Genomic DNA, 40,562 nt, shown 5'->3' on the forward strand with positions numbered 1-40,562 from the left:
TAAATAATCTTCACAAACCGGCTTCACCAAGAGGAGGAAGTGTTAGTGAGGACTTTTTGAGCGACGGACTGACGATTACTTCTTTAAAAATTAATGGAGATATATATAAAGAAGATGCCAGAAAATGGGGTACAGTAGGAAAGGTAAAAATGAATAAACCGATGCTGCCTCATTCTAAAATAACAATCAATATAGACTGGAATTATCCGTTATCTGTTGAGAGCGGGCGTGAAGGACAAATAGATCCTACTACTTTTTATGTGGCTTACAGTTATCCGAGAGTTTCGGTTTTCGATGATTATAACCAATGGGACCGATTGCCGCATACAGATCGTCAGGAGTTTTATAATGACTTTAATGATTATGTATATGCCGTAAAAGCGCCCAAAAACTATGTGGTTTACGGTACTGGGGATTTATTAAATCCGGATGAGGTGCTGCAGCCGGAGTTTGCGGCCCGTTTAAAAAAGTCTTATACAACTAATGAAATTCTGCATATAGCTAACGAACAGGAAATGAAAAGCGGAAAGGTTACGAAACAAAATGACTGGAACATCTGGAAATTTGAAGCTAAAAACATTACCGATGTCTGTTTTGGTCTAAGTGATCATTATTTATGGGATGCGAGCAGTGTGATAGTAGATAATAAAACCAAACGACGTGCAAGTGTACAGGCAGCTTATGATATTTCAGGAACCGACTTTTTAAATTCGGTAAAAAACAATCAGTATGCCTTAGATTGGTTTTCGAATAATTGGCCGGGAATCCCTTATCCGTATTCAAAAATGACTGCTTTTCAGGGATTTGCAGATATGGAATATCCTATGATGTGCAACGATTCGCAAACCGGAGATCCTATTTTCGCACAGTTAGTTCAGGATCATGAGGTAGCACATACCTATTTTCCTTTTTATATGGGAATTAATGAAACCCGTTATGCTTTTATGGATGAAGGCTGGGCTACGACTTTTGAATATTTAATAGGTATTGCAGAACACGGAAAAGAGGCAGAAGACAAATTTTATAAAGAATTTAGGGTGAATGGCTATATAAACGATCCTTCAACCGAAGAAGATCAGCCTATTATCTCGATGTCATCTCAGCTTTCGGGTGCAGGTTATGGTAATAACTCTTACGGAAAAGCTTCGCTGTCTTATTTAGCTTTAAAAGATATGCTTGGCGATGATTTGTTCAAAAAAGCATTACATACTTATATGGATAACTGGAACGGAAAACATCCTATTCCGTGGGATTACTTCAATTCGATGAACAGCGGTTCAGGAAAAAATCTGAACTGGTTTTTTAACAACTGGTTTTTTACTAATAACTATATTGATTTAGCGGTTAAAAATGCTAAAGATGGAACTATTGCAGTTGAAAACATTGGCGGTTTTGCCATTCCGTTTGATGTGAACATTGTATATACAGACGGCACTAAAGAAACCCTTCATCAGACACCGTCTATTTGGGAAACCAATCAAAAAACAGCTGCTATCTCATTAAAAAATAAAAAACAAATCAAAGAAGTAACGGTTGATGGCGGCATTTTTATGGATGCTACGCCGGCAAACAATACCTGGTTAAGTAAATAAACTTAATTTGAAGAAAGTTTTAAGCATCTTTTTCTACAGGAAAAGATGCTTTTTTTTAAATTAGATTTTTAAACCTATTATCCAATCACAACAAAATAAACATGAAAAGAAATAATAGATTACAAAAAAGTAGGAGTATAAAAAAGAATTATTTTTTTGAAATAGTAATTCTTTTTCTTCTTTTGGTTTCAGGTGTTTCAATAGCTCAAAAAAACACTAAAATAGAAATAGGGAGTATTGACAGTCTTTATTCTAAAACATTAGGAGAGCAGCGAAAAGTTTGGATTCATCTTCCCCGCAGCGTCGCTTTTGGCGGTTTAAATAAACAGAAATATCCAGTAGTTTATTTATTAGATGGTGATGCTCATTTTAGTTCTGTAGTGGGAATGATTGAGCAATTAAGTGAAATAAACGGAAATACGCTTTGCCCTGAAATGATTGTTGTGGGGATTCCTAATACCATTAGAACCAGAGATCTTACCCCAACACATTCAGATGTTGATTTTCCTTTTGTAAATGAGGATATGAGCAAACAATCAGGAGGCGGTGAAAAATTTGCCGAATTTCTGGAGAAAGAATTGATTCCGTATATAAATAATAAATACCCAACGACTTCTTATAAAACGCTGATAGGTCACTCTTTTGGAGGATTAACGGTAATGAATATTTTGACCAATCATACTCATTTGTTTAATTCGTATGTATCGATTGATCCAAGTATGTGGTGGGATCATGAAAAATACCTGAAGGAAACACTAACGAAATTAAAACTTCAAAAGTTCAGTAATACTTCGTTGTTTCTGGGTATTGCAAATACAATGGACGAAAAGATGGATATTTTCAAAGTAAGAAAAGATACGACTGTAATGACAAAACACATTCGCTCTATTTTGGATTTGAATGATTTTTTGAATCAGAATAATAAAAATGGTTTACGATATAAGTCTCAATATTATAAAGAAGATAGTCATGGTTCAGTGCCTTTGATTGCAACGTATGATGCTTTGCGATTTATTTTCGATTTTAATCAGCTCAAACTTTCTATTTTAGAGCAAATGAATTTTGACAGAGCAGTTTTTACCAAGATTGAAAGACACTATGAAACCGTTTCTAAAAACTTAGGCTACAAGGTTAATGTGCCTGAGCAGGTAATCAACACTTATGGATATCAGGCCTTGAGTCAGAAAAATAATGATTTGGCAGGATATTTATTTAAACTAAATGTTGCCAATTATCCTGAAAGTCCTAATACATATGATTCTTTAGGGGATTATTACGAAGCAAATGGTGATAAAAAAAATGCCATAGCAAGTTTTCAGAAAGCATTAAGTTTTGGAACTGATTTTCCGGAAACAAAACAAAAGCTGGAAAAACTTTTAAACGAGAAATAAAGCAATAATTTGTGAATTATTTTTTCTTTGGATAGAATTTCCAATTTCATTTGTAACATTTAATAGTATTCGGTTTTATGATTATTATACAAATTAGTGCTTCGGACACCTGGCAAATTAGGCATGAAGTAATGTGGCCGGATCATCCTTTAGAATTTGTGCAGCTGGATGAAGATAATGAGGGGATACATTTTGGAGTTTATCTGGAAGAAAAATTAGTTTCAATCGTATCTTGTTTTATTACCAATGATGAAATGCAATTTCGGAAATTAGCAACTCTGGAAAACTATCAGGGGAAGGGAATAGCCTCGGCGCTTATAAAACATATTCTTCAGCTTGCAAAAGAAAAAGAATTAAAAAAAGTCTGGTGTAACGCCCGTACCAATAAAAAATCTTTTTATGAAAATTTTGGCATGAAAGATACTTTACAACTCTTTAGCAAAGCCGGGCAGGATTATACCATAATGGAAATTTATTTTTGATAAAAAAAACATCAACACATAACAACGCAATCATGATTTAGTATGATTGCGTTTTTTTTTATGATATAAAATTTAAAAAAAATTGGATTACATTGTCTCTAATGAAATAGCTAAAAAACACTCCTTAACGTAAAAGTCTGGTATTAAAATTACGAATCTGATAAATAACACCTTTCTAAATCACCTAAATGCTCAAAAAACGAATATTTTTAAGTTCGGCAACTGTTTTCTCAAACGAAATAGTTGAATTTTTTTCCTTAAAACAGATAATTTGATAAAATATTTTTACTAAAAAAGTGATTTATTTAAAATTATAATAAAAAATAACTATTTATCATAATTTTATTTTTTTTACTAAAACGTTTTAGTATGTTTGTCTCCGTTAACCAAATAGTAACCAAAATAGTAACCAAAATAGTAACCAAAAACATTAATACCACAAACATTATATGAAAACGAAAGATTTCTTAGAGATTGTTTTGAAAATGAGAGGCAATGTTCTTTTTAAGGTCAGCAGTAAATTCAAGCTGAATAAGATTGCTTTGATGAGTCTTATTATTTCTTCCTTTATGATCAATACAGTTACGGCTGCAGATGTATCCTTCCAGCAGGATTTAATTACCATTACGGGTAAAGTTGTGGATTCGGATAATATTTCATTGCCGGGAGTATCAATTTTAGAAAAAGGAACTACAAATGGTACTCAGACAGATATCGATGGAAATTATTCCATTAAAGTAAGTTCGAAAAATGCAACACTTGTTTTTACTTTCCAGGGACTTAAAACAGTGGAGAAAATAGTAGGTGATGATCAAATTTTAGATATTCAATTATTAGAAGATTTAAATGCGTTAGATGAAGTTGTAGTTGTAGGATACGGAAAACAGAAAAAAGTGAGTGTTGTAGGAGCACAGTCATCAGTAGATGTTGAAGAGCTAAAACAACCTGTTGCCAATGTTAGTACGATGCTGGCAGGTAGAATTTCCGGTTTAACTGGTGTTCAGCGTTCTGGACTTCCGGGGAGTAATAGTGCTGATTTATGGATTCGTGGTATTTCTACTTTTGGTAGTTCAAGCCCGCTTATTTTGGTGGATGGTGTTGAGCGTACCTTGGATGATTTGAATCCTATTGATATTGCTTCTTTCTCTATTTTAAAAGATGCTTCTGCAACTGCTGTTTACGGTATTCGTGGTGCAAACGGAGTTATTTTGGTTGAGACAAGAAAAGGTAAAGTTGGTAAACCTCAAATTATGGTTGACTATAATGAAGGGATTACAGCTTTTACAAAAGTGCCAGATGTAGTAGATGGTGTTACCTATATGCGATTGGCAAATGAGGCTTTGACAACCAGAGGGCAAGCGCCTAAATATTCTGAGCAAACTATACAGCGTACCGCTTCAAAGTACGATCCTTTGTTGTATCCGGATGTTGACTGGCTGGATGCCGTTTATAATAAATTTGGAAGAAATCGCCAGGCTACAGTAAACGTAAGTGGAGGAGCTGAGGCTGCTAAATATTATGTTTCGTTAGGTTATTATGATGAAAAAGGTCTTTTTAAAACCAGTGATACAGAAAGTTATGATGCTGATACCCGTTTTAAAAGATATAATTTTACAACCAACTTAAATGTAGATATTACCAAAACAACTAGTATGACACTAGGAGTTCGCGGATACCTTTCTGAGGGTAATTTCCCGGAATTGGGAGCTGATGGTATTTACGGTACCGCATTAGAAACTTCTCCGGTAGAATTTCCAATTTTATATCCAGGAGGCTTTGTGCCGGGAAAAGGACCTAACTCAGGATTTAATCCTTATGCACAAGCAGCTTTGAGAGGTTATAAAGTAAATAATAAGAATCAAATTAATTCGAATTTAAGACTTACTCAAAATTTAGAGTCATTAACAAAAGGATTAACCTGGACAGGAATGTTTTCTTTTGATGCTTATAATGAGCAAAATGTAAATCGTGGTAAACGCCCAAGTACTTATGCTATTGATCAAAACAATCCATATACACAAGATGGTGAATTGGTGTTGATAGAAACTTTTGCCGGGACAGATTATTTAGGATACAGTAGGTCAAATGGAGGAAACAGAAGAATTTATCTGGAGACTTCCTTTAATTACGACAGAACTTTTGGTAAACATACTTTTGGAGGTTTATTATTGTTTAACAGAACTGACTATGTTGATGCTTTTGCCAATGATTTTACAGCTTCTATCCCATATAGAAATCAAGGTCTTGCAGGTCGTGTAACTTATGGTTATGATGATAAATATTTCTTAGAAATAAACGGAGGATATAACGGTTCTGAAAATTTTGCACCCAATAACAGATACGGTTTCTTCCCTTCTTTTGCAGCAGGATGGATTGTATCAAACGAGGAATTCTTTAGCCCGCTAAAAGAAACTATCAATTACTTTAAAATTAGATATTCCGATGGAAAAGTTGGAGCGGCTTCAGGAGCAGGACGTTTTGCATATTTAAGCCGTGTAGAAGATGGACAGCCAGGTTATGATTTTGGAGAAGAACCTCAATATACCTCTGGTATCAGAGAAACTTATTATGGAGCTGATGTCACCTGGTCAACTTCACGTAAGCAGGATTTAGGATTTGAAGTAAATGCTTTTAATAGTAGTTTAAAAATAATCTTTGACTTGTTTAAAGAGCGTTCTACCGGAGCATTTTTGCAAAGAGGTGATGTGCCAATTTATATTGGACTTGCCGCTTCGCCATACGGAAATATTGGAGTTGTAGATAACAAAGGTTTTGATGGAAGTATAAATTATACTAAAAATATCAACGATTTAAAACTTTCTTTCAGAGGAACTTTTTCTTATAACAGAAATGAAGTTATCGAAAATGGTCAGCCAGAGCAATTATATCCTTGGCAGGATAGAAGAGGAACTTCTCTATTGGCTCGTTTCGGTTATGTTGCAGAACGATTATATACTTTGTCTGATGACGTAAATAAAGATGGATTTATTTCACCGGCTGATGGAAGTCAGTATCCAACTCAATTTGGTCAAATCATGCCAGGTGATATAAAATATACAGATTTGAATGGCGACGGAAAAATTGATTCTTATGATCAAAAACAAATTGGTCAGGGAGACGTTCCTGCTTTTACCTATGGTTTTGGACTTACAGGTGAGTACAAAGGTTTTGATTTAAGTTTGTTTTTCCAAGGACAAACAGAAGCGGATATTATGCTTGGAGGACAATCAATTCAGCCATTCGTAGGTGGTGGAGGTGTAGGAAACCTTTACACAACAGCAATTGATCGCTGGACGCCAGACAGTGATGATCCTTATGCAATGTATCCAAGATTATCTTATGGAGATTCAGGAATTGGTCAAAATAATAATACTCAGGTTAGTTCATGGTGGTTAAGAGATGTTAGTTTCTTACGATTAAAAACGGCTGAGATTGGGTATAATTTGCCTAAAGATTTTTCTAGCAAATTAAAATTACAAAACACACGATTTTATATAAGAGGGGTGAATTTATTGACATTTTCAAACTTTGATATCTGGGATCCGGAGTTAACTACAACTGGTAATGGTAGAGCTTATCCAAATATAACAACTGTTGCAGTTGGTGTTAACGTACAATTTTAATAAAAAAAATAAAATATAATTTTTTAAAATATTCAAGTCATGAAAAAATTAATATTACTATTTACTGGACTTATCTTTTTTTCCTGTAATGACGACTATTTAGATCAGGTTCCGGATGATCGTTTAACATTCGACGAGACTTTTTCTCAAAGAAATACAGTAGAAAAATATCTGGCGAACATCTACTCCCGTATTCCGAGTGAGTTGGATCAAAGAGACACTAATAACCATTCAGGACCTTGGATGGGAGCTTCTGATGAGGCTGAATACTGGGTCTCTTTCCACTTCGGAAACTTTATGAATATAGGAGACTGGAACGCTACCAGTGGTGAAACGGGTGATCAATGGGCAAACTATTATGGAGGAATTAGAGATTGTTCTACTTTAATTCAAAACATTAACAAATGCCAGAACTGTACTGATGAACGTACAAGTCAATACATTGCCGAAGCAAGAGTTTTAAGAGCATATTACTATTATAATTTAGTTAGATTATATGGGCCTATTTTATTAATGGGAGAGCAGCCAATTCCTGCTGATGCTGATTTAGATGTGCTTAACTTACATAGAAATACTGTCGAGGAATGTGTGGCATATATTGTAAGCGAACTTGATGCAGGTGCAGACGCATTAAAAACAGTTTCATTTCAGGATGATAACGCAGGCAGAATGAGCAGACCTTTTGCTTTGGCTATTAAAGAAAAAGTATTGTTGATAAATGCAAGCCCACTTTTTAATGGAAATACTGATTACTCGGCTTTTGTGGATGAAACAGGTAAACATTACATTTCACAATCTGTAGATGTAAACAAATGGAAGGCAGCTGCAGATGCTTCAAAAGCATTTATTGATGAGTTTGTACCAGGGACTTATGAATTATACAAAGCATATAATGTAGATGGTACTTACAATCCGTATTTGTCAACTCGTGATGTAATGCTGAAAGACTGGAATGTTGAAATGATTTATGCCAGACCTCGTGGAGGAATTGCTTATCATTATGAAGTTACGCCCTATCATGCAGGGTATCCTGATGAGGTACATGGTGCTGGCGGGTTGGGCGTTACACAAGAAATGGTTGATGCTTATTTTACTGCAAATGGTCGTTCTATCGATGATCCGGCTTCAGGATATCAGGAAACAGGTTTTTCAAATTTTCAGGCACCTTTCGATTTTAAACAAAGAAGTGCTTATAACCAATGGGTAAACAGAGAGCCGAGGTTTTATGTTGGTGTTACGTATAATGAAAGCCTTTGGTTAAACCGTGATTACGGAAATATTATTACTGAATTATGGTATAATGGAAACTCTGGTCGTGCAGTTGGAGCAAATGATTATTCTCCTACAGGTTATGTGGTTAGAAAAAATATGATTACGGGTAATAAAAACAATACAAACAGAAGCATTCCAATGTTACGATTGGCTGAAATCTATTTAGATTATGTTGAGGCTTTAAACGAATATGATCCTACCAATCCGGATATTTTAATTTATTTAAATAAAATTAGAGAACGTGCAGGAATTCCCGAATATGGTTCAGCAGAATTGCCTGCTCCGGTAGGACAATCAGATATGCGTATCGCAATTCATAAAGAAAGAAGAGTAGAGCTTGCTTTTGAAAACGTACGTTATTTTGATATTCGCAGATGGAAAGAAGCAGAGGAAAAATTCTCAGGTGATTTTCATGGTCTGGATATTAATGCAACAGATGAAAATAATTTTTACAAACAAGTAGTTTTCGAAAAAAGGATTTTTAACCAAAGACATTACTTATGGCCAATACCTCAAGTTGAGATGAACACCAACAGAAGTTTGATTCAAAATCCCGGCTGGTAATACCTTTTTAACTGTTTTACAGCGCTATTTAAATATAAAAGCAGCGCTTAACTAACCTTTAATAAATAAACCTATGTATAAAAATAGTATAAAAATAGTTTCATTAATTTTTGTTGCAAGCTTAGCAGGTTCTTGTTCTCAAGATGACAATTATATTTTTGAAGATTATCCCTCTTCTGTGGTAAATACGGATCCGGCAGGTTCCCCAGCTAGAAGTATTATAGAAAACTGGAGTAATCATTCAGATAAAATATGGCGCCAGTATTTTGATAATAACACTGCAATTTATTACGATGAAGCAGTAAAAAGGCCTTTGGAATGGCCTTATGATTTCTTCAGTAAAACATGGAAAGAAGTTAACAAGACCTACGGGACATTCGGTGACGAAAACAGGTTGTATGCTGTTTTTCATAACGAAAGCAAAGGACCAACGTATGTAGGTACCATTTTTGACAGCGAAAGCGGCAACAGAAGTTTGTTTGACATGGCTTTTGAAGGAACTGAAATGAAAGGTAATAATATAGATAATCCTCTCTTGGCAGTAAGTCAGATTGTTGAAACCTCTTCAAACGGATTAAAAGGTTCTGCGGCAAAAGCAATTTGGGGTGATACGTATTCTCAAATCTTCTTGTACGATATCTATACGAATTTGCAAATGCAAACTGAAGCCGATCGTATTTTTGCTTTAAATAATACTAAAACTTCAAGTTTTCCAAAAGCAAATACGTTCTGGTTTAGAGATTGGTATTATCCAATTTATAAAGATCACGGTGGCAGAATGTCTTTAGGGAACTTCTTTAAACTAGTGGCGCAATTTTATCCAACAAACGGGAATACTTACGATCATGATATGAACATGGGTGAGTTTGTTCACTTTTTTAGCGGTGCAACCGGAGATGATTTACAGCCTCTTGCAGAAGAAGCTTTTGGATGGAGTGACGAATGGCAGGAAGAATTATTAGATGCCCGTGCTGATTTTCCAACTTTAAATTATCCATTTACACCGGTAGTAAATATCACAGATTTAACAACTGGAGCAATAATTACGGTAAGCAAAGACAACGGAAATGGTGCTGAAGGAGCAGAAGGATCATTAAAACTAATAGACAACGACTTAAATTCTAAGTTCCTTGTTGGTGGTCTTAACAGATTTGATACGGATTTCTGGATGCAGCAGGAACTTACTGAAGCTGCTGTTGTAAACAAATACAACTTTACATCTGGTAATGATGCTCCAGACAGAGACCCTATCAATTGGGAAGTGTTTGGTTCTAATGATGGTTCTACATGGACATCGATTGATACAAGAACCGATCAGGTTTTTACAGGTAGAAATCAAACCAGAGAATTTACCGTTGTAAACGAAACGGCTTATAAATATTACAGAATCAGTATTACCAAAAATGGTGGTAGCGATGCTATTCAGATAAGTGAATGGAGACAATACTTCGTTAGAAAATAAGTGATTTAATTAAGTTTAGTAGTGGTGGTGGATAGGCAAGGCATTCCGAACTGGTTCTTCGGAATGCCCTATCTTTTTTAAACTTAAAAAATCAATTTCATAAATAAGAATTTTGCTTTTAAAAAGTAATATTTTAATAATACATAATGATGATAAAAAAATATATTTCGATTATGGCCATCGCTTTGGCTGTAGTTAATACCAGTAAAGCACAAGAATTAAGAGCGCCTTCATACCCTTTAATTACACATACACCTTATCAGAGTGTCTGGTCTGCAGGAAATCAATTAAATGAGGTAGCCACACAACACTGGACGGGAGCAGAGCATTCTTTAACCGGTTTAATCAAAGTCGATGGCGAAGTATATCGCTTCCTTGGAGTAGAATCAACGGCTTATAAAACGGTTTTGGCTACTGCCGATGAAGAAAATTACAGCGTAAAATATACAGAACAGTCACCTTCGCTTAATTGGTTCAATGCTGATTTTAATGATGCTTCCTGGAAATCAGGTATTGCTCCTTTCAGTGATGACGATTCAAAAGCTAAAACAAGCTGGAAATCGAAGCACCTTTGGACCAGAAGAACTTTTGATTTAAAAGATAAAAATTTCGACAAATTATTTCTGAAACTACGCCATGACGATAATGTTCAGGTATATTTAAACGGAGAAAAAATTTACGATGTAAGCGGATGGAAACATCAGTACAAATACATTGCAATTGACAAAGCGGTCATTGCAAAATTAAAAGCAAAAAACAACGTATTGGCAGTTCATATCGAAAACACAGCAGGTGGTTCGTGGTTGGATTCTGGTTTGGCAACCGAGGATGTTTCGATGCGAAATGTTGTGGTGCATCAGGCAACTCAAACAGATGTAACGTTGGAAGCAACCAATACTAAATATGTTTTTGATTGCGGAAAAGCACAATTGAAAGTAACTTTTACATCTCCGCTTTTATTGGATGATTTAAAATTACTGAGCCGCCCTGTAACCTATATTTCTTTGGCAGTAAATTCAAAAGACGGTAAAGAACACAATGTTCAGGTATATTTAGGAGCTTCAAGTTCACTTGCAGTTGATTCTCCTGCGCAGGAAGTGGAAGCCTGGAAATATACTCAAAATAAGCTGGCGATTTTAAAAGCAGGAACTACAGAGCAGCCAATTCTTCAAAAGAAAGGCGATGATGTACGTATCGACTGGGGTTATGCGTATGTAGCAACTCCGGCTGGTAAAAATGTACAGCAATATATTTCTTCGGCTAATGGTGGTTTCGAACCTTTTTTAACGGGTAAAGAAGCATCTTCATCTCTGAACCAAAAAGGAAATAATTTAAATCTGAATACCATTGTAAACTTAGGAACTGTTGGTAAAAAAGAAGTGCAACAGGTATTTATGATGGGTTACGACGAATTATTTGCAGTGAATTATTTCGACACGAATTTGAAACCTTGGTGGAAAAAAGACGGAAGCACTATCGAAAAAGCACTTTCTGAGGCGAATAGTGAGTACAAAAAAGTGATGCAAAAAACAGCAGCTTTTGATGCGCAATTAAAATCAGATGCTACAAAAGCAGGTGGTAAAAAATATGCCGATTTATGTGTTCTGGCTTACAGACAGGCCATTGCGGCTCATTCGGTTACGGAGGCTCCAAACGGAGATATTCTTTTCCTTTCTAAAGAAAATCACAGTAACGGTTCTATCAATACGGTCGATCTTACGTATCCTTCAGCACCATTATTTTTACTTTACAATCCAAAATTAATGGAAGGAATGTTAAACGGAATATTCTATTACAGCGAAAGCGGAAAATGGAAAAAACCTTTCCCGGCACATGATTTAGGAACTTACCCAATTGCAACAGGTCAAACCTATGGTGAAGACATGCCGGTTGAAGAAGCCGGAAACGCAATTGTAGTGGTTGCTGCTATTGCACAACAGGAAGGAAATGCCAATTATGCTAAAAAGCATTGGGCAACCCTTACAGAATGGGCTAATTATCTTAAGAAAAGCGGATTTGATCCTGAAAACCAATTATCTACGGATGACTTTGCCGGGCACTTGGCTCGTAATGCAAATCTTTCAGCTAAAGCTATTGAAGCACTTGCGGCTTACGGAAAACTGGCTGGTATGTTAGGTGACAAAAAAACAGAACAGGAGTTTATAAGTGCTGCAAAAGAAATGGCTGTCAAATGGATGGAACTGGCTAAAGATGGAGATCATTATACTTTAGCTTTTGGAAAACCAGGAACATGGAGCCAAAAATACAATTTGGCCTGGGATACTATTTTAGATCTGAATGTTTTTCCTGAAAGTGTTAGAAAAACTGAAGTAGCTTATTATTTAACAAAACAAAATAAATACGGTTTACCATTAGACAGCCGCGAAAATTATACTAAATCTGACTGGGTGATATGGACTGCATCTTTAACAGATAATCAAAAAGATTTTGATGCAATAGTGGACCCAATGTGGAAATATGCTAACGAAACTCCGGACAGAGTGCCTTTGAGTGACTGGCATGAAACTATGGAAGGACACATGATGAACTTCAAGGCAAGATCAGTTGTTGGAGGATATTATATGCAGCTTTTAAAATGGAAATCAACTAAAAAATAAAACAAAAACATGAAAAATATAAAAGTAATTTATTTGGTTTTAATGAGTACTGTTTTAATGAGCTGCAACAATGAGGAGCCAACCGGCCCACCGTTGTGGGAACCGGATATCAGTAATGTTACCCCTTATACTTCAGCTGATGCGACAGTTGCTTATGAGGCTTTTAATAAGCAATTTTATAACACAGATGCCAAATTATATTACAGCACAACTGAGAAAAAAGGATTGGGATCAATCTGGACTCAGGCTATTTTTTGGGATATTGCTATGGATACTTACAAGCGTACTAATGATCCTAAATACCTGACATTAGTCAATGATATTTATCAGGGGGCTTATAATCAATATGATGGATTTAATTATAACAACACCGTAAAATGGTTCATTTATGATGATATCATGTGGTGGGTAATTTCGTTAAGCAGAGGATATGAATTGACTAAAAATGAAGAATATCTTCAAAATTCTATCGCTGGTTTTGAGCGCGTATGGAATGGTTCTTACGATCCTGTAGATGGCGGAATGTTCTGGGATTTTCAGCATTCAGGTAAAAATGCCTGTATCAATTACCCAACGGTTATTGCTGCAATGGAATTGTATAAAATTACAGGTGATGAAGCGTATTTAGAAAAAGCAAAAAACATCTACGAATGGTCCAAAAATAATCTATTCCAAAAATCAACCGGACGTGTGGCGGATAATAAAGTAGGGAATAATCAGGGCTTTTCTGATTATACGTATAATCAGGGAACTTGTATTGGTGCAGCTGTTGCACTTTACAAAGAAACAGGTGATGCGGAATATTTAAACGATGCAAAATTAGCTGCTGATTATACTAAAAATGTAATGTCAAGCGAAGAAGGAATTCTTCCTGCTGAAGGCGACTGGAATGAGCAAGGAGTCCTAAAAGCTATTTTTGCCCGCTATTTAATGGATTTGGTTAATGAGGGTCAAGATCAGTATTTGCCTTGGATTCAAAAGAATGCAAGTGTAGCTTGGCGTAACCGTGATAAAAACAGAAACATCATGTTCCGTGATTATGACATTCCTTGTCCGGTTTTGACGGTTCAGTCTTTCGAAGCATGTAGTGCAGTAGGTATTATGCAAATCGCACCGCCAGCTGCGAAATAAAATTTGATATGAAAAGTTATTTAAAAATAGTTGCCCTTTCCGGATTATTTACTTTGCCTTCGCTTGCAGTTGCGCAAAATAAAGAACCCAAAACAGTATTTCAGGTTGCAGATGCCTGGAGTCCCGCTTACGATGTAAGAGCAGATGGCGCCATTGTTTACGGAATAAATGATGCAGGCGGAAATTTTAAGGAAAGGGTCAAAAGTTGGAAAGACCACGGCTATACCATTCAGTTCATGACTGGTATTGCCTGGGGTCAGTACAAAGATTATTTTAAAGGAAAATACGACGGCAAAGAATATTTTGACGAAGGTCAGAAAATGAAAAACGGCGAGATTATCTGGCATGGTCAGGATGTTCCGTACACAGTTCCAACTGCCGGATATGTTAAGTACATAAAAGGTTTGGTAAAGCAGGCAATCGATGCCGGCGTTACCGCAGTCTATCTTGAAGAACCCGAATTTTGGGCAAGAGCAGGATATAGTGATGCCTTTAAACAAGAATGGCAAAAATTTTATAAGGCTCCATGGCAGGCGCAGGACGAATCACCTGAGGCGACTTATTTATCATCTAAACTAAAGTATGATCTATATTTCAACGCCTTAAAAGAGGTTTTTGAATACGTGCATACGTACGGTAAAAGTATTAATAAAAAGGTCAAATGTTATGTACCAACGCATTCTTTAATTAATTATGCTTCCTGGGAAATCGTAAGTCCTGAAGCCAGTTTGGCACAGCTTCCTCACATGGATGGCTACATCGCTCAGGTTTGGACAGGAACTTCCAGAGAAAGGGTTTATTTTAATGGAGAATTGAAGGAAAGAACTTTTGAAAATGCCTTTTTAGAATATGGTTCAATGGTTTCGATGACGGCTCCTACGGGTAGGGAAATGTTTTTTCTGACCGATCCAATTGAAGACAGAAGCCAGACCTGGGCCGATTATAAAAAGAATTATCAAGCCACTTTTACGGCTCAGCTGATGTATCCTACCGTGGCAAATTATGAAGTGATGCCATGGCCTCCAAGAATTTATTTAGGTAAATTTAAAATGGAGGAAGGACAAGAAAAACAACCGCTTTCTAAAGCTTACGGCACACAAATGCAGGTGATGATTAATTCACTGAATAACATGCCGCTTTCAAAAAATGAAATTAACGGTACTAAAGGTATCAATGTTTTATTGGCCAATTCGATAATGTTTCAGCGTTTTCCTATTCATAAAGACTATCAGGATCCTTCGCTTTCTAATTTTTACGGGTTGGTTATGCCTTTGCTTAAAAGAGGAATTCCGGTTGGAACGGTACATATGGAAAACCTTGATTTGGTTTCAGGTTTAAAAGACACTAAGATTCTGATCATGTCTTATGCCAATATGAAACCATTATCGGCTAAAAATCATGAAGTATTGGCAAAATGGGTGAAGGATGGCGGAATGTTGGTTTATTACGGAAGAGATGATGACCCGTTTCAAAAAGTAAGCGAATGGTGGAACAAAGACGGAAATACTTACGCAGCACCATCGGAACATCTTTTTGAATTAATGAACATAAAACCAGAATCCTCAAAAACAACATATACCTACGGAAAAGGAAATGTTTTTGTGGTTCGAGAAAATCCAAAAGAGTTGGTTCTGAAGAAAGACAACGATAGCTTTTTCCTTGATATAGTAGCTACAGCTTACCATAATATTGCTCCGGACGAAGAACTGGAACTTAAAAATTATTACTATCTGGAACGAGGCCCTTATGATATTGTGGCTGTTATGGAGGAAAGCACCAATGGCGAACCTTTGCATATAAAAAGAAATGTTATTGATCTCTTTGACCCGGAATTACCTGTTTTACAGGAAAAAATAGTGCAACCGGGAGAGCAGGCTTATTTATACGATTTAGATCGAATTCCGAATAAAACGAAACCTCAGGTTTTGTGTGCGGCTTCAAGAGTTTATAAAGAGAAATCTTCTGGAAAAACATATTCTTTTGTTACAAAAAGCCCTTCAAACACTATGAATGCTATGCGGATTCTTTTGCCATCTAAACCAAAGGAAGTTATTTTGAGAAAAAGTAACAGCAATCAAAATATAAAAGAATTTACCACAAGCTGGGATGAAAACAGTAAAACCTGTCTGCTGAAATTTGAAAACAGCAGTAAAGGCATTCAGGTAAGTTTGAAATGGTAAATTAATTACGAATAAAATCAGAATCATGAAATATACTAAGTATTTATTATTTTTTTTAATAACACAATTTTCAGCTCAAGCTCAGGCACCAAATACGAGCCTGGATTTGGTTCAGTATGTCAATACGCTACAAGGAACAAATTCGAAACACGAACTGACAAAAGGAAATACATACCCAACAACCGCTTTGCCTTTTGGTATGAATACCTGGTCACCTCAGACAGGAAACAATGGCGATGGCTGGAAATACCAATATTTTAAGGAAACAATCAGAGGTTTTCAGCAGGCGCATCAATGTAGTTCCTGGTCGAATGACTACGCTGTTTTTTCTTTGATGCCAGTTACGGGAACTTTAGAACTGAACGAAGATAAAAGAGCTGCTAAATTTAGCCACGCTAATGAAATTGCAAAGCCGCATTATTACAAAGTTCAATTCGAAAACAATATTACTACCGAAATGTCGCCAACAGAAAGAGGCGTTCACATGCGTTTTTCTTTCCCTAAAAATCAGGCTTCTTATATTGTACTGGATGGTTATACCGGAATGAGTGGTGTTAGCATTGATGTAAAAAACAGAAAAATTACTGGTTTTGTACAAAACGGAAAAGGTTTTGATCAGGTAAAAGAACTAAAGAATTATTTTGTAATTGAATTTGATAAGCCTTTTAAAACTCAGGGAACCTGGGAGAACAGAAAAGGCGAAAAAGCAGCAGGCAATCTTACTGCTGAAGGAAAAGGAGCAGGGGCTTATCTTCAGTTTAAAGAGGGTGAAACTGTTCAGGTAAAAATCGCTTCGTCATACATTAGTTATGAGCAGGCACAACTAAATTTAAAAAGAGAATTAGGCAGTTTTAAAAAACTGGAAGATACCAAAGAGGCAGCCAGAAAAGTCTGGAACAAACAATTAAGTAAAGTAGTTGTTGAAGGCGGAACCGAAGAACAAATGAGAACGTTCTATTCCTGCTTGTTCAGAGCGAGTCTTTTTTCAAGAAAATTCTACGAAGAAAAAGCAGACGGAAGTCCGGTATATTTCAGTCCTTATGATGTGAAGGTACACGATGGCTATATGTACACAGATACTGGTTTTTGGGACACCTTCAGAGCTCAGTTTCCTTTAAATGCCTTGTTGTCTCCACAAATGCACGGACGTTATGTGGGCGCTTTGGTAGATGCTTACGATCAGTTTGGGTGGTTGCCTTCATGGTCATTTCCGGCTGAGGCTGGAAGTATGATCGGTAACCACGGAATTTCACTTTTAACGGATGCCTGGGCGAAAGGCTTCAGGACTTTTGATCCTCAAAAAGCATTAAAAGCTTACTATCACGAAACAACAAATAAAGGCCCGCAAGGTCCTTCAAACGGAAGACACGGCTGGAAAGAATATTTTACATTAGGCTATGTTCCGTATCCTGAATATGGCGAGGCTACGGCTAAAACATTAGAATATGCGTACGATGATTTTTGCGGATATGAACTGGCAAGAATGACCAACAATCAGTTTTATCAGGATGTATTTTCGAGACAAATGTACAATTACAAAAATGTGTACAATGCCAAAGATGGTTTCATGGAAGGCAAAAATATAAACGGCAAATGGAAACAAAATTTTGATCCATACGAATGGGGAGGCCCTTTTACCGAAGGTAATGCATGGCACTATTTATGGTCGGTTTTTCAGGATCCGCAAGGTCTGATTAATTTAACAGGAGGCGATGATAATTTTACTAAGAAATTAGACGCTGTTTTTACCAGTCCAAATACAGTGAATGTAGGAACCTACGGTGGTAAAATTCACGAAATGACCGAAATGGAAGTTGACAACATGGGCCAATATGCACACGGAAACCAGCCTATTCAGCACATGATTTATATGTATAATTATGCAGGGCAACCCTGGAAAGCACAATTTCATGTACGTGACGTTATGGAAAAATTATACAATTCGACAGAAAATGGTTATCCTGGTGATGAAGATCAGGGACAAACTTCTTCCTGGTATGTGTTAAGCGCACTTGGATTTTACAGTGTTTGCCCAGGAACTGATCAGTATGTTTTAGGGAGCCCTGTTTTTGCAAAAACAACGATCAATTTAGAGAATGGTAAAAAGTTTGTCATCGAAGCTAAAAACAATAATAAAGACAATGTGTATATCCACTCGGCAACCTTAAACGGTAAGGAGTACACACAAAACTTTTTAACCTACGGCGATTTGACAAAAGGAGGAACATTCAAACTGGAGATGAAAAACACGCCTAACAAAACCAGAGGAACTAAAGACACGGATCGTCCTTTTTCTTTAACAAAAAAATAAAAAAAGACTAATTATAAAGATTTCCGAAACGCCTTTATCATAATGTTTAAGAAAAGTAGCAGTTTTACAGTAAAACATCTTTTTTGGTGTTTGTTTTTATCGGGATTTGTCCATGCACAAAGTCCCGGTAAGTTCGTAAATGTATTTTTAGGAACTTCCGGCGACCATGGACAATTATCTCCTGCTGCTTCTTACCCTTTTCGGATGATGAGTATTGGTCCTCAAACCTATCCGGGAACTCATACAGGTTATGAATATTATGCCAAAGAATTTATTGGTTTTACACATAACAGGATGGAGGGTGCAGGTTGTCAGGGTGATGGTGGAAATCTTTTAATTACTCCTTTTCAGGGAAATTGGGATTCCAGTCAAAAGCTGATTAAAAAAAGCCAAAAAGGAAGCCCTGGATATTACGCAGTTTCTTTTGAAAACGGAATCAATGCCGAATTTACAGTGAATAAAAATCTCGGCATGCATCATTACACTTTCAAAGGCGATAATAACGGAATCTATGTCGATTTAAGTTATGCTTTTGTTGGGCGGTTTGTAGATGAAAAACATGAAATTATTGCCAATAATCTCGAAGGTTTCATTCAGTCCGGAACCACTTGTAGCCGCGGGACGTATAAGATTTTTTATGCACTGGAAGCCAATGTGCCTTTGGTCTGGGAAAAAATAGGAACACATCAATATCTGGCTAAATTTCCAAAAGGAGTTAAAGATATTGAGTTGCGGGTTGCATTTTCATCCATTGATACAGCACATGCAAAACAATCTATTTTGGGAGCTTCTTTTTTAGATTTAAAGAAAAACACAGCTGAGGTTTGGGATGAAAAATTATCTCAAATTAAAATTGAAGGAGATACCGAAAGAAAGAAACTTTTTTACTCGTTATTGTACCGTACGCTGCAGTCACCATTTGTAATTTCTGAAGAAGATAAAACCTATAGGTCAATTGACGGAACACTTAACAAATCCGAAAATGTTTTTTACAACGGATGGGCAGTTTGGGATAATTATAAAACGCAGCTTCCTTTGTTGTCATTGGCGTATCCAAAGGAATATAAAGACATCGCCTGGTCATTAGCCGATTTGTATCGCCATGGCAAACAGGATTTTTCGACTCAGAACGAGCCTTCGCAAACGGTTAGAACAGAGCATGCTGTAGTCGTTTTGCTGGATGCTTTCAGAAAAGGATATGATGTTCCGTTAAAAGGTATTCTGGATTCTTTAGTCGCAGAAAACGCAAAATTAGATTTTTCTACGCCAGATAAAGCACTTGAATCCTCTTATGACAATTGGGCATTAAGCCAAATTTACAAAGAAACAGGAAATACTGAAAAAGCTGATTTTTACACCAATAAAGCTTTAGATTATAAAAAATACTGGAAGAAGGATTTTGAAGACCTCACCCAAAAAGATGTAGATCAGATGTCGGCCAGAAAAATGTATCAGGGAACAATCTGGCAGTACAGATGGCTGGTTCCTTATGATGTAAAAGGATTAAAAGAACTTTGTGGCAGTGAAGAAAAATTTATAAATCAGTTAGATGAGTTTTTCAATAAGGATTATTACAATCATGCAAACGAAACTGATATTCAGGCCCCAGGATTGTATTTTGCTACAAAAGAAGCTTTCAAAAGTGAAGCTTTAATGCGCAAAATTGCCATTGATACCGTAACGCAGTTTTATTTTAATGATAACAGCCGTGGCATTGATCCGTACGTAGGCCGAATCTATCAGAACAATCCAAAAGCATTTTTGCGAACAATGGATGATGATGCTGGGGCTATGTCGTCCTGGTTTGTTATGGCGGCATCAGGAATTACACCAGCGTGCGTGGGGTGGCCGGTTTATTACCTTCATGTGCCGTTGTTTCAAAACGTGATAATCAACGAAAAGAGCAATCATCCTCTAAAAATAACCGTTGAAAATTTCACTGAAAAAGCAATTTATCTGAACGGAATTTCCTTAAACGGAAAAAAATTAAACAGAAACTGGATTACTCAGGACGAAATTAGGAAAGGTGGTGAACTGAAAATTAAAGCTTCGGAAAAACCACTGATAAATGCAAATTATGAAGGATGGGAAACTTCAATTAAAGAACAATAACGCAACCAATATTAAATATAAATAATTTAGAAAATGTCGATAATAATAGGAATAGATATAGGAGGCAGTCATATTAGTAGTGCAGCCGTGAACAAGGAAACCCTTGAAATAATTGACGGAACTTGGTTTAGAGGCGCAGTGGACAGCAAAGCTTCTAAAGAAATAATCCTGAAAAAATGGGCTGAAATTATCAATCAGACTCTTAATGAAGTTACGATGGATGACACCATTGGAATTGCTTTTTCAATGCCAGGGCCGTTTGAATACGAAACAGGAACTGCAATGTTCGAAGGAAATGATAAATACGAATCGTTATATAATGTAAATATTCCGGAAGATTTAATAAGATATTTAGATAACAAGAACGTAACTTTTAGGTTTTTAAATGATGCGACTTCATTTGGAATAGGAAGTGCTTTAGGACAGAAAGACGGCGGAGCAAATAAAAAAGTAATTGCCATAACCTTAGGAACCGGTTTTGGAGCCTCATTTTTAAATGATGTTATTCCGGTCGTAAATGGTGCAGGTGTGCCTGAAAACGGCTGTCTTTGGGATAAAACTTTTCAGGACAGCATAGCCGATGCTTATTTTTCGACGAGATGGTTTTTACAGAAATACGAACAATACAGCGGACAAAAAAGTAAGGATGGCGTTAAGGAAATTGCCAGTTTAAAAAATGAATATTCTGCTCAGATTTTTGATGAATTTGCACAGAACCTAAGTGATTTTTTATTGCCATATATACACAGTTTCAAAGCAGATTCGTTAGTACTGGGAGGAAATATTGCAAAATGTCACGATTTGTTTTTACCGCAAGTACTTCAAAAATGGGAAGCAGCCGGAACGACCATTTCGGTTACGATTTTAGACAATACCGAAGAGTCCAGTATTGTAGGCTCAAGTTATATGTTTAACGAAGTTTTTTGGGAAAGAATAAAAGAAGAACTTCCTAATTTTTAATGAAATTAAGGAAAATATACAATCATAAAAATCATAAAAATGAATATTAATAACATTGATAATTTAGAAAAACCAGCTGTATTCGAAGAAATTGCCAAATTTCTTGCAGCTGAAAATTTTACAGTAGCGTCACAAGATCAATCCAGACCATGGGGAGGTTTTTTTGTGTTGGATGAAAGTCAGGCAGCTGCATTTGCCGCTAAATTTTTTCCACATCTCAATATGTCGGATATCCAGATTACAAACAAATTAAGTCCAAAAATATTAATTGTTGCACCTAATAAACGATTATCATGGCAATATCATTTTCGAAGAGCCGAAATCTGGAAAGTTCTGGTAGGACCAGTGGGCGTAAAAATCAGCGACACAGATCAGGAAGGTGAACTCAAAGAATTGGTTGCAGACAGCTTTATACAAATGGATAAAGGGGAGCGTCATCGCCTAATTGGTTTGGATTCATGGGGTATCGTAGCCGAAATTTGGCAGCATACTGATCCTGAAAACCCTTCAGACGAAGATGATATTGTGCGCCTGCAAGACGATTTTGGCAGATAATACACGCTTTAGCAGTTGTAAAAATACTATTGGTCGTTGCGTTTTTATTATTAAACTCCTACCATTACTTTTATTATATTTGATGCAGTTATATGCTCAATGTTTTTTTAGTCAAAATAAAAAGCATTGAGCAAAACAATCTAATATATTTTATAAGCTTTACGAATGAAGAAAAAAACAGTATCTATAAAAACCATTGCAGCAAATCTTAACATTTCAGTTACCACTGTTTCTTTTGTTTTAAACGGAAAAGCGAAAGAAAAACATATTTCTAAAGAGTTAACGCAAAAGGTGCTGGATTATGCCAAAGCCGTAAACTACAAACCCAACCAGATTGCACAAAGTCTTAGAACTGGAAAATCAAAAATTTTGGTTTTTATGGTCGAAGACATATCAAATAGTTTCTTCTCTAAACTAGCCCGTATCATCGAGGATATCGCTTATGATAAAGGCTATAAAGTGATTTTTTGCAGCAACGAAAACGACGACGAAAAATCCATAGACTTGATCAGTTTGTTTAAGAATCGTCAGGTCGATGGTTTTATTATTGTTCCGTCTCCGGGAATAAAAAGCACTATCGAAGAACTAATCGAGGAGAATATTCCGGTCGTACTTTTAGATAGATATTTTGCCGGATTAGATTGCAATAGTGTTGTAATCGATAATGAGGAGGCTACTTTTAATGCAACGACACATCTGATACAAAATCAATTTAAAAACATCGGTTTCATCACCACCGATTCTGATCAGACTCAAATGAAGGATCGTTTATTAGGGTATGAAAAAGCCATAATAAACAATGGTTTGAAACCTCAAATACTTAAGATTCCTTATAACGAAACCAGCGATGGAAAAGCAAAAACATTCATCAAAAATTTTATGGTGGAAGCCAAAGATTTAGATGCGGTATTTTTTGCTACCAACTATCTTACCCAAACAGGACTGGAATTTTTTAAAGAAACCGATCCTCAATTAATTCAGGATTTAGGTATTATCACTTTCGATGATAACGAACTTTTTAAAATCTATAGCCCCACCATTACTGCGGTATCTCAGCCATTAGTCGAAATTAGTAATGAACTGATGAAACTCTTATTACCACTCTTAAAACGCAAAGACATCAAGGAAGAACCTACTAAAAACATCTTGCTTCAGGCCGAATTAAAAATCAGAGAATCATCGGGTTCAAAAGTTTAGTAGGATTTAAAATAACAATTTTTTTAAATTCCAAATTCCAATTTTCAACTAGTATAGTATAAATTTAGTTGTAAATCTGCCGGATCTGCATGCTAAAAAATATCAAAACATAGAAAAGGTTCAGGAGCTGTTTCCTGCTATCCGTTACAATCTTTTGTGCCGAACCCCGGCACAAAAGGATTTCCACTTCTATCAGGGCTAGGGCAGTCATTTTCATAAGAAAGTAATCGAAGCCAAACTTTCAGATTTCTAAAAATGCTCCTGCATCCAGTCTAATTTTAATTTTATAATTTACAAGAATCTTTGTCAATTCATCATTACAACAATCTTTATATTATAATAATCCCTTTTTATTAACCCTAAAATTATGTATATCTAAAAATAAATGTTGGTTTTCCTAAAACGGTTTAGTAAGTTTGTTTATTAATTGAAATCCAAAACAAACCACGATGAAAAAAATCCTATTGTATTTTTTTATACTTTTTTGTTCCAAAACAATTGCACAAAGCACTACAACTGCTGAAGCAAAAAGCAATAATCCTGTTTTTAAAGGCTGGTATGCTGATCCTGAAGGAATAATTTTCGATAAAACCTACTGGATATATCCCACCTTTTCTGCTCCTTATGAAGATCAGGTTTTTCTGGATGCTTTTTCTTCTCCAGACCTGACACACTGGACAAAACATTCCCGAATTTTAGATACTACAGCCGTAAAATGGGCCAAAAAGGCTATATGGGCACCTTCTATCATTAAAAATAAAAACAAATACTTCCTGTTTTTTGGTGCCAACGACATTCAGAGCGATAATGAAATTGGCGGAATTGGTATTGCCGTAGCTTCAAAACCTGAAGGACCTTACAAAGACTATCTGGGAAAACCGCTTGTTGATAAATTTTATAACGGAGCCCAGCCAATAGACCAGTTTGTTTTTAGAGACAAAGACGGTCAGTGTTACTTAATTTACGGAGGCTGGAGACATTGCAACATAGCGAAGCTAAAAGCTGATTTTACCGGTTTTGTTCCATTTAAGGACAAAACAGTTTTCAAAGAAATTACTCCTGAAAATTATGTCGAAGGTCCATTTATGTTTATCCGAAACAATAAATATTACTTCATGTGGTCAGAAGGCGGCTGGACAGGACCGGACTATTGTGTAGCCTACGCTATAGCCGATTCTCCAATGGGGCCTTTTAAAAGAATTGGTAAAATATTAGAACAGGATTCTCAGGTTGCCAGAGGAGCTGGACATCATTCGGTTATTAAAGCTCCGGATTCGGATAAATATTATATTGTTTACCATCGCAGACCACTTACAGAAACGGACGGAAATTCAAGAGAAACCTGTATCGAAGAAATGTTTTTTGATGAAAATGGCTTTATTAAGCCAGTCAAAATCACACACGAGGGAGTGAATTCAAATCCTCTCAAATAATTATTAATCTGTACAAACATTGAGATGAATAATAATTTAATTTTATAATCCTTGATGTTTTTCCGAGCTTTACTTTATTAAAGAAAATGATCAAAACTTATAGTATTCAGAATTTTAATGTTATTTTTTTATTGAAACTAAAAAAAAATTAAATATTATTTTTGGTATTACTAAAACGTTTTAGTATGTTTGCTTTTCTATTTATAATTAAATTGAAGTTACTTTACTAATTCAAAAAACAAACTAATTTATTGTTAATTTTAAAAGTCTTTTAAATGAGTTATAAGAGATTTTAAATATTAAGAAAACAGTCTAATTTATTATGAAAAAAATCATTATTAATTCTATTGCATTCTTTTTTGCCATTCACTGTGTATCGGCGCAGGAAGGTGTAATAAACAATGTTGAAAATCCTGTTGACTGGGTTAATCCTTTGATCGGTACAGATTCTAATCATAATCTTTCTAACGGTAATACATATCCGGCAATTGCAATGCCTTGGGCAATGAATTTCTGGACGCCGCAAACAGGTAAAATGGGCGACGGATGGGCATATACCTATGACGCAACCAAAATAAAAGGATTCAAACAAACGCATCAGCCATCGCCCTGGATGAATGATTACGGTCAGTTTTCGATTATGCCGGTTACGGGTAAACTACGTTTTAAAGAAGAAGAAAGAGAAAGCTGGTTTTCGCACAAAGCCGAAACGGTTACGCCTTATTACTACAGCGTATATCTTGCAGATCATGATGTAACTACAGAAATTGCACCTACTGAAAGAGCGGCAAGGTTTAGATTTACTTTTCCGGAAACCAATGAGGCTTATATCGTAATCGATGCTTTTGATAAAGGTTCGTATGTAAAGATAATTCCAAATGAGAATAAAATTATAGGATATACAACCAAAAATAGCGGTGGAGTTCCTTTGAATTTCAAGAATTATTTTGTGATTATTTTTGATAAAAAATTTACAGTAAACAAAACTTTTGATGGTGATGCTGTAACCAATGCGCTAACCGATGCTTTAGAAAAACAAGCTAATCATGCTGGTGCTGTTATTGGTTTTAAAACTGCAAAAGGAGAAAAAGTAAATGCAAAAGTAGCTTCATCATTTATTAGTTATGAACAGGCTGAAAGAAACCTGGAGGAAATTGGCAAAAACGATTTTGATGAACTAAAAGAAAAAGGAAAAACTGTATGGAATACAGAGTTAAGCCGAATCAAAGTAGGAGGAGGAACAGCTGAACAATTCACTACTTTTTATTCAAGTCTGTACCGTTCACTTCTTTTTCCAAGAAAGTTTTATGAGTATGATGCTAAAGGAAATGTAGTACACTACAGTCCGTATAACGGAAAAGTATTGTCTGGTTATATGTTTACAGATACTGGTTTCTGGGATACTTTTAGAGCCTTATATCCTTTCCTGAACTTAATGTATCCTGAACTCAATCAGCAAATGCAGGAAGGTTTATCCAATGCTTATAACGAAAGCGGCTGGCTGCCAGAGTGGGCAAGCCCAGGTTTACGTGATATTATGGTAGGAAACAACTCGGCATCTATTGTAGCTGAAGCGTATCTAAAAAGCGAAACCAAAAACAATCCGGATATCGAAAACCTTTACAAAGCCGTAATTCACGGAGCCAATAATGCAGGACCGTTAAGAGCTGTAGGGCGCTTGGGTGTCGATTATTACAATACTTTAGGATATGTTCCGTATGATGCTGGTATCAACGAAAATGCGGCAAGAACATTAGAGTACGCTTATGACGATTTTGCTATTTATAAGTTGGGTGTTGCTTTAAACAAGCCTAAAGCTGAAACAGATATCTATAAAAAACGTAGTTTAAACTATAAAAACCTATTCGATCCTCAGAATAATCTAATGAGAGGGAAAAATTTAGATGGTAAATTCCAGGCACCTTTTAGCCCTTTCAAATGGGGAGATGCGTTTACAGAAGGAAACAGCTGGCATTATTCCTGGTCTGTTTTTCATGACATGCAAGGGTTAATCGATCTTATGGGTGGTAAAAAAGATTTTGTTGATCAATTAGATAAAGTGTTTTCATTAGCTCCTGTTTTTGACGAAAGTTATTACGGTGGTGTAATTCACGAGATCAGAGAGATGCAAATTGCTAATATGGGGCAATATGCACACGGAAACCAGCCTATTCAGCACATGACGTATCTGTATAATTATGCCGGAGAACCTTGGAAAACTCAATATTGGGTAAGAGAAACCATGAACAGAATGTACAATTCTTCGCCTGATGGTTATTGTGGAGATGAGGATAACGGACAAACATCGGCCTGGTATGTGTTCTCGGCAATGGGCTTTTATCCCGTAACTCCTGCAAGCGATCAGTATGTTATTGGGGCTCCATTATTCAAAAACATTACACTGAAACTGCAAAACGGAAAGGAAGTATTCATCAATGCTCCTGAGAACAGCGCGCAGAATAGGTATATCCAAAGTATGAAATACAACGGAGAGACCGACACTAAAAACTGGTTAAGCCATTCAGAATTACTTAAAGGCGCTACTATAGATTTTGAAATGGGTGCAGATCCTAATAAAAGAAGAGGTACATCCAAAAAAGATTTTCCTTATTCACTTTCTAACGAATAATACATAATTACCTAATTATAAAAGTTAGTTCATTATTATCATAAAGAAGCCGTCCCGAATAGTATATCAGGACGGCTTCTTTTTATATAAGGTTTTGTGAGCTGTAACTTAAAACTTGTACGTTACACCAAGTCTTACGTTTATGGGCTGTTCTGTTTGCCAGTAATAGGCACCCTTTTCTCCAATCCATTGATAGAAGGAACCACTGTAAAGATATTCATTAAGAATATTAAATACATTAGCAGTGAACTTCAGTTTATTAGTTTCGTATGATAATCCACCATCTAGTTTAAAATAGTTAGGTAGTTTTTCAAGTCCCGGACTCCAGGTATCGGTTTGGCGTCCTGCAAGATAAGTACCTCCAATAGAAGCGCCTAACCCTTTTAGCTTTCCGTTTACAAGGGTGTAATTCAGCCATGCGTTGGCTGTATGTTTGGCATATCCCGGAACTATATCTCCTACATTAATACCTAAACCGGGTGCAACACTGGTTACAACAGATTCTGTAAAAGCATAATTGGCAATAAGATTAAGACCGTCAAATATTTTTCCTCTTAGGTCAAATTCTACTCCTTCAGCTCTTTTTTCTCCCAAAACTATTTTATATTGATCTGTTGGTCCATTAGTAGGATCAGCTGTAAGTTCGTTTTCTTTTACAATACGATACGCTGCTACACTGGTACTCCATGATCCGTCAAACCAGTCTTTTTTAATACCTACTTCAAAATTATTACCAGTAAGCGGTTTAATCTCACCATCTCCTCTCATGATTCCTGACTGTGGCGAGAAAGCCTGATCGTATAAACCATAAACTGCTGTATTATCTGTTATCGAAACACTTACCCCCACACGTGGCGTAATATGGCTGTCTTCCTGAGTTTCACCCCAGCTTGTCTGACTTATCCAGGTATATCTTGCCGCAAGAGTCAGTCTTATTTTATTATCTAAAAAACCAAGCTCATCCTGAACATAACCAGCCGCAAATTTAGATGTCATCACTCCCGCTACTGATCTTTCTTTAAGAGGAGTATCACGATCAAAATTGGGCAGACCATTAGCAGGCGGTCCATAGTCTGGATTATTGATATTAAAAGGATCCTCTACAGTATCAAGATCATGCGATTGCATCCAGTCGGCCATGTATTCTTTGTTTGCCATATCTACACCACCCAGTACTTTATGGGTTATCGGACCCGTTTCAAATTTTCCGTTTACAAATACCTGACCTAAAAACATATCACTTTCAGCATCCCAGATACCTACATTTCTTATAATTTCTCCCAATTGCAAATCAGCAGTAGGGGCTATATTACTTGGCCATGAGCTGTATCCTTCCTGCAAATATTTAAAATAAGAGGTTTGTGCGGTAAGTTTCCATTTATCATCAAAGTTATGCTCAAACATCAGGTACCCACTATGGTCGTTCATTTTAGTATCTGGCAATCCTGGCTGTGTCATCGTAAAATCTACAGGAGTTGTAGCATAACCACCACCATCAGCACCAAATATATAATACGATCCTACCTCGGTCATATTAGCATGCTGATAATTATATTCCAAAGTTACTTTGGTTTTATCATCTATCTGATACGAAAGAACAGGAGCAAAGACATAACGGTCATTGTGTTCAAAAGAACGGTGCGAACCTTTCTTTTGTATAGCACCATTTACGCGGTATAAAAACTTACCTTCCTTATCAAACTTTCCATCAAGGTCAATACTGGCTCTGTAAAAGTCATAACTTCCGCCCATTACCGTAGCTTCACCTTTGGTAATTCCTGTTGGTTTTTTGGTCACCACATTATAAAGTCCGCTTGGGTCACCGCTGGATAACATAAAACCTGCCGGACCTTTTACAAACTCAATATGATCTACAAAACTCATATCTTCTGTAAGCGGGCCCCAGAAAGAAGATACCACATTAAATCCATTACGGAAAGCCTGTATCTGCGAACCACGCATGGTAATATTCGTGTACATATCGCCCCAGTGCTCTAAACGAACTGCACCACTTACATTACGAATCACCCCATCACTCATGCTAATGATCTGTTGGTCTTTCAGCGTTTGCGCGCTTACGATCTGAATGTTCTGCGGAATCTCAAGTACGGGAGTGTTCAAACGTAAAGATAGCGATGGCTTATCCTGCTTGTATTTGTTTTTGGTAATCACTACCTCGTCAAGTTCTTCCTGACTCTCAGATAGCTGGAAGTTTTTGGTTACTGTTTGGTTGGCCACAACTGTAATACTTTCAGATACCGGCGTAATACCTACACCGTTTATGCGTAGTGTATAAACACCCGCTTTTACATTCTTGATTTCGTATTGTCCGTTTGCATTGGTAACGGCTGTATATTTTGTACCCTTAAGCGCTACTGCAATATTTTCAGCAGGGGTATCGCCACTCAAGGCGACTGTACCAGCTACTTTCCCTAGTTCCTGACTCATCATAAATGCAGAGCTCAGGAGCATTAGGCAAAATAAAACTTTCTTAATAATAGTCAAATTCATTTTGGTTTGGTTTTAAAATTCGAAGCAAAAGTATAACCTAATACCTTACGAAGCAAATTATTCTTAATTATTCTAAATAAGAATAATGAACGGTAGTTTTGATTCCAAGAGAGGGAGTTGCTGCTATTGTTTTGGAGATCAAAATCCTTTTTGAAAGATATTCCATTGAAAATGAAAGGCCTATTTTAGAAATGAATAGGGAAAAAGTAGCTAAGTAAAAGGTTAAAACGTTTCCTGTTTTAGCTATTCGAAATGATTTTCAGCTACATCAGGTAGTTTTTGTTTTGAAGGGAATACTTTTTTTGTTGCCAATGTAAAGCATTCCTTTAAGGAAATAAAAAAAGGAAGTATCAGAATCTCAAACGTAAGTACAGCAAGGATTTGTAGAACTAGTTCTACTTTTCGATTGTATGAAAATAACTATATTCCGGTATTGACAGGCATTGATTTATTTAGCAGTTTTACACAAGAGAAATTTTAATCAAAAAGATCTCCTGAAGACAGAAGCTGATGATAGTAAAGAAATTAATTTAAAAGAAATTAGAATGGCATTGAAAAATTTAAGTCCGGCACATTATACGCCAACAGAAAGATCGTCAGCCTTATTAGGCCTAACCGCAGTAGAAACCGCTCTTGCAGCAAAATTTAAAAGTCTTTCGACAGAAGACCGAATAAAATACGGAAGTGTACACGAGCAAAACAAGCTTTTTATAAACAAAGTAAAAGACCTAAGAAATAGTCAGCCAGCTTTATCCTGTTCGGATATTGACTGGACAGAGTTTCTAAATGATCTCGATTCGAGAGAGTTCCTGCAAAACTTTATTATGCGCTTAGAGACCCTGGCACAAAACTTAAAGAACAATAAAATTCTGCATGATTATGATAACTTTCGTGCTGCTTTAGTTGATTATGACTATTCAAAGTTTAAAGCCAATTCTAACATTTCAGGTTATGAATCTAAAGTAAATGAACTGGGGCAGTTTTTTGGAAGAACGGTTACCCAAAAAGAAAAAAAAGAAAACGATACTCCCACATAATGTAGTTACACCCAGCTTACGAAGCCTTTCGAATGTTTTATTTCGAAAGGCTTTTTTTTGTGCCTGTTGGCAACATCATGATTTTAATAAAATAAGGCTTCAGGGCGGTTCTAAACCTCTCCAGACTGGTTCTAAACCTCTCTGCCCCGGTCTGTAACCCCTCCGGATAGGTCTGTAACCCCGCTGGATAGGTTGCAGACCTCTCTGGATAGGTCTCAAACCCCGTCAGATAGGTTCGAAACTCCGCTAACCCGGTTCTAAGGTCCGTCCGACAGGTTCCGAACCCCGCTGGATAGGTTCCAGACCGGGTTGGTATAGGTTCGGGACCTATCCAGATAGGTTCCGGACCGGGTCAGTATAGGTTCGAGACCTATCCAGATAGGTTCCAGACCAGGTCTTACCCGGTCTGGAACCTGTCGAACGGACCTTAGAACCTATCCAGCGGGGTTCGAAACCTATCCAGATAGGTTCAGGACCGGGTTGATGAGGTTGTAAACCAGTGGATTGGGGTTTTGAGATGCAAAAAAGAGATTCGCAACCTCTATGTTGAGGTTTGGAATCTCATATATTGACCAGGTACGGGAACTTTTGGTAGTAATTAAATGTTTTTTTTGTAAAATAAATTCACAAGAAGTTTTAATGAATGAAAAAGAGAATGTGCTAACGGAACGTTATAAAGTTCAGGATAAGATTTTGATGAAATAGGAAAGAAGCATGAATCTTTGGTTTATTAATTTCTAAGGTGTAAATCATGGAAATGTATAGGAATTAGCTAAAATTGAAAGGCATCAGAAAATGTTAGAAGATGGTACATCAATAGAAGATTAACAGCAACAAGCTATCATCACCCACCAATCATCACATTAAAAGCGCCCAGCATAATACTGCCTCCATGAGCAGTAGTATCTCCCACTCGGGCGGCAGGAAGGCCTCCAATCCTAACAGTAGATGATCCTTGTACAATAGTATCAGGCGGGCCTACACATACGAGCATATCACCAACTCTGGCAGCAGGCAAACCACCAATTAAAACAGTAGGTTCTCCTGGGCCAGTGATAGGACCACCCACATGAGGAATAGGGGGTACACCAGGTGTTTGCATAGGACACTGATGAAAATCTGTTAATCTTGCTGCTGGTGGCATATTAGTTAATCATTACCATTGCGCCTCTCAGCAGTAATTCCGATCCTCCACTTACTTGAGCCACTAGTCTGCCTTGTGCGCTGTATTGCATATCTGCTGTATGTTTAATATTCATTCCGTTTTCTTCTATATCACCGCCGCGAGACTCAATCGTCACGCCTTCGTTGCCTTTAATATTTACTTTTTGATCTGCTGCAATAGTAATGTTTCTAGGGCTCTTCAAATCAATTCCGTCTGTTGACATTACAATGCTGTTTTGGTTTTCATCTTTTATAATAATCCTTTTATCTCTATCACTAATAATAATCGTGTTTTGCTGAGGCGTTGCTACGGTCCAGATTTTATTTTGATCATCAAAAACAATCGAGATACCGGATTTAGATACAATAGCTTTGGTACTGTTTTGCTCATTAGGTGCTAATCCTGCAGCAGGTTTTATTTTAGAACCGCTATAGAGGCTGCCTAGTATTACGGGATAGCGTGGGTCTTCATTTATAAAACCAATAATCACCTCGTCGCCTACTTCGGGCAGGAAAAAAACTCCGGCTCCGCTCGTGGCATAAAGGTTAGAAAGCCGTGCCCAGATACCGGCACCAGTGCTGTCTATTAAAGGGACATCGACCAGAATACGGTATTGCGAATCAGGATCTTCATAGGTTTGTTTTACAGTTCCGTTTACCAGACCTCTCGCACCCGGAAGCAATCCGGAAGCAGGTGGCGACATCACATCAGTCTGTTCTGTAAACCATTGTGGCGAGAACCCAAGACTAACTTCAGAAATCCAGTTTCCATCACTAATATCATGTACCACACCACTCATAAAATGATCACCATTAAACCGGTCACCAAGACCTTGCATCGTGATATATTGTCCCGGTTCTATTATAGAAGTACCCTGAAATTTAGCTTCGCCCTGTATCTTTGCCAGTTCACTTTTTAGGATCTGGGCTTTCGACCAGTTGTTTAAATCAGCAGTTGCTAAAGGTGCCGATGTTTGTAACGGAAAGGAGGAGAGGCCTATAACTTCGGATAGTTTCTTTGAAGATAGATTACCTGCTCCCGCTATATTTGGAGATGCTGTGCCAGTATTTACAGACTGGTTTTTATAATCCCAGGCACTCGCTTGTACGTTTCCTAATTGGGTGGTCGCATTTAGGGTTGCATTAAATTCTAATAAATTATCTCCGTAACCTACTGTCAGTACCGATGCTGTATCGTAATCGGGCGGTCTTACGGTAATCTTGCCGTTGATAACGGTAACGACTAGTCCGTTTGCTTCGGCCAAAGCCAAAATATAATCCCAGTCGGTTACATAATATTGTACCTGTTCGGGCCATTGGGTGGTGGTTGGGGTAATCTCTGTTTTAATTCCGGAATACGAAGCAATAATCGAAGCGATGATATCACTGTCTTTCTGGTTGGTATAAATATGACTCTTTCGGCCTACTATCATTTGTACGGCAGTATCCCTGCATTCAATTTCTAAAGCAGATCCTACTAATGAATCTATGCGAATGGACTGGCTGGTAATAATCCCTTCAAAAATAATTTTGTTATGGCCATCATAACCTGCTGCAATACGAATCAATCCACCCGGTACAAAAGTAGCTGAGGAACTGGCATCAAAAGTACCTGTATTGGCTTCTCCATCCAGGATAATAAGTTTAGCGGAAGGAATCCGGTTGACTCTTTTTTCTACATGAATGGAATACACGTTTAGTATATCCGGAATGGATTCTCCGTTAATTTGGATATCAAAGGTTGCTATTCCTCCACTAGCTATTGGGGCAAATGCACTCATGATCAGATGGATTAAAAGGTATTGATTTTATCGGAAAGCAAATCTTAATTTGACTCCGTACGAAAGCAAGATAGGATCATCAGCATAAGCCGAATCAAGAATACTGTTGTATTGTAGCTGAACAGGTACTGCAGTATTAGTGTACTGTACTATATTTTTAGTATTGCTTTTATCATAAACAGTATTTAAGCCGTAATCCAGATACAACCCTATATAAAGAGAATGTTTCTTGTTTAGAATTTGTTTGATACCAGTTTCGAAAGTAGCAGAATAAGATACTTCTGTATCAAGATCCTGTTTGCCAGTGTTGATAGCATCAAAGGTTCCGAATCCCGCAAAAGCAGGTTCATACAATACAACATTATACTGCGGATAATAGCCGCTAGTCGTAACATCATCCATAGTAGTTTCGGAACATCCGCTCACAGCAAATCCTATTTTTGCACCCGCTGCCAGATACAGTCTTGTAGTTCCTAAAGTTTCATATTGAATGTTGACCGGGATGTTGATATAGCCTAATTTTTGTTTTTCACTTACATGATCGGCAGCATACCGAAACTGAAATGATTCGTCTTCGATATCGGTAGTGGTATAACGCCCATTAAGAGAAAGAAATCTCGCCGAAGATTGATACGATTGATATTCGGCTCCTATTCCCAAACTGATATTTTGGTTTAGATAATAAGCGAAACGAAGACCCGCATTAAAACCATTTCCCGGAACCAATTCTCCACTACGGGTGCCATAGTCCAGATAAGATGCACCGCCTCCCAACGCAGCCGAAATTTCATATTTCTTTTCCTGAGCATGAGTCGTTATAGCGACACCCAAAATAGCAGTAATTAGAAACAGGGATGTTATATAATATTTTTTCATCTTTAATGTATTTAATACCTGTACTGCCAAAGACAGTACAGGTAGTTATTATTTATTAACAATTACTTTAAGTGATTTTTTTATGTTAGCTGTCTGAAGCAACACCAGATAAGTACTTCCTTCAGTAGCCTGCGGTAATGCAATCTCTGTTTTTGATGTAGAAGTTTTTAGTGTTTTTATCAGCTTACCTGATAGCGAATAGATGCTTATTTGTAAAGTCTCTAATTCTTCGGCAGGAAAATCAGCTTCTACAGTAATCGTTTGTCCTGGCTGAACAGGGTTAGGATACAGTTTAGCCTCATAAGATGATTTCAATGTCAGTTGTGTATTACATGTTTGTAGTACCTGTCCATCTTTGGTAGTCATTTTTACATAATACTCAGCGGTTGGGTCTAAAGTATCATTCGGATTGTTTCCGGCTGAATAATATTGACCTGTTCCCACTAGCTCATCGTTTTTGAACCACTGATAGCTAACAAACTCATAACCTCCATTGGTTTTCGGATTGTTGTTTACCAATAATACATTATTAAATTTCTTTACGACGATATCAGCAAAATTGAAACGGCTTTCTACCACAACAGAATATGTTTTACTGCTGGTTCCATCTTCAGAAGTAAGTTTGATGTCCTGTGTATAAATTCCCGGTTTAGGAGCGTTGATAGCAAAATTAGGAGCAGGCTCAATCACTACACCGTCTGGTGCTGTAATCGCAACATCGACAGTTTTTACACCACAATCTAATACATAATTGATTTGTTGTGAAGGATTATCAAGCGTTTCATCGCCAATTGTAATTTCGGATATACTCGTATCATTATTTTTGATTACCAAAAGCTGTGAAACACCATCAGCAGGCAAATAAAAATCATCACCATCCTGATGTGCTGTTATCTCTAACTCACCAGATCGCAACAGTGTAATTAACCCACTTGGAGAAATGGACACCGGAGGTAAAGGTGAAGTGTAGGTAAACGTATAATGTATAGGTAAACCTGAGTTACTAAGCGCATTTAATTGTAAGGTACCGCCACTTTGGAAATTAATCGTTGGTAAATTATCAAAAGTGATGAATTGCTCCGCCTTATTTACAACAAGTTGTGCAGTAAGCGTTAACGGAGTACAATGCGGATAACCAGCAGGCGGTGTTACTACAGCAGTAACCGTATAACTGCCTGGGTTAATAGCTCCGTTTGCATGACCTGTTGCAGGTTCGGTAGAATATGCAACATGAGATCCTACAGGAGCATTATCTACTTCAATGGTATGAACATTTCCGTCATAAGTAAAATCACCACCATCAAAAGTTGTCAGATCGGTAGGAGATAAGTACAGTTCCAGTGTTTGTTCTTGTGTTGTACTGTTACCATTACCGTCAACATAATTCCATACAATTACATAAATACCTTCGGTTGTGTATTCTAAAGGATCTGTTGTAGTGGCAGTAACAATTCCGCCACAATTATCTGTAGCTGTAGGTATTGGAATATCTGTTGATAAGATGGCACAATAATTCGTAATAGTAGGCAATACAGCTACATTAGGAACAGGAGGCACAGTAGTTGGACTGATTATAATTGTTATTGATTGGGTAAAAATACAATCATTACTATCGCTTACTATTACATCATAAGTTCCTGCAGCAAGTCCTGTTGCCGTAGCACCAGTTGCTCCCGAAGGGGCCCAAGAATAGGTATAAGGTGCAGTTCCTCCAGTTGCGATTACTGTTGCAGAACCGTTAGTAGCACTACTGCAAGTAACATTTGTTGTAGTTATTACTGCTGATATAGGAGTTGTTTCAGAAATAGTTACGGTCTCTGTTGCAGTACAACCGTTACTATCGGTTACCGTTACGCTATAAGTTCCGGCGGTAAGTCCTGTTGCTGTAGCAGCAGTTCCTCCGGTTGGAGCCCAAGCATACGTATAAGTTTCTGATCCACCTGATGCCGTTACTGTTGCTGTTCCGTTGTTACCAATACAAGTTGCATCTGTGTGAGTAACTGTAGCAGTAAGAAGAAGAGCAGGTTCCGTTATATTGATGATTTGTGTTGCAGTACAACCATTGGTATCTGTTATTGTTACGGTGTAAGTTCCTGCTGATAAACCAGTAGCTGTAGCATCAGTTCCTCCAGTTGGAGACCACGAATACGTATAAATTCCAGTTCCACCAGTTGCAGTTACAGTTGCAGTTCCATCGTTCCCTCCATTACAGCTAATATTGGTTACAATTATTGTTGCCGTTATAGCAGTTGGTTCAGTAATAGTTACGCTTTCAGTAGCAGTACAGCCGTTAGTATCTGTAATTGTTACAGTATAAAGTCCCTGAGCAAGACCTGTTGCAGTTGCATTAGTTCCTCCTGAAGGTGCCCATGAATAAGTATAAGTTCCAGATCCACCTGTTGCTACAACTGTAGCAGTTCCGTTAGCGCTATTGCAAGATACATTTGTATGAGTAGTTGTTGCTGTTATAGCAGCTGGTTCAGTAATAGTAACACTTGCTGTTGCAGTACAACCATTGGCATCTGTTACCGTTACAGTGTAAGTTCCTGCAGACAAACCAGTAGCTGTAGCAGCAGTTCCACCTGAAGGAGACCAGGCATAGGTATAAGCTCCCGATCCGCCAATAGCAGTTACTGTTGCAGTTCCATTAGTTCCTGTATTACAAGAAATAGGAGTCTGAGTTATTGTTGCTGTAATAGCATCTGGTTCAGCGATAGTAGTACTAGCAGTTTCAGTACAACCATTGGCATCTGTTACCGTTACGGTGTAAGTTCCTGCAGACAAACCAGTAGCTGTAGCAGCAGTTCCACCCGAAGGAGACCAGGCATAGGTATAAGTTTCTGATCCGCCAGTTGCTACAACTGTAGCAGTTCCGTCAGCATCTCCATTACAAGAAATAGGAGTGTGAGTTGCAGCTGCAGTAAGTAAAGCCGGTTCTGTTATAGTAGTACTAGCAGTTTCAGTACAACCATTGGCATCTGTTACCGTTACAGTGTAAGTTCCTGCAGATAAACCAGTAGCTGTAGCAGCTGTTCCACCAATAGGAGCCCAAGCATAAGTATAAGTTCCCGATCCGCCAGTTGCAGTTACTGTTGCAGTTCCATTAGTTCCTGCATTACAAGAAATAGGAGTCTGAGTTATTGTTGCTGTTATAGCATCTGGTTCAGCGATAGTAGTACTAGCAGTTTCAGTACAACCATTGGCATCTGTTACCGTTACAGTGTAAGTTCCTGCAAACAAACCAGTAGCTGTAGCAGCTGTTCCTCCAGAAGGTGCCCATGAATACATATAAGTTCCTGTTCCTCCTGTTGGTGTTGCAGTTGCGGTTCCATCATTGGCTCCATTACAGCTAATATCTGTTTTTGATACAGTTGCCGTTATAGCATCTGGTTCGGTAATAGTAGTGGTTTGTGTTCCGATACATCCGTTAGCATCGGTTATGGTTACGGTGTAAGTTCCTGCCGATAAACCAGTAGCTGTAGCAGCTGTTCCACCCGAAGGAGACCAGGCATAGGTATATACTCCTGATCCGCCAATTGCAGTTACTGTTGCAGTTCCATTAGTTCCTGTATTACAAGAAATAGGAGTCTGAGTTATTGTTGCTGTAATAGCATCTGGTTCAGCGATAGTAGTACTAGCAGTTTCAGTACAACCATTGGCATCTGTTACCGTTACAGTGTAAGTTCCTGCAGACAAACCAGTAGCTGTAGCAGCTGTTCCTCCAGAAGGTGCCCAAGAATACGTATAAGCTCCTGTTCCTCCTGTTGGTGTTGCAGTTGCGGTTCCATCATTGGCTCCATTACAGCTAATATCTGTTTTTGATACAGTTGCCGTTATAGCATCTGGTTCAATAATAGTAGTGGTTTGTGTTCCGGTACATCCGTTAGCATCGGTTATGGTTACGGTGTAAGTTCCCGCAGACAAACCAGTAGCTGTAGCAGCAGTTCCACCTGAAGGAGACCAGGCATAGGTATAAGCTCCTGTTCCGCCAATAGCAGTTACTGTTGCAGTTCCATTAGTTCCTGTATTACAAGAAATAGGAGTCTGAGTTATTGTTGCTGTTATAGCATCTGGTTCAGCGATAGTAGTACTAGCAGTTTCAGTACAACCATTGGCATCTGTTACCGTTACAGTGTAAGTTCCGGCAGATAAACCAGTAGCTGTAGCAGCTGTTCCACCAGAAGGTGACCAGGTATAGGTATAAGTTCCTGATCCGCCAGTTGCTACAACTGTAGCAGTTCCGTCAGCATCTCCATTACAAGAAATAGGAGTGTGAGTTGAAGCTGCAGTAAGTAAAGCCGGTTCTGTTATAGTAGTACTAGCAGTTTCAGTACAACCATTGGCATCTGTTACCGTTACGGTGTAAGTTCCTGCCGATAAACCAGTAGCTGTATCAGCAGTTCCTCCAGAAGGAGACCAGGCATAGGTATAAGCTCCTGTTCCTCCTGTTGGTGTTGCAGTTGCGGTTCCATCATTGGCTCCATTACAGCTAATATCTGTTTTTGATACAGTTGCCGTTATAGCATCTGGTTCAATAATAGTAGTGGTTTGTGTTCCGGTACATCCGTTAGCATCGGTTATGGTTACAGTGTAAGTTCCGGCAGATAAACCAGTAGCTGTAGCAGCTGTTCCTCCAGAAGGTGACCAGGCATAGGTATAAGCTCCTGTTCCGCCCATAGCAGTTACTGTTGCAGTTCCATTAGTTCCTGTATTACAAGAAATAGGAGTCTGAGTAATTGTTGCTGTTATAGCATCTGGTTCAGCGATAGTAGTACTAACAGTTTCAGTACAACCATTGGCATCGGTTATGGTTACGGTGTAAGTTCCTGCAGATAAACCAGTAGCTGTAGCAGCAGTTCCACCAGAAGGTGACCAGGCATAGGTATAAGTTCCTGATCCGCCAGTTGCTACAACTGTAGCAGTTCCGTCAGCATCTCCATTACAAGAAATAGGAGTGTGAGTTGCAGCTGCAGTAAGTAAAGCTGGTTCTGTTATAGTAGTACTAGCAGTTTCAGTACAACCATTGGCATCTGTTACCGTTACAGTGTAAGTTCCGGCAGATAAACCAGTAGCTGTAGCAGCTGTTCCTCCAGAAGGTGCCCATGAATACGTATAAATTCCTGTTCCTCCTGTTGGTGTTGCAGTTGCAGTTCCATCATTGGCTCCATTACAGCTAATATCCGTTTTTGATACAGTTGCCGTTATAGCATCTGGTTCGGTAATAGTAGTGGTTTGTGTTCCGGTACATCCGTTAGCATCGGTTATGGTTACGGTGTAAGTTCCTGCCGATAAACCAGTAGCTGTAGCAGCAGTTCCTCCAGAAGGTGCCCAAGAATACGTATAAGTTCCTGTTCCTCCTGTTGGTGTTGCAGTTGCAGTTCCATCATTGGCTCCATTACAGCTAATATCCGTTTTTGATACAGTTGCCGTTATAGCATCTGGTTCGGTAATAGTAACACTTGCTGTTCCGGTACAACCCATTACATCTGTAATGGTCACGGTATATGTTCCGGCCGTAAGCCCTGAAGCAGTAGGAGCAGTTCCACCAGAAGGGCTCCAAGCGTAGGTATAACCTCCAGTTCCTCCAGTTGCTGTTACAGAGGCTGTTCCATTTGAACCTCCATTACAAGAAAGATTTGTTTGAGAAGTTGTTGCGGTTATAGCGGATGGTTCGGTAATAG

General features: G+C 37.6%; 22 protein-coding genes (1 of these 22 running past the window's edge). 17 read left to right on the top strand and 5 right to left on the bottom strand.

Annotation, left to right across the window (positions count from 1 at the left end; genetic code table 11):
- The 16 genes from GON26_RS17070 to GON26_RS17145 all read left to right on the top strand — a co-directional run.
- Positions 1-1,592: the 3' portion of a M1 family metallopeptidase gene (locus tag GON26_RS17070; protein WP_160375982.1), read on the top strand. 280 nt of this gene lie to the left of the window's left edge; the window shows 1,592 of its 1,872 coding nt (coding positions 281-1,872); its start codon lies off the left edge, out of view; it ends in the stop codon at positions 1,590-1,592.
- Positions 1,593-1,693: 101 nt separating this feature from the next.
- Positions 1,694-2,983 (top strand): alpha/beta hydrolase-fold protein, encoded by a 1,290-nt coding sequence (locus tag GON26_RS17075; RefSeq protein WP_160375983.1) that lies wholly within the window; start codon positions 1,694-1,696, stop codon positions 2,981-2,983.
- Between the two features lie 77 nt (positions 2,984-3,060).
- Positions 3,061-3,465, top strand: a complete 405-nt coding sequence (locus GON26_RS17080; RefSeq protein WP_160375984.1) for a GNAT family N-acetyltransferase — start codon at positions 3,061-3,063, stop codon at positions 3,463-3,465.
- 449 nt (positions 3,466-3,914) lie between these two features.
- Entirely contained in the window at positions 3,915-7,088 is a 3,174-nt protein-coding gene (locus GON26_RS17085; RefSeq protein WP_230407961.1) for a SusC/RagA family TonB-linked outer membrane protein, read from the top strand.
- Between the two features lie 39 nt (positions 7,089-7,127).
- A complete protein-coding gene (locus GON26_RS17090) occupies positions 7,128-8,924 on the top strand; it encodes a RagB/SusD family nutrient uptake outer membrane protein (RefSeq protein ID WP_160375985.1) in 1,797 nt (598 codons plus the stop codon).
- 73 nt (positions 8,925-8,997) lie between these two features.
- Positions 8,998-10,386 (top strand): discoidin domain-containing protein, encoded by a 1,389-nt coding sequence (locus GON26_RS17095; protein WP_160375986.1) that lies wholly within the window; start codon positions 8,998-9,000, stop codon positions 10,384-10,386.
- Positions 10,387-10,532: 146 nt separating this feature from the next.
- On the top strand, positions 10,533-13,004 hold the full coding sequence (locus GON26_RS17100) for a glutaminase family protein (protein WP_230407962.1): 2,472 nt from the start codon (positions 10,533-10,535) through the stop codon (positions 13,002-13,004).
- A 9-nt stretch (positions 13,005-13,013) separates the two neighbouring features.
- Positions 13,014-14,135 (top strand): glycoside hydrolase family 76 protein, encoded by a 1,122-nt coding sequence (locus GON26_RS17105; RefSeq protein WP_160375987.1) that lies wholly within the window; start codon positions 13,014-13,016, stop codon positions 14,133-14,135.
- An 8-nt stretch (positions 14,136-14,143) separates the two neighbouring features.
- Complete coding sequence (locus GON26_RS17110; RefSeq protein ID WP_160375988.1) at positions 14,144-16,315, top strand: hypothetical protein; 2,172 nt, start codon at positions 14,144-14,146, stop codon at positions 16,313-16,315.
- Positions 16,316-16,340: 25 nt separating this feature from the next.
- Positions 16,341-18,626, top strand: coding sequence for a GH92 family glycosyl hydrolase (locus tag GON26_RS17115; RefSeq protein ID WP_160375989.1), 2,286 nt, complete (start codon positions 16,341-16,343; stop codon positions 18,624-18,626).
- A 42-nt stretch (positions 18,627-18,668) separates the two neighbouring features.
- Positions 18,669-20,738 carry a glycoside hydrolase domain-containing protein gene (locus tag GON26_RS17120; protein WP_160375990.1) on the top strand — a complete coding sequence of 690 codons (2,070 nt, stop codon included), beginning with the start codon at positions 18,669-18,671 and terminating at the stop codon, positions 20,736-20,738.
- Positions 20,739-20,771: 33 nt separating this feature from the next.
- Positions 20,772-21,698, top strand: a complete 927-nt coding sequence (locus GON26_RS17125; protein WP_160375991.1) for an ROK family protein — start codon at positions 20,772-20,774, stop codon at positions 21,696-21,698.
- A gap of 39 nt (positions 21,699-21,737) precedes the next feature.
- A complete protein-coding gene (locus GON26_RS17130; RefSeq protein ID WP_160375992.1) occupies positions 21,738-22,253 on the top strand; it encodes a cupin domain-containing protein in 516 nt (171 codons plus the stop codon).
- A 165-nt stretch (positions 22,254-22,418) separates the two neighbouring features.
- Positions 22,419-23,450, top strand: a complete 1,032-nt coding sequence (locus GON26_RS17135; RefSeq protein ID WP_160375993.1) for a LacI family DNA-binding transcriptional regulator — start codon at positions 22,419-22,421, stop codon at positions 23,448-23,450.
- A 449-nt stretch (positions 23,451-23,899) separates the two neighbouring features.
- The gene (locus tag GON26_RS17140) at positions 23,900-24,883 is read left to right on the top strand and encodes a glycoside hydrolase family 43 protein (RefSeq protein WP_160375994.1); all 984 of its coding nucleotides are present in this window, start codon (positions 23,900-23,902) and stop codon (positions 24,881-24,883) included.
- 322 nt (positions 24,884-25,205) lie between these two features.
- Positions 25,206-27,512 carry a GH92 family glycosyl hydrolase gene (locus tag GON26_RS17145; RefSeq protein ID WP_160375995.1) on the top strand — a complete coding sequence of 769 codons (2,307 nt, stop codon included), beginning with the start codon at positions 25,206-25,208 and terminating at the stop codon, positions 27,510-27,512.
- 108 nt (positions 27,513-27,620) lie between these two features.
- Here GON26_RS17145 and GON26_RS17150 read toward each other — a convergent pair whose 3' ends face one another.
- Positions 27,621-30,023, bottom strand: coding sequence for a TonB-dependent receptor (locus GON26_RS17150; protein WP_160375996.1), 2,403 nt, complete (start codon positions 30,021-30,023; stop codon positions 27,621-27,623).
- Positions 30,024-30,568: 545 nt separating this feature from the next.
- On the opposite strand from GON26_RS17150, the gene GON26_RS17155 reads away from it, so the two are divergent.
- A complete protein-coding gene (locus GON26_RS17155) occupies positions 30,569-31,060 on the top strand; it encodes a hypothetical protein (RefSeq protein ID WP_160375997.1) in 492 nt (163 codons plus the stop codon).
- Positions 31,061-31,904: 844 nt separating this feature from the next.
- On the opposite strand, the gene GON26_RS17160 is transcribed toward GON26_RS17155, so the two are convergent.
- The 4 genes from GON26_RS17160 to GON26_RS17180 all read right to left on the bottom strand — a co-directional run.
- Positions 31,905-32,204: a PAAR domain-containing protein gene (locus GON26_RS17160; protein ID WP_160375998.1), complete on the bottom strand. Its 300-nt coding sequence runs from the start codon at positions 32,202-32,204 to the stop codon at positions 31,905-31,907.
- Position 32,205: 1 nt separating this feature from the next.
- Positions 32,206-34,005: a type VI secretion system tip protein VgrG gene (gene vgrG, locus GON26_RS17165; protein WP_160375999.1), complete on the bottom strand. Its 1,800-nt coding sequence runs from the start codon at positions 34,003-34,005 to the stop codon at positions 32,206-32,208.
- A 27-nt stretch (positions 34,006-34,032) separates the two neighbouring features.
- Complete coding sequence (locus GON26_RS17170) at positions 34,033-34,881, bottom strand: outer membrane beta-barrel protein (RefSeq protein WP_160376000.1); 849 nt, start codon at positions 34,879-34,881, stop codon at positions 34,033-34,035.
- A 48-nt stretch (positions 34,882-34,929) separates the two neighbouring features.
- Positions 34,930-40,562, bottom strand: a 5,633-nt coding sequence (locus GON26_RS17180) for a T9SS type A sorting domain-containing protein (RefSeq protein ID WP_202110892.1), incomplete at its 5' end; no start/stop codon positions are given.

It is taken from the genome of Flavobacterium hydrocarbonoxydans, from assembly GCF_009789235.1.
In the GTDB taxonomy this organism is placed as follows: Bacteria; Bacteroidota; Bacteroidia; order Flavobacteriales; family Flavobacteriaceae; genus Flavobacterium; species Flavobacterium hydrocarbonoxydans.

Excerpts from the sequence above, each read along its gene's own strand:
- GON26_RS17110 (WP_160375988.1), top strand. The coding sequence starts at position 14,144 with ATGAAAAGTTATTTAAAAATAGTTGCCCTTTCCGGATTATTTACTTTG.
- vgrG (WP_160375999.1), bottom strand. The coding sequence starts at position 34,005 with ATGAGTGCATTTGCCCCAATAGCTAGTGGAGGAATAGCAACCTTTGAT.
- GON26_RS17100 (WP_230407962.1), top strand. The coding sequence starts at position 10,533 with ATGATGATAAAAAAATATATTTCGATTATGGCCATCGCTTTGGCTGTA.
- GON26_RS17080 (WP_160375984.1), top strand. The coding sequence starts at position 3,061 with ATGATTATTATACAAATTAGTGCTTCGGACACCTGGCAAATTAGGCAT.
- GON26_RS17085 (WP_230407961.1), top strand. The coding sequence starts at position 3,915 with ATGAAAACGAAAGATTTCTTAGAGATTGTTTTGAAAATGAGAGGCAAT.
- GON26_RS17160 (WP_160375998.1), bottom strand. The coding sequence starts at position 32,204 with ATGCCACCAGCAGCAAGATTAACAGATTTTCATCAGTGTCCTATGCAA.
- GON26_RS17145 (WP_160375995.1), top strand. The coding sequence starts at position 25,206 with ATGAAAAAAATCATTATTAATTCTATTGCATTCTTTTTTGCCATTCAC.
- GON26_RS17075 (WP_160375983.1), top strand. The coding sequence starts at position 1,694 with ATGAAAAGAAATAATAGATTACAAAAAAGTAGGAGTATAAAAAAGAAT.
- GON26_RS17135 (WP_160375993.1), top strand. The coding sequence starts at position 22,419 with ATGAAGAAAAAAACAGTATCTATAAAAACCATTGCAGCAAATCTTAAC.
- GON26_RS17095 (WP_160375986.1), top strand. The coding sequence starts at position 8,998 with ATGTATAAAAATAGTATAAAAATAGTTTCATTAATTTTTGTTGCAAGC.
- GON26_RS17170 (WP_160376000.1), bottom strand. The coding sequence starts at position 34,881 with ATGAAAAAATATTATATAACATCCCTGTTTCTAATTACTGCTATTTTG.
- GON26_RS17140 (WP_160375994.1), top strand. The coding sequence starts at position 23,900 with ATGAAAAAAATCCTATTGTATTTTTTTATACTTTTTTGTTCCAAAACA.
- GON26_RS17090 (WP_160375985.1), top strand. The coding sequence starts at position 7,128 with ATGAAAAAATTAATATTACTATTTACTGGACTTATCTTTTTTTCCTGT.
- GON26_RS17125 (WP_160375991.1), top strand. The coding sequence starts at position 20,772 with ATGTCGATAATAATAGGAATAGATATAGGAGGCAGTCATATTAGTAGT.
- GON26_RS17115 (WP_160375989.1), top strand. The coding sequence starts at position 16,341 with ATGAAATATACTAAGTATTTATTATTTTTTTTAATAACACAATTTTCA.
- GON26_RS17150 (WP_160375996.1), bottom strand. The coding sequence starts at position 30,023 with ATGAATTTGACTATTATTAAGAAAGTTTTATTTTGCCTAATGCTCCTG.
- GON26_RS17105 (WP_160375987.1), top strand. The coding sequence starts at position 13,014 with ATGAAAAATATAAAAGTAATTTATTTGGTTTTAATGAGTACTGTTTTA.
- GON26_RS17130 (WP_160375992.1), top strand. The coding sequence starts at position 21,738 with ATGAATATTAATAACATTGATAATTTAGAAAAACCAGCTGTATTCGAA.
- GON26_RS17120 (WP_160375990.1), top strand. The coding sequence starts at position 18,669 with ATGTTTAAGAAAAGTAGCAGTTTTACAGTAAAACATCTTTTTTGGTGT.
- GON26_RS17155 (WP_160375997.1), top strand. The coding sequence starts at position 30,569 with ATGGCATTGAAAAATTTAAGTCCGGCACATTATACGCCAACAGAAAGA.